Origin of the sequence: Pseudomonas sp. 02C 26 (assembly GCF_002843585.1) — a bacterium.
In the GTDB taxonomy this organism is placed as follows: Bacteria; Pseudomonadota; Gammaproteobacteria; order Pseudomonadales; family Pseudomonadaceae; genus Aquipseudomonas; species Aquipseudomonas shirazensis.
In genome coordinates, this window is record NZ_CP025262.1 from 1,817,699 (window position 1) to 1,874,107 (window position 56,409).

Here is a 56,409-nt window from a genome sequence, read left to right on the forward strand (position 1 = left end):
TCAAGCAGTTCTCTCAGGCCGGTCTCCTGGAAGGCATTGACCTGTTGTTTGAGCAGCAACGGCTCATCACCGAGGGGAGCAGCCTTGGGGTGAATTTCGGCTCCGGCTGAGCCCGGCGCAAAGAATGGCGCGTCGGCGCTGGCAAATTCATGGCGAACATGCACGATCAGGTCGCCGCGCTTGCGCGCTGCATTGAGCAGCAACGCTGCGTTGTCGGCGGCCGCATCAGCGCCGTCGAGGGACCACTTGCCTCCTGGAAAGTAGTCTTTCTGGATATCGATAACGATCAGTGCCAGTTTGCTCATGCTGCCTCCTGCGGCGGGTGTCAGGTTGAACACTAGTTATAGATGCGAATTGCCTGGCAGGTGCGATACGGAAACTTACAGCAATGTTGTTAGCGGCTCTGACGGATGCGGCCCAGGGCCGCCAAGCGCCAGATGATCGTGATTGTTACGCAGCGGGCACTCCTTCAGCGACATGCAGCCGCAACCTATGCAGCCGTCCAGTTGGTCGCGCAGCAGAGTCAACTCTGCGATGCGCTGGCTGAGATCGTCTCGCCACCCGGCCGACAGGCGCTGCCAGTCAGCTGCATTCGGGGTATGGTCCAGCGGCAGGCTGGATAGCGCTTTGGCGATGGTGGCTAGCGGGATGCCCAGACGCTGGGCCATCTTGATCACCGCCACCCGGCGCAGCATCGCACGCGGGTAGCGGCGTTGATTGCCGGCGTTGCGGCTGCTTTGGATCAACCCCTTGGTTTCGTAGAAGTGCAGGGCGGTAACCGCGACACCGCTGCGGCTGGCCAATTGGCCAACGCTGAGCTGGCGCTCGGCTTCCGTAGTAGAGGGGGCAGGCATGCTAATTAATCCTTGACCTTGACTTAACTCGAGGTTTTACCCTGCCGGCCATGATGACTGCAAGTACTGCATAAAGGAGATAGCCTGTGGCCGCTGCGATGCATTCCCTATGGTTTACCCAAATGATCGAATATGAAGTGCCGGCTAGCCGTCAGGCTGCTCTGGCCAACGCGCTGGTGTTGCGCAGCGAGCAACTGGCCACGCGCTGGCCGGCGTTGCTGAGGGTAAGCGTTCAAGCCAGCGATGACGGCAGTCGGGTCCTGCAACATTTGCAGTGGCAGACCCGTGAACAGTGGCAAGCGGCCTGCGGCTATTTCACTGATGAGCCATTCCTCGAGCTGCTTCAGCAGCATCAGGCCAGAAGTGTCAACTTCGCCGCGTACCAAGCTGTGCGAAGTCTGGTACGCGGTAATGATGGCGGCCTGCATTGTGAGGTTGGCGCGGTCGCTGATAGCCAATGCTAATCATCTGTTACCGATGCCGATTGCGAGTGACGGGAGGCTGCTCCATTATCAACGGCTTGATTGCCGATGAAGTCGCTATCGCAGGAGTGTGCATGACATGAATAGCCAGTCCCAGTTGCAGCAGAACGTGCCGACGCGTCTCGCCTGTGTGCGCGAGGTCATGGCCAGCGAAGGCGTGGACGCGCTGTTGGTGCCATCGGCAGACCCGCACCTGTCCGAGTACCTGCCGGGCCACTGGCAGGGTCGTAAGTGGCTGTCTGGTTTTCATGGTTCGGTGGGTACATTGGTGGTTCTGGCGGACTTCGCTGGGTTGTGGGTAGACAGCCGTTACTGGGAGCAGGCTGCAAACGAACTTGCCGGCAGCGGCATAGAATTGATGAAGCTGATGCCGGGTAGTGCGGGCCCGTTCGATTGGCTCGGCAGCAATCTTCAGCCGCAGGCGACGGTTGCCGTTGACGGCGCTGTGCTGTCCTTGACCGCGTCTCGGCAACTTCAGCAGAGTTTGCAGGCCAACGGAATACGGTTGGTGACTGACAAGGATTTGCTTGATCAGGTCTGGGGGACACGCCCGGCGCTGCCGGCTGCTCCAATCTACGAGCACTTGCCGCCCCAGGCCACAGCCACCCGAGCGGAAAAACTGGCCGCGCTGCGCAGCACCTTGAGCAGCAAAGGTGCCGATTGGCATTTCATTGCCACTCTGGATGATATCGCCTGGTTGTTCAATCTGCGTGGCAGTGATGTTTCCTATAACCCGGTGTTCGTCGCATTTGCATGGATTGGTCAGCAGCAGGCGGTGCTGTTCGTCGACCTGAACAAAGTCGATGCCCAACTGCGTCAGGCGCTGACGGCCGACGGTGTCGAGCTGCAGGACTACCACCAGGCAGGGCGCTTGCTCGCCTCGATTACGGATGGCAGCACTGTGTTGATCGATCCGGCTCGGGTCACCTGTGGCCTGGTTGGTCGGCTCGGGGCTCAGGTGAAGCTGCTCGAGCAGACCAACCCGACGTCGTTGAGCAAGTCGCGCAAGAGCGATGCTGAACTGGCGCATGTTCGTCAGGTCATGGAGCAGGACGGGGCGGCGCTCTGCGAATTTTTTGCCTGGTTCGAGGCCAACCTTGGCAAGCAACAGATCACCGAGTTGACCATCGACGAGCGCCTGACTGCAGCGCGAACGCAGCGACCTGGCTATGTTTCACTGAGCTTCTCGACCATTGCCGCTTTCAATGCCAATGGCGCCATGCCGCACTACCGTGCTACCGAGCAGTCCCATGCGGTAATCAAGGGCGACGGGCTGCTGTTGATCGACTCGGGCGGCCAGTACCTGGGCGGCACTACCGACATTACCCGGATGGTCCCGGTAGGTCAGCCGACACTGGCACAGCGTGAGGATTGCACTCGCGTGCTCAAAGGCATGATTGCGTTGTCGCGAGCGAGTTTCCCGCGCGGCATCTTGTCTCCGTTGCTGGATGCAATTGCGCGGGCGCCGCTCTGGGCTGATCAGGTCGATTACGGCCATGGTACTGGCCACGGCGTCGGCTACTTCATGAATGTGCATGAAGGGCCGCAGGTCATTGCCTATCAGGCCCAAGCGTTGCCGCAAACGGCGATGCAGGAGGGCATGATCAGTTCGATCGAGCCTGGCACCTATCGCCCAGGCAAGTGGGGCGTACGGATCGAAAACCTGGTGGTCAATCGCGCTGCGGGCAAGAGCGAGTTCGGCGACTTCCTTGCGTTCGAGACTTTGACCCTATGTCCGATCGATATACGTTGCCTGCTGGTCGAACGGCTCAATGATGAGGAAAGGCGCTGGCTCAACCAGTATCACGCCCATGTCTGCGAGCGGCTGGCACCTCTGCTGGCGGGTTCTGCACTGCAGTGGTTGCGAGATCGTACGGTGGCTGTCTGAGTCTGCGCTCCAACGTAAAAAGGGCAGCCATTTGGCTACCCTTCAGCGTTATTACTTGCAGATGACGATCATGCTGCGGCTGGTATAGCCAGCCGGGTTGATTCCGAACAGGTAGTCACCCGGTTCTTCATCAGTATCGCCCGAGCGGGCCACTACTCTATAGCCGCGAGTGCTGCACGCACTGGCCGCCTTCGCATTGCACTTTTCCCACGAAGAGGAAAGGCCGGAGCAATTGATGTGTAAACCCTTTTTCCCGCGCTTGACTTCGGTCTGTGCGGTGGCGGCACACCCTGCGATGGCCATTACAGCCAGGATGAGCAAAATACGTTTCATGCCTGTCCTTAAATGTGGGGGCGACTGCATGCCTGCTCCCATCGTCCTCGCCTGATTCTTCCTGAATTTACCTCAGCGTCCGTGTTCGGCACAGTAGATAGCGTAGAGATTATGATTTTGTGACAGCTTAATCAGGCCTGCGGGTCGGTACAACCGCTAAACACGGCAAATGAAAATATTTCTCAATTCAGTCAGCGACGACCGCCGGTGTACGTTCCTTGCGCATTGTCAGCGTGGCTCCAGCAGAAGCGGTGATGATCGCAGCGATAGCCAGCCACTGCCCAGAGCTGAGCTTCTCGCCGAGGAATAGTAAGCCCGACAGCGCACCAAAGGCTGGCTCGATACTCATCAAAGTCCCGAACGTGCGCGCTGGCATTCGGGTCAATGCAACCATCTCCAGGCTGTAGGGGAGGGCCGTTGATAACACTGCCACGCCCAGGGCGATAGGCAGCAGTGCCGGGTTGAGGAGTGCGGTGCCTGCATGAATGACACCGATCGGCGCAACGAACAAGGCGGCGATCACGACACCGAGTGCGGCTGTCTGCACGCCGTGCTCGGCGCCGGCCTTTTGCCCATAAAGGATGTACAGCGCCCAGCACACGCCGGCACCAAGTGCGTAGCTGGCGCCAACCAGGTCAACAGCGCTTGTGCTTTGTCCAACTGGTATCAGCAAGAGCAAGCCTGCAATTGCCAGCGCAATCCAGAGAAAGTCGATGGCGCGGCGCGAGGCAAAAATGGCCACCGCTAGTGGACCTGTGAATTCCAGTGCCACGGCGATGCCCAGTGGCACTGTGCGCAGCGACATATAGAAGAGCAGGTTCATCCCGCCCAATGCCATCCCGTAGATCAGCACATTGCGCCAGGTGCTGCTGTCCATGCGTGCCCGCCATGGGCGCAGGATGAGCAGCATGATCACGCTGGCAAAAACCAGGCGCAGGGTGGTGGTGCCCTGGGCGCCGATCAAGGGGAACATTCCCTTGGCCAGGGATGCGCCTGACTGGATGGATGCCATGGCTATTAATAGCAGGCCAATCGGGAACAACGTGGTGGCCATGCTGCGGGGCGTGGTGCTCATGATTCGGCAGGGATCCTGTGGTGGGCGCGATGCGCACTATAGTGCGCAGGTTGCTCGATTTGTCGCAAGCACGCTGTGCAGAGTGATCTTTGATGTCAGGCGATGAATTAACGCTTGACGCATTCCTGTGAGCCCTTATAATGCGCCCCACTTCCAACGTAGTTGGAACGGAAAACTCCTTGAGATTCAATGAGTTAGAAGTTTCAGAGGTGCTGTAAGGGCTTCGATCGAAAGATCGTCAGCGGTGAAAAAAGGCAGTTGACAGCAGGTTGTAACGCTGTAGAATTCGCCTCCCGCTACGAGAGATCGCAAGCGAGTCAAGTGTTTGAAGTTGAACGAGTTTCTCGCAAAATACTTCGAAATAAACGCTTGACAGACACAGAGGAAAGCGTAGAATGCGCGCCTCGGTTGAGACGAAACGCTCAACCAACCGCTCTTTAACAAATTGAATCAAGCAATTCGTGTGGGTGCTTGTGAGTACGGTTTGATAGTCGCCAAGATTATCAGCATCACAAGTGGCCGCATGAGAAATCATAGTAGTCATTTGAGATTGCTGAGCCAAGTTTAGGGTTTCTTAAAAACCCAAGCAGTATTGAACTGAAGAGTTTGATCATGGCTCAGATTGAACGCTGGCGGCAGGCCTAACACATGCAAGTCGAGCGGATGAGAAGAGCTTGCTCTTCGATTCAGCGGCGGACGGGTGAGTAATGCCTAGGAATCTGCCTGGTAGTGGGGGACAACGTTTCGAAAGGAACGCTAATACCGCATACGTCCTACGGGAGAAAGCAGGGGACCTTCGGGCCTTGCGCTATCAGATGAGCCTAGGTCGGATTAGCTAGTTGGTGAGGTAATGGCTCACCAAGGCGACGATCCGTAACTGGTCTGAGAGGATGATCAGTCACACTGGAACTGAGACACGGTCCAGACTCCTACGGGAGGCAGCAGTGGGGAATATTGGACAATGGGCGAAAGCCTGATCCAGCCATGCCGCGTGTGTGAAGAAGGTCTTCGGATTGTAAAGCACTTTAAGTTGGGAGGAAGGGCAGTAAGCGAATACCTTGCTGTTTTGACGTTACCGACAGAATAAGCACCGGCTAACTCTGTGCCAGCAGCCGCGGTAATACAGAGGGTGCAAGCGTTAATCGGAATTACTGGGCGTAAAGCGCGCGTAGGTGGTTTGTTAAGTTGGATGTGAAAGCCCCGGGCTCAACCTGGGAACTGCATCCAAAACTGGCAAGCTAGAGTACAGTAGAGGGTGGTGGAATTTCCTGTGTAGCGGTGAAATGCGTAGATATAGGAAGGAACACCAGTGGCGAAGGCGACCACCTGGACTGATACTGACACTGAGGTGCGAAAGCGTGGGGAGCAAACAGGATTAGATACCCTGGTAGTCCACGCCGTAAACGATGTCAACTAGCCGTTGGAATCCTTGAGATTTTAGTGGCGCAGCTAACGCATTAAGTTGACCGCCTGGGGAGTACGGCCGCAAGGTTAAAACTCAAATGAATTGACGGGGGCCCGCACAAGCGGTGGAGCATGTGGTTTAATTCGAAGCAACGCGAAGAACCTTACCAGGCCTTGACATGCAGAGAACTTTCCAGAGATGGATTGGTGCCTTCGGGAACTCTGACACAGGTGCTGCATGGCTGTCGTCAGCTCGTGTCGTGAGATGTTGGGTTAAGTCCCGTAACGAGCGCAACCCTTGTCCTTAGTTACCAGCACGTTATGGTGGGCACTCTAAGGAGACTGCCGGTGACAAACCGGAGGAAGGTGGGGATGACGTCAAGTCATCATGGCCCTTACGGCCTGGGCTACACACGTGCTACAATGGTCGGTACAGAGGGTCGCCAAGCCGCGAGGTGGAGCTAATCTCACAAAACCGATCGTAGTCCGGATCGCAGTCTGCAACTCGACTGCGTGAAGTCGGAATCGCTAGTAATCGCGAATCAGAATGTCGCGGTGAATACGTTCCCGGGCCTTGTACACACCGCCCGTCACACCATGGGAGTGGGTTGCACCAGAAGTAGCTAGTCTAACCTTCGGGAGGACGGTTACCACGGTGTGATTCATGACTGGGGTGAAGTCGTAACAAGGTAGCCGTAGGGGAACCTGCGGCTGGATCACCTCCTTAATCGAAGACATCAGCCTGCTGATGAGCTCCCACACGAATTGCTTGATTCACTTGTATAAAGACGATGCTGTAACGTGACCCTGTTATAGGTCTGTAGCTCAGTTGGTTAGAGCGCACCCCTGATAAGGGTGAGGTCGGCAGTTCAAATCTGCCCAGACCTACCATTGCAGATACACGGGGCCATAGCTCAGCTGGGAGAGCGCCTGCCTTGCACGCAGGAGGTCAGCGGTTCGATCCCGCTTGGCTCCACCATTTTGCTTCACGCTTCACAGCTTGTCAGAACTTAGAAATGAACATTCGTTGATGAATGTTGATTTCTGACTTTTGTCAGATCGTTCTTTAAAAATTCGGATATGTGATAGAAATAGACTGACATGCACTTTCACTGGTGTGTGATCAGGCTAAGGTAAAATTTGTGAATGCTCGAAAGGGCAGTACGAATTTTCGGCGAATGTCGTCTTCACAGTATAACCAGATTGCTTGGGGTTATATGGTCAAGTGAAGAAGCGCATACGGTGGATGCCTTGGCAGTCAGAGGCGATGAAAGACGTGGTAGCCTGCGATAAGCTTTGGGGAGTCGGCAAACAGACTGTGATCCAGAGATCTCTGAATGGGGGAACCCACTCAGCATAAGCTGAGTATCTTGTACTGAATACATAGGTGCAAGAGGCGAACCAGGGGAACTGAAACATCTAAGTACCCTGAGGAAAAGAAATCAACCGAGATTCCCTTAGTAGTGGCGAGCGAACGGGGACCAGCCCTTAAGTTGGTTTGAGATTAGTGGAACACTCTGGAAAGTGTGGCCGTAGTGGGTGATAGCCCCGTACACGAAAATCTCTTATCAATGAAATCGAGTAGGACGGAGCACGAGAAACTTTGTCTGAACATGGGGGGACCATCCTCCAAGGCTAAATACTACTGACTGACCGATAGTGAACCAGTACCGTGAGGGAAAGGCGAAAAGAACCCCGGAGAGGGGAGTGAAATAGATCCTGAAACCGTATGCGTACAAGCAGTGGGAGCCTACTTGTTAGGTGACTGCGTACCTTTTGTATAATGGGTCAGCGACTTATATTCAGTGGCGAGCTTAACCGAATAGGGGAGGCGTAGCGAAAGCGAGTCTTAATAGGGCGTTTAGTCGCTGGGTATAGACCCGAAACCGGGCGATCTATCCATGGGCAGGTTGAAGGTTGGGTAACACTAACTGGAGGACCGAACCGACTACCGTTGAAAAGTTAGCGGATGACCTGTGGATCGGAGTGAAAGGCTAATCAAGCTCGGAGATAGCTGGTTCTCCTCGAAAGCTATTTAGGTAGCGCCTCATGTATCACTGTAGGGGGTAGAGCACTGTTTCGGCTAGGGGGTCATCCCGACTTACCAAACCGATGCAAACTCCGAATACCTACAAGTGCCGAGCATGGGAGACACACGGCGGGTGCTAACGTCCGTCGTGAAAAGGGAAACAACCCAGACCGTCAGCTAAGGTCCCAAAGTCATGGTTAAGTGGGAAACGATGTGGGAAGGCTTAGACAGCTAGGAGGTTGGCTTAGAAGCAGCCACCCTTTAAAGAAAGCGTAATAGCTCACTAGTCGAGTCGGCCTGCGCGGAAGATGTAACGGGGCTCAAACCATGCACCGAAGCTACGGGTATCACCTTTTGGTGATGCGGTAGAGGAGCGTTCTGTAAGCCTGTGAAGGTGAGTTGAGAAGCTTGCTGGAGGTATCAGAAGTGCGAATGCTGACATGAGTAACGACAATGCGAGTGAAAAACTTGCACGCCGAAAGACCAAGGTTTCCTGCGCAACGTTAATCGACGCAGGGTTAGTCGGTCCCTAAGGCGAGGCTGAAAAGCGTAGTCGATGGAAAACAGGTTAATATTCCTGTACTTCCGATTGTTGCGATGGAGGGACGGAGAAGGCTAGGCCAGCTTGGCGTTGGTAGTCCAAGTTTAAGGTGGTAGGCTGGGATCTTAGGCAAATCCGGGATCCCAAGGCCGAGAGCTGATGACGAGTTGCCTTTAGGCGACGAAGTGGTTGATGCCATGCTTCCAAGAAAAGCTCCTAAGCTTCAGACAATCGGGAACCGTACCCCAAACCGACACAGGTGGTTAGGTAGAGAATACCAAGGCGCTTGAGAGAACTCGGGTGAAGGAACTAGGCAAAATGGCACCGTAACTTCGGGAGAAGGTGCGCCGGCGAAGGTGAAGGGTTTACCCCGTAAGCTTTTGCCGGTCGAAGATACCAGGCCGCTGCGACTGTTTATTAAAAACACAGCACTCTGCAAACACGAAAGTGGACGTATAGGGTGTGACGCCTGCCCGGTGCCGGAAGGTTAATTGATGGGGTTAGCGCAAGCGAAGCTCTTGATCGAAGCCCCGGTAAACGGCGGCCGTAACTATAACGGTCCTAAGGTAGCGAAATTCCTTGTCGGGTAAGTTCCGACCTGCACGAATGGCGTAACGATGGCGGCGCTGTCTCCACCCGAGACTCAGTGAAATTGAAATCGCTGTGAAGATGCAGTGTATCCGCGGCTAGACGGAAAGACCCCGTGAACCTTTACTATAGCTTTGCACTGGACTTTGAATTTGCTTGTGTAGGATAGGTGGGAGGCTTTGAAGTGGGGACGCCAGTTCTCATGGAGCCATCCTTGAAATACCACCCTGGCAACTTTGAGGTTCTAACTCAGGTCCGTTATCCGGATCGAGGACAGTGTATGGTGGGTAGTTTGACTGGGGCGGTCTCCTCCCAAAGAGTAACGGAGGAGTACGAAGGTGCGCTCAGACCGGTCGGAAATCGGTCGTAGAGTATAAAGGCAAAAGCGCGCTTGACTGCGAGACCCACACGTCGAGCAGGTACGAAAGTAGGTCTTAGTGATCCGGTGGTTCTGTATGGAAGGGCCATCGCTCAACGGATAAAAGGTACTCCGGGGATAACAGGCTGATACCGCCCAAGAGTTCATATCGACGGCGGTGTTTGGCACCTCGATGTCGGCTCATCACATCCTGGGGCTGAAGCCGGTCCCAAGGGTATGGCTGTTCGCCATTTAAAGTGGTACGCGAGCTGGGTTTAGAACGTCGTGAGACAGTTCGGTCCCTATCTGCCGTGGACGTTTGAGATTTGAGAGGGGCTGCTCCTAGTACGAGAGGACCGGAGTGGACGAACCTCTGGTGTTCCGGTTGTCACGCCAGTGGCATTGCCGGGTAGCTATGTTCGGAAGAGATAACCGCTGAAAGCATCTAAGCGGGAAACTTGCCTCAAGATGAGATCTCACTGGGATCTAGAATCCCCTGAAGGGCCGTCGAAGACTACGACGTTGATAGGTTGGGTGTGTAAGCGCTGTGAGGCGTTGAGCTAACCAATACTAATTGCCCGTGAGGCTTGACCATATAACACCCAAGCAATTTGCTCATGCAGGTTGCGGTGGTGAAGACGAAACGCTGAAGATTCGTACACAAACATCACATATCCGAATTTGCTGGGCCGTTCATCTGGACGTTCTGGCTACAGAATTTCTTGACGACAATAGAGCATTGGAACCACCTGATCCCATCCCGAACTCAGTAGTGAAACGATGCATCGCCGATGGTAGTGTGGGGTCTCCCCATGTGAGAGTAGGTCATCGTCAAGATTCATTTCGCAAAACCCCTATCTGCGCGAGCAGGTAGGGGTTTTGTCTTTTCCGGATCTGGGAATTTGGGGCTGCATAGCGGCCCCAATCAAGGCAGCTTCAGCCCCGAGCCAACTCAGCAAGATGCGCAATCACCTGCTCGGTCTTCAGTACCAATACATCACCTTCAAGCTTATCCAGCACCACTTCAGCAGTGTTGCCAATCAACGCGCCGGAGATACCCGTACGGGCAACGGTGCCGATCACCGTTACCACGGCTTTGTATTTATCCTCGGTGTAAGGAATCAGCACATCTGCCGGACCTTCAGCAATGTGTAGGCGATCATCAGTGATATCGAACTCAGCTTGAAACGCGCTGCACGCCTCGCGATAGCGTTGTTCGATACTGTCCCGGTTCTGGTACACCGGATCAGCTGCGGAGAGCATGGGAGAGGGGTGGGCACTGATCACGTGCAGCTCGCCCTTGGCCAGGCTGGCGATGCCAAAACCGTGATCGATAATGCTCGCATGCAATAGGCGGTGTTCCTCATCATGATTGCCCACGTCGACCGCTGCCAGAATCACCCCACCGGTCCAGGGTTGCTCGCTCTTGACCATCAGTACCGCGCAAGGGCACTGACGCAGTAGCTTCCAGTCGCTAGGGGTGAGTAATGCTTTCTTCAGGGGGTTATCCGGACGATGCTCCTTGATTACCAGGTCGCAACCCTCGGCTTGCTGGGCCTGGATGATGGCCTCATGTACAACATCGTGCCTGCTTTGCTCAAAGCTAATATTGTCGTAACCGTCTTCCTGCAGTTGGCCCGCCAATACGCTCAGCAGTGCCTGATGGTCGTGCTTTTTGTCGCACATCAGCAGATGCATACGGGCGCCCGTCACCCCGGCAATCAGCTTGGCCCGGGTCAGCGCCCGGCTGTGGGCGTGGTCTGGATCGAGTACAACCAGAATGCTTCTGACCTGTTGCATGAGCATGGACTCCTAGAATGGGTGGCCGATGCCTGACTATAGACGGCGCGCTCACGGTTGCCGTTTGACGTATATCAAGCATAGTCGCTGGCGATCGCCGCTGCCCTCGGTATAATCGCCGACCCTGCCGCTGTTCAGTTGCCGTGAAATTATGTCCCTGATTCCCGAAGTCGAAGCCTTTCTCGGTTGTCGCACCCCTGATGCCTGGATCGAAGCAGCACTGGCCGATCAGGAGACGCTGCTGATCGATCACAAAAACTGTGAATTCAAGGCTGCCAGCACAGCTTTGAGCTTGATTGCCAAGTACAACGCGCACCTCGACCTGATCAACATGATGTCGCGCCTTGCACGTGAGGAGCTGGTTCACCACGAGCAGGTACTGCGCCTGATGAAACGTCGGGGCGTACCGCTGCGGCCGGTCCCGGCAGGGCGCTATGCGTCCAGCTTGCGAAAGCTGGTTCGCTCCCACGAGCCGGTCAAGTTGGTCGATACCCTGGTGGTGGGTGCTTTTATCGAAGCGCGCAGCTGCGAGCGCTTTGCCGCACTTGTACCGCACCTGGATGAAGAGTTGGGGACGTTCTACCACGGCTTGCTGAACAGCGAAGCGCGGCATTTTCTCGGCTATCTGAAGCTTGCCAATCAGTATGGCGATCAGGCCGACATCGCGCGCGTAGTGGAGAAGGTGCGCGAGGCTGAAGCAGAGTTGATCTGTTCAACAGATCAGGAATTGCGCTTTCACAGTGGTATACCGCTGGCTCTGGCCGCTTGATCAGCGGCTGAGCCAGCGATCTCGCCCGTATTACGAACGACGGCCCAGCAGCAAGCCGACTACCAGACCGAAGCCTGCAGACACCGCAACGGTCTGCCACGGGTGGCCACCGATATAATCTTGAGTGGCTTCGACCACCGGCTGCGCACGGTCGCGTACCGAGGTGGCAGCCTGACGAGCCTGGCTCAGCTTCTGGCTAATCTGTGCGCGCAGGGTATCGGCCTCTTCGCCAATCAGCGATGCACTTTGCTCGAGCAGACGCTCGGACTCTTCAATTAACGACTGCAGCTCGCTGAAGACCTGGTCCTTGATCTGATCGGTATCGATTTGGGTGGTTTTCCGGGCCATGAACAGCTCCTCGTTTGGTGATGGTTAGAACAATGGATACCTGCGCGGCGGGAAAGTTGCGCAGACGTTCCGGCCGATTGCCGCATCAGTGTAAGATAGCCGGCAAATTTCATGCAGCAGGGTAGATTTTCATGAGTTTCAATCTGGCCAACAGAAGCTTTGAAGAACGGGCGCAGATCGAAGCGGAGAAAGCGCGACTGTTCGAGTATTGGCAGAGCAACCTTGGCAAGGTCAAGGCTGAAGCCGGTCGCTTGATTTCCGAGAAGTCTCGTCGCAAGGGCAAATGGGCCGAGTGGGTCCGCGCCGAGCTAGATGCGATGACGCCTCAGGATTTTGCGATCATGGTCCGTAGCGAGGTCAATAAAATGATGGCCGCCGCCAACGCCAATCGCTGAGCAGGTGCTGCTGTCGTTGGCGGCCCTCAGCCGCTAGGCACGTCAGGAAGCATCTGCACACGAATTTGCACTTTTAATACGAACCTGCCACGCCCTAGGCTATCCAACGCCTGAGCGTGGCTTTTTCGTTTTTGGAGGTGGCACATGAAATCTGTCTGGCCAGCCCTTGGTTTGTTGCTGGCGTTACCTGGCAGCGGCGCATTCGCTGATACCAGTGCGCTGGCGGCCAACAACAACCCCTACAACAGCCCGATTCAGCGCGCCAACCCCAATAGTCGGCAGGGCAGTGCGCCTGATACCCCACCCGTGCGCGGGCCCTCTACCCAGCCCATGCCACGTCCACCGACGCTGGACAATCGCGGTATCGGCAACGGTGACAACTTGCGCCGCCAGCAACAGACCCCACGCCTCGAACCCAGTCGCCCGCCGCGTGACAGCCAACGCGCGCCGTGAGCTTTTCTGCAAGGAACCCCGCATGACTCCACGATCCTGGTTGACCAGCTTGACCGTTGCAGCGTTGCTGCCCGTATTTGCCCACGCCGCCTCCGAGCAGCAATTTCCCAGTGAAGAGGGTGAGATCACCGTCAGCACAGTAGCCAATGGCCTGCGTAATCCTTGGGGCCTGGCGTTTCTTCCAGGCGGTAAGGACATGCTGGTCACCGAACGCCCTGGCAACCTGCGTCTGGTGACCGCTGAAGGCAAGGTCGGGCCACCCCTGAGCGGCGTCCCCAAGGTCTGGGCTCAAGGGCAGGGCGGCCTGCTCGATGTAGTGCTGTCGCCAGACTTCGACAAGGACCGCACGGTCTACCTGTCGTTCGCCGAAGAAGGCGACGATGACAAGGCCGGTACTGCGGTTGGCCGCGGCCAGCTTTCGGCCGACCGCGCGCGTCTCGACAATTTCACCGTGATATTCCGGCAGATGCCGAAACTGTCTGAAGGCAACCATTTCGGCTCGCGGCTGGTGTTCGACCGTGACGGCTATTTGTTCATCGCACTGGGCGAGAACAACCAACGCGCCACCGCGCAGGACCTGGACAAGCTCCAAGGCAAGGTCGTGCGCATCCTCCCCGATGGTGAAGTACCCAAAGACAATCCCTTTGTTGGCAAATCAGACGTTCGCCCAGAGATCTGGTCGTTTGGCCATCGCAATCAGCAGGGCGCAGCGCTCAATCCGTGGAGCGGCGAGCTCTGGACTAATGAGCACGGGCCACGCGGTGGTGACGAGATCAACATTCCCCAGGCTGGCAAGAACTACGGTTGGCCGATTGCTACCCATGGCATCAACTACTCGTTGTTGCCGATTCCAGAGGCCAAGGGCAAGCACGTTGACGGTATGATCGATCCCCATCATGTGTGGGAGAAGTCACCAGGCATCAGCGGCATGGCGTTCTACGACCGTCCTACGTTCAAGGCCTGGGACCACAACCTGTTCATCGGTGCACTGGCCACTCAAGAGCTGATCCGCCTGCAGCTCAAGGGCGATAAGGTGGTGCACGAAGAGCGGCTGCTGGGCGAACTGAAGGCGCGAATTCGTGATGTGCGCGTAGGGCCTGACGGCTACCTGTATGTATTGACCGACGCCAAAGACGGCGCGCTGCTGAAAGTTGGCTTGAGCAACGACCAGTAATCGCGATAACAGGTACCATGGCGTTTTCCCAAACGCTCACTGGCACATGGCTATCGATCCGCAAACGCTCTATCAGCAGGCTTTGCAGCAGGACGGCTTCGTTGCCGATCCTGCGCAGGCCAATGCCGTAGCCGCCCTTCAGCGGTGTTTCGAATCCTTGCAGACTGACCAGGCCGGCCCGGGCGTCTATCTATGGGGGCCGGTCGGTCGCGGCAAGACCTGGCTGATGGACCAGTTCCATCGCTGCCTGCAAGTACCTGCAAGGCGCCAGCACTTTCATCACTTCATGGCCTGGGTGCATCAACGGCTGTTCCAGCTCAACGGCACCGCTGATCCGCTGCGAGCATTGGCCAGTGAGCTGGCCGGGCAAATTCGCGTGCTGTGCTTCGATGAGCTGTTCGTCAACGACATCGGCGACGCGATCATTCTTGGCCGGTTGTTCAGCGAGCTGTTTGAGCACGGTGTGGTGATCGTCGCCACCTCCAATCAACCGCCGACTGAGCTGTACCTGGACGGCTTCAATCGTGACCGCTTCCTGCCCGCCATTGAGGCGATGCAGCGGCATATGCAGATTCTGCCGGTCGTCGGCGAACAGGATCACCGGCTGCACCCAGGCCTCTCGCGTCAGCGTTACTGGTGTGTAGCAGACAATGCGACCAGTACCTTCGGCACGCTGTTCGAGCAATTGAGTGCCGGCGACGCTGGTTGTGCCGAGCCGCTGCAATTAGGTTCGCGACAAATCCGCGTGGTGCGCCGCAGTGACCAGGCCATCTGGTGTCACTTCAGCGATCTGTGCGAGCAACCGTTGTCGGTCATCGAGTTCATGGCCTTGTGTGACCGGTTTCCGGCGATCCTCATCGATGCTATCCCTGCGCTAGGCGGCGAACAGCGCGCCGGGCGCATTGCACGGGGCACCGAAGATGCTGCCGAGCGAGTAGCAGCCGGCGATCGCCAGCTGCCGACGTTGTCAGCCAAAGACGATAGCGTGCGCCGCTTCATCGCTTTGGTCGACGAGTGCTATGACCGCCGCGTTGCCCTCTACCTTGAGGCCCAAGTGCCGTTGGATGCGCTCTACACAAAGGGCTACCTGGCATTCCCGTATCAGCGCACCTTGAGCCGGTTACGGGAAATGCAGTTGCAACGCTTCGGCTAACGGTCCGCTCAGAGCTGGTTCATTTCTGCAGCCAGTCGATCAAGGTCTTGTGGAAGCGCCGCGGTTCTTCGATTTGCGGCGCGTGGCCCATCCCCTCAAAGACGATCAACTCGCCCTGGGGGATCAGCTTGGCCGCCTGCGGTCCCAGCGCCTTGTAGTTGCCCAGCTTCGCCTTGACCTCAGCCGGGGCAATGTCGCTGCCAATCGCGGTAGTGTCCTGATCGCCAATCAGCAGCAAGGTCGGCATCTTCAGGTTCTGGAACTCGTGATAAACCGGCTGGGTAAAGATCATGTCGTAGATCAACGCCGAGTTCCATGCCACGCGCTCATGCCCAGGACCCTGATTCAAGCCAACCAGCATCTGCACCCAGCGCTCGTACTCGGGCTTCCAGCGGCCGGCGTAGTAGGTCTTGCGCTCGTAGTTGCGCACGCCCTCGGCGTCTAGCTTGAGCTCACGTTGATACCACTGATCGACCGTTCGGTAAGGCACGCCTAGGGCTTTCCAGTCTTCCAGGCCGATTGGATTGACCATCGCCAGGCGCTCGACCTGCTTCGGGTACATCAGCGCATAGCGGGTGGCAAGCATGCCGCCAGTGGAGTGGCCGAGAATGATCGCCTGCTCGACCCCCAACTGCTCGAGCAGGGCGTGAGTGTTGCTCGCTAGCTGCTGGAAGCTGTATTGGTAATAGGCAGGCTTGCTCGACGTGCAGAAGCCGATTTGGTCCGGCACGATAACCCGGTAGCCGGCTTTGCTAAGGGCGTCGATGCTGCTTTCCCAGGTTGCGCCACAGAAGTTCTTGCCGTGCATCAGCACTACGCTGTGACCGTTGGCCTTGCCTTGGGCAGGGACATCCATATAGCCCATTTGCAAGGCCTGGTCTTGCGAGGTGAAGTCGTAATGCTGGAGCGGGTAGGGGTAGTCGAAGCCTTCGAGTTGCTGCCCATAGGTGGGCGACTCGGCAGCGAACGCCGGGCTGCCGATTAGGCAGGCGAGGGCCAGGGCGGTTGCGCGCAGCATGGGGGCACTCCGTGTAGGACCATGTTAGAAAAAAGCGACTGTAGCAGCCCGACACGCGCAACAAGCGGCAAAGGTGTTACTGGCCGTTAACCCAGCCCAGGGTAATCAGCACTACCACCAGGTAACGCCCACACTTGGCGACTGTCACCAGCAGCAGAAAACGCCAGAATGGCTCGCGCATGATGCCGGCAATCAGCGTCAGAGGATCGCCGATCACCGGCATCCAGCTAAGCAACAGCGACCACTGGCCCCAGCGTTGGTAGCGTTGCTGGGCACGCTCCAGTTGGGCGCCACTGAACGGGAACCAGCGGTGCTCACGGAGCCGTTCCACCGCCCGGCCTAGCAGCCAGTTGACCACCGAGCCCAGCACATTGCCCAGGGTCGCGACCAGCAGCAGGGTCAACCAGGCATGCTGCTCGCGCAGCAGCAACCCGACCAGCACCGCTTCGGACTGCAACGGCAGCAGAGTGGCGGCGCCGAAGGCGCTGAGGAACAACGCCACAAAGCTCATCATCGGCCGCGGCTCAGTAGCTGGCCACGACCTCGTCGTTACCCTCATGGGTCACGCCGATCACCTGGTATGAATCTTTGTGATCGCCCATCTCCATCCCCGGCGAACCCATCGGCATGCCGGGTACTGCCACGCCCTTGAGGTCGTTGCGTTTGACGAGCAGGCGCACCTGCTCGGCCGGCACATGGCCCTCGACGAACTTGCCATCGATAACGCCGGTATGACAGGCGGCCAGCCGCGGCGCTACGCCGAGGCGTTGTTTCACGGCGCTCATGTTCGGCTCGACGTGGTCATTGACGGTAAAACCGTTATCGCGCAGGTGGCTGATCCACTGCTTGCAGCAGCCACAGTTGGGGTCACGGTAAACGTCGATGGTCTCGGCAGCCTGAGCAAGGCCAGTGAAGGCCAGCAGGCCCAGAGCAATCAGGCGAGTACGCAGCATGGTCAAATTCCTCGGCAAGGGGCGGCCGCCTGCAGGCGGCAGGCTCGGCGGCAGCTTAACGCAACCGGCGTCAGCCTGCTGCAGGCAGGCCAAAAGCGGCCAGCATGGCGCAACTCACCTGACAGCAAGCTGACGCAGTCATTACAGCGCTGTCAGCCGGCAGGCGCAGCACCGTCCAGATCACGCATCAGCAACGCGTACTCAAGTGGTACCTGCTCAGGGATAGGCAGATACACCACATGGCCGTCGCCAGGCGCTACCTCGATCTCGCGCTGCTGCCGATCGTGCAGGCGGCTCAGTTCGAAATGGTAGTTGCCGCGGGGTGTCATCAGCTCCAGCTGATCGCCAAGGGCAAAACGGTTCTTAACCTTGACCTCGGCCAGGCCCTCGACCCGCACACCGGTCAGCTCACCGACGAACTGCTGTCGCTCGGACACCGAATTGCCGCGCTGGTAGTTCTGGTATTCATCGTGCACATGGCGGCGCAGGAAGCCTTCGGTGTAGCCACGCTGGGCCAGCGATTCAAGGTTGTCCATCAGGCTGCGATCAAACGGCCGCCCCTGCAGGGCATCGTCGATGGCCTGGCGGTAGGACTGCACCGCGCGAGCGCAGTAGAAATGCGATTTGGTCCGGCCTTCGATTTTCAGCGAATGCACACCCATGCGCGTCAGCCGCTCGACGTGTTGTACGGCGCGCAGGTCCTTGGCGTTCATGATGTAGGTGCCGTGTTCGTCCTCGAACGCCGGCAGCGCTTCACCGGGCCGATTGGCCTCTTCAAGCAGGAACACCTGCTCGGTCGGGGCGCCCAGGCCAAGAGTCGGTTGCACTTCATGGACGATGTCGCCGCTGACGTTCTCCACCGCTGCAGTGGCCTGATACTTCCAGCGGCAGGCATTGGTGCAGCTGCTCTGATTGGCGTCGCGCTTGTTCAGGTAGCCCGACAGCAGGCAGCGCCCTGAGTAGGCCATGCACAGGGCGCCGTGGACAAACACCTCCAGCTGCATAGCGGGTACCTGCTGGCGGATCTCCTCAATCTCTTCCAGCGACAACTCGCGCGAGAGGATGATTCGGCTCAGGCCAAGCTGCTGCCAGAAGCGCACGCTCGCCCAGTTGACCGTGTTGGCCTGCACCGACAGGTGCACCGGCATCTGTGGGAAGTTCTCGCGCACCAGCATGATCAGGCCCGGGTCAGACATGATCAGCGCATCGGGCGCCATCGCGATCACCGGAGCAAGGTCCTTGAGGAAGGTCTTCAGCTTGGCGTTGTGCGGGGCGATGTTGATCACCACGTAGAACTGCTTGCCCAAAGCGTGCGCTTCGTTGATGCCCAAGGCCAGGTTGGCATGGTCGAATTCGTTGTTGCGCACCCGCAGGCTGTAGCGCGGCTGGCCGGCATACACCGCGTCGGCGCCGTAGGCAAAGGCGTAGCGCATGCTTTTCAGCGTGCCGGCAGGGGCGAGCAATTCAGGCTTGGCGAGAGAGGTCATGGGCGCACCGGAGCAAAGGGCGCGGATGGTAGTGGCTGGCCAATTCAGGCGCATTGATCTGGATCAACCCTCGCAGGGCACTTTTTCCGATCTCTGCTGCACTAAAGGTCTGAATCCCCGAGGAATACTCATGAACCAAACCGCACTACAGAACAGGGCACTGGCCGTGCTGCTGGCCGCCGTCACCATTGCCTTCGTCTGGATCATGCTGCCGTATTACGGCGCGATATTCTGGGCGGTGATCCTGGGCATCCTGTTTGCCCCTTTGCAGCGCAATCTGTTGATCCGTTTCAACCGCCGGCGCAACCTCGCCGCCGGTGTCTCGTTGCTGATCTGTCTGCTGATCGCCATCTTGCCGGTGATCTTCACCAGTGCGCTGTTGGTACAGGAGGGCGCTTCGCTGTATCAACGCATCGAGAGCGGCCAATTGGACATCGCCGGTTACGTTGAGCAAGGCAAGAACATTCTGCCAGCGTTCGCGCAGCACGGCCTTGACCAGATGGGCATGGGTAACCTCGATGGCTTGCGCGACAAGATCAGCAAGTGGGCCGGGCAAGCCAGCCAGATCCTGGCCAGTCAGGCGTTCAGCTTTGGCCAAGGTACGTTCGATTTCCTCGTCAGCTTCGGCATCATGCTCTACATCCTGTTCTTCTTCTTGCGTGAAGGGCCGGAGTTGGCGCGCAAAGTGCGTCTGGCGGTACCGCTGCCCGAGGATCAAAAGCGCCGTTTGCAACTGAAGTTCAACCGCGTGGTGCGCGCCACGGTCAAGGGCAACCTGCTGGTGGCGATCACTCAGGGTGCGCTGGGCGGGGTGATCTTCTGGATTCTGGATATCCCCAGTGCGTTGATCTGGGCAGTGCTGATGGCGTTTCTGTCGTTGCTGCCAGCAGTTGGCGCGGGGATCGTCTGGGCACCGGTTGCGGCCTACTTCATTCTGACCGGGGCAACCTGGCAGGGTGTGGTGCTGACGGCCTTCGGTGTGTTGGTGATCGGTATGGTCGACAACGTGTTGCGGCCGATCCTGGTCGGGCGCGACACGCGCATGCCCGACTATCTGATCCTGGTATCGACCCTGGGCGGCCTGGCGGTATTCGGCCTCAACGGCTTCGTGATCGGGCCGTTGATCGCTGCGTTGTTCATTTCCAGCTGGACCATCTTTACCGAAACCAAGCCGCAAGTGCAGTTGCCCTGAATCTGCCTTATTTCAAGCTGTAGGACACACCTGCATACACGCCGAATCCTTCCCCGGGCGTCGCCCGGGGTTGGTCGCTGCCTTGATCGTCATAGCCCGGGGTGACGCTGGCGCTGTAACGCTTGTTGGTCAGGTTGCGCAGGTCGAGCCAGGTTTGCCAGTCTTGTTGCGGTGAGTCCCAACCCAGTCGCGCACCGAACTGGGCATAGGCATCGGCGTGGTTGCTGTTGGCATAGTCGACCTGCACCTTGGACGCCATCTGTGTATTGACGCCGACATGGAAGCCGCTCGGCCAGTCATAGCGCAGCTCGGCCTGGTAGTAGTGCACCGGTAGGCCAGGCAGGCGGTTGTCGCCAAAGCGCTGGTCATCGCGGTAGTGAAAATCGCTGAAGGTATAGGCTTGGCGCAGGCTCAGCTTGCCGCTGCCTGATTGTTCCCAGAGGGTGCTGTCCAGGCTGGCTTCGACCCCTTCATGCACCGTTGCGCTGGCATTGAACTCCTTGGCAGGCAAGCCTTGTACGAGTTCTACCGCCAGCAGCTCATGGCGAACCTGAGCGTAATACCAGGCCAGATCCCAGCGGCCGACGGCCGAGTCGCCTCGCGCGCCAAGCTCGAGCGTGGTCGCCGTCTGGTTTTGCATCTTGATTGGCTGGGTCGCAACCGTAGAACTCCAGATCAGCGACCACGGGTGCGGCGGTTCGACCGAACGGCTGAGGTTGCCGTACAGCTGCAAGTTCGGCTGCCAGTCGTAGCGCAGGCCGATCCGCGGGGCGTAGTCCCAATCGTGCTGGCTGACCTTGCCGCCACTGGCGGGATAGCTGACGTCGCTCTCACGGCGGGTGTAGATCATGGCCAGGCCGGTGGTCAGCCACAGGTCTGGGATCAGCTCCAGTTCATTACCGACGTGCAACACGGTATCCGAACCCTGATAACTGAAGTCGCGGCTGCGGGCGCCGAAATTATCGCCATTGGTGCGGGCAAACTGCGACGCACCGCTGTTAGGCAGATGCTTGGTGGTACGCCAACCCACGGTGGACTTGCTCTCGTGGCCCAGCAACGTGTCGCGGCGCAGGTAGTTCAGGGTGCCGCTGACATCGGTGTAGGCCACCTTCAGGCGCATTGGCCCTTCGCGCAGGTCCATCGGGAAATCGTGGTAGACCAACCCAGCTTCAACGCGGGCATCGTCCTCAAGGTAGAAGGTAGTCTTGTTGGCCACCCAGGTGCTGCCCGGCTGCGGGCGGCTGTCGTCACGGGCCAGGTAGGCGGCGTTGGCGGCCCGTGGGTCGTGCTTGATCTGCTCCTTGGTCAGGCGCCCGGCCAGTTCGTTCTCGGTTTCCCGGTAGCGCAGGTAGAAGCGCGTTTCCAGATTCGGGTTGAAGCGATAGCCAACGTTGGCAGCAAAGCCCTTGGCGCTGCCACTGCTGTGCTCCTGGTAACCGTCGTATTCCGAGTCGGTCAGGGCCACGTAGTAGTCGAGCTTGCCCAGTACCTGGCCGGAACTGATCTGGCGATGGGCGTAGCCGCGGCTGCCGGCCTCATAGCGCACCTGCAGGCGATCGGCATCGTAACCGGTGTGGGTCACGTAGTTGATCGCGCCACCGAGCGTGAGCGCGCCCTGATCAAAACCGTTAGCGCCCCGCAGCACCTCTGCGCGGCTCAGCCACAGCGGCTCGAGCAGCTCGTAAGGCGTGCCGCCGGGGCCAGTCAGCGGCAAACCGTCGAACATCGTGTAGACCCCTGAGCCGTGCGCACCCGGCGCACGGTTGATACCCGAGCCGCGGATCGACAGTTTGATGCCCTCATTACCCGCCGACTGGGCAAACACACCCGGTTGATAGGCAAGTACGTCCTGATTGCTAGCCAACCGCCCTTGTGCCACCTGCTGCATGTCTACCAGATTGGAAGCGCCAGGGACGTGTCGCAGGCGCTCGTCGGCCGCCTCCAACTGGCTTTGCGGCTGATCATTGATCAGCAGTTGATCCAGTTCTACGGGAGCGCTGGCCAGCACCGGGCAGCTGGCCGTACTGATCAGCAGGCCTAAGGCGCGAGAGGGTGGAACACAACGCATCGAACGACTCCAATGGCAGGGGCTTACAGGGCAAAGGAGGTCAGACGTACGAGATGTCGCTCGAAGCACGTCAGATTCTTAAGCGGGCAAGTGTATGAAGTTAGAACGTTGTTGTAGGCGATCGCTTTACAACTGCCGGTACTGGAGCGATCGATTCGCGAGTTCGTAAGGTGGTGTCTTACCCCTCTGCTCTGAGGGCCGTATTCGAATCTGCGGAGAACCAGCCATGAACGCCGTCACCCCACCGATTGATGCTCCGGGCAATAACCCGCCCATTTACCTGACGCCGCGCGAGCGGGAAGTACTGTTGTGGTGCGCCTATGGCAAGACCTCATGGGAAATCGGCCAGATCATTGGCTGCAAGGAGGTCACCGTAAATTTTCATGTCGGCAACATTCTCAGCAAGTTCGCCGTGACCACTCGGGTGATGGCGGTGATCAAGGCCATCCGCTACGGCATGCTGCAAGAATAATGAGGAGGCACGACCATGGACGCCGAGCTTCAATCGCCTGACCCAGCCCCGCCTTTGTACTATCTGGCGCGCCACGACCGGTTCTGGCCGCGCATCGAGCTGTCGAGTTTGCGCCAACGCTTGGCGATACCCGCGTACATCAGCGATACCCATCTGCAACTTGCCGGTCAACAGGCCTTGGCGATCGCCGCAGGGGAGTTCGCCAGCTGGCGCCGGCGTTTACGTGCACTGGGCTACACGCAACTCACCGACCTTTGCCGACATGTGCACGGTCGCCGCCTGTGCAGCTGCTATCAGCGTCTGGTCGAGCACTGTACGTTGCGCGCCTTGGGTGGCCGGTCAGCCTTGCAGGGAGCTGCCCATGAATGAGCTTGCCCAGGAAATGCTGCGTAATTGGGCGCAGATTGAGGGTGACCTGGCCAATTTCGACGGCCAGGCCCTGGCTGGCGCGATACTCGGCGCCTGGCTAGTTAGTTCGTCGAAGGGCAAGGCCTGGGTGACGATAAGGACGAGGCGCAAGTTGAGCCTGCAACAACGCCTGCTTACCCTGTTGCTGTCAGCGGGCGTGGGCTACCTATTCATGCCCCTGCTGTTGTCACTGGTGCCTTTCGTCTCCACAGGCGTTGCGGCTTTTGTCGCTGCGGTGGTCGTGATTCCGATCAGTGTCAAGGTGATGCTCTGGCTGGAGAACGCTGATCTCAAGGAAATCGTCCAGCGCTGGCGCCGTGGATCATGATTGTCAGGCCGAATGCACGGCGGCGCTCAGTTGCTCGAGGCGCCGCTCCAGTTCCTGCAGGCGCAGTCGGTCCACGATTTGAACACGCAAGGCTTGCTGGTCGGCAGGCGCCAGCCCCTGCACCAGATCAAGCAGCTCTTGCGCCGCGTTTGTTGGCCCTGCCTGGGCTGTCCGTGCCGGGCTGCCAATGCCAAGCAGCAACCAGTCCAGTGACACGCTGTGGCGGTTGGCAGCTTCTATGCAAAACGCGTAGGGAATGCTCTCGCGCACCTTCCAGCTGCTCAGGGTCTGCGGACTGACGCCCAGCACTTTTGCAAGTGCGGAATCACTGCTGGTGCCGGTTAACTCCTTTAACCGGTGCAACACCGAAACTAGAGAGGTATTACTCATTATGAATATTCCTGATGAGTTCTGATAAGATCGATGGCTCGGATGTACTCAATATGAATAATCTGGATGGATCCTTACCCGCACCGCATGGTACGTAATTATGATAGTGATGAATATTCTGATAGCGCGCGGGAACAACTTGCCCAGCTGTTGTCGGAGCGACACACAGACTGCCGGTTTTCAGGTGTTCTTGCTGCCGACACGTTGTTCCCTACGACAGACCCACCTGATTGCAGGAGGGCGCTGTGAGTAATTACAAACTGGTGTGCCCGCATTGCAGCAGCCGGATGCGCATCCGCACCAGCGAAGGGCGGCATGTGTTTCTCAGGGTCGCTTACCTGCAGTGCATCAATGAAGCCTGTGGCTGGTCTGTGCGTGCCGAGTTCGAAATGACCCACGAACTGTCGCCCAGTGGCATGCCCAATCCGGATGTCCAGTTGCCCAGCGCCAACCGCGAGCTGCGCCACGCTGCTCGTAACCCTGACCCGCCAAGGAAACCCGAGCCTGAACCCAGGCAGGGCGCGCGTACGTCGATCTGATCGGAGTGAGCCTGTTGCCCATAAAAAAACACCCCGCAGATGCGGGGTGTTTTATCTTGCCGGATGATCAGCCGATCAGTTGCAGGCCGGCCTGCTGGACCATCTCCAGCAGCGGCTGCGGGTATACACCGAGGACAAAGGCGAGCAGGGCAATTGCCAGCAGCATCACGCCACCTGTCTGCTGCTCCCACTTCAGCGGCGCGTCGTGGCGACGCAGGTTCGGCTCGACCAGGTACAGGGTGACCATGACGCGCAGGTAGTAGTAAACGCCGATGGCGCTACCAATCACCAGTGCACCGACCAACCACCACAGTTGCGACTCGACGCCAGTGGCGATGATGTAGAACTTGCCGATGAAGCCTGCGGTCAGCGGTATACCCGCCAGCGACAGCATCATCACGGTCATCACCGCAGTCAGGTACGGACGACGCCAGAACAGGCCGCGGTACTCGTACAGGGCGTCGGCGTCACGGCCGGCGTATGGCGACGACATCAGCGTGATCACGCCAAACGCGCCAAGGCTGGTGATCACATAGGTGACCAGGTAAACACCCATGGCTTCCATGGCCAGGCCTTTGCTGGCGATCAAGGCGATCAACAGGTAGCCGAAGTGGGCGATCGACGAGTAACCGAGCAGACGCTTGAGGTTACTCTGGGTCAGCGCCAACAGGTTACCGATCAGGATCGAAGCTACGGCGATTACCGCCAGTACTGTGCTCAGTACACCGCTGCTGGCAGCAGGCGAGATCATGTACAGACGCATCAGCACCGCGAACACGGCAACCTTGCTGGCGGTGGCCAGGAACGCTGCGACCGGCGCCGGGGCGCCTTCGTAGACGTCCGGGGTCCACAGGTGAAACGGTACCAGCGACAGCTTGAAGGCCAGACCGACCAGCATCATGCCCAGACCCATCTGGGCCAGCAGGCTTGGCATGTTGGTGCTGGCCAGCGCCTTGGCGATGCCGTCGAAGCTTAGGGTGCCTGCATCGGCATACAGCAGCGCCATACCGAACAGCAGGAACGCCGAACCTGCAGCCGACAGCACCATGTACTTGATACCGGCTTCCAGCGATCGCTTGTTGAAGAACGCGTACGCCACCAGCCCGTAGACCGGCACCGAGAGCAGCTCCAGACCGATGAACAGCCCCGCCAGGTGGTTGGCGCTGACCAGTACCAGGCCGCCCAGTGCCGACATGAGCAGCAGCAGGTAGAGCTCTTCGCGGTTACCTGGGTAGCCTTTGGAACCTTCGCCCAGATAAGCATGGGCCAGGGTTACGCAGGCCAGGGTAGCGACCAGCATGATCGCCATGTACAGGCAGGCGAACTTGTCGATGGTGATCAACGGGGTGATCGCCAGCGGCGCGACTTTCAGTGCTGGCAGGATCGACAGCAGTGCAGCGTTGAGACCGATGGTCGACAGCAGGAAGGTCTGCGAGTGGTTGCGCTTCCAGGCGATCGCCAGCATCACCACAACCGTGGTGAGGGTGGTGATCAGCATCGGCGCCAATGCAATGAAGTGTTGAGTGGTGAATTCCATAGCGCTCTTACCGTGCCGAAGCGAGTTGAGTGAATGCGGAACCGAGCCACTGCTGCACGCCACTCATGGTGGCGGCAGAGGTGTCGAGGAACGGCTGCGGGTAGACGCCGAGCACGATCAGCAACACGGCCAGGCCCAGCACCATGATCAGCTCGCGGCCGTCCATGCCAGCAAGCACAGTCTCGGACTTGCTTGGGCCGAAGTAGGCGCGGTGGATCATGATTAGCGAGTAGACCGAACCGAACACCAGGCCAGTGGTGGCAATCACGGTGAACCACGGCACGTGGGCGAAGCTGCCGATCAGGATCAGGAACTCGCCGACGAAGTTGCCGGTGCCCGGCAAGCCCAGCGAAGCAGCTGCAAAGAACAGGCTGATGGCCGGCAAATAGGCGATACGGTGCCACAGACCGCCCATTTCACGCATGTCACGGGTATGCAGGCGCTCGTACAACTGGCCGCTGAGGATGAACAGCGCGGCAGCCGAAACACCGTGTGCCAGCATCTGGATCACCGCGCCTTGCAGGGCTTGCTGGCTGCCGGAGTAGATACCGATCAGCACGAAGCCCATGTGCGAGACGCTGGAGAAGGCGATCAAGCGCTTGATGTCGGTCTGCGCGAAGGCCAGGAAGGCCCCGTAGAAGATACCGATCAAGCCCAGGGTCATGGCGATCGGGGCAAACTCGGCCGACGCGTTCGGGAACAGCGGCAGAGCAAAGCGCAGCAGGCCATAGGCAGCGGTTTTCAGCAGGATACCGGCGAGGTCGACGGAACCGGCAGTCGGCGCCTGGGCGTGAGCATCAGGCAACCACGAGTGGAACGGCACTACCGGCAGCTTCACCGCGAAGGCAATGAAGAAGCCCAGCATCAGCAGGTACTCGGTACCGGCCGGCAGGTCGGCCTTGAGCAGGTCGCTGTAGTTGAAGGTGATGACGCCAGTGTTGCCGTAGTTGACCAGTACCAGGGCGAGAATCGCCACCAGCATGATCAGACCACTGGCCTGGGTGAAGATGAAGAACTTGGTCGCCGCGTAGATCCGGGTCTTCTTGCCATCCGCCGAGCTGTGACCCCAGAGCGCGATGAGGAAGTACATCGGCACCAGCATCATTTCCCAGAAGAAGAAGAACAGGAACAGGTCCAGTGCCAGGAACACACCGACCACGCCGCCCAGAATCCACATCAGGTTGAGGTGGAAGAAGCCGACGTGGCGCTGGATCTCTTTCCACGAGCACAGCACCGAAAGCACACCGAGCAGGCCGGTGAGCAGGATCATCAGCAGCGACAGGCCATCCAGCGCCAGGTGGATGCTGATGCCGAAGCGCTTGATCCATTCGACTTTGTATTCGAAGGCCCAGGCAGGTTCGGCGCCCGGAGCAGGGGCCAGGGTGTAGTCACCGTTGGCCCACAGCCAGAGGCCGATACCGAGCAACAGGGACATGGTCAGCAGTGCAATCCAGCGCGGCAGGGTAGAGCCGAAGCGCTCACCCAGCCAGCACAGGAAGCCGCCGATGAAGGGAATCAGGATCAGCCAAGGCAAAATCATGACGGGTTCGTTTCCTTTGGCAAAGTCGCAAGGTTCGCAAGTGTGAAAGTCATACCGCAGCCACCAGCACGGCGCCGAGTACGAGTACTGCACCTACGGCGATCGAAGCGGTGTACCAGCGCAGCTGGCCGGTCTCGGTCTTGCTCATGGCGACATGACCGCCACGTGCCAGCCGAGGAATCAGGCCGATGCCGCGATCTACCGGGTCCTTGCGCAGCAAGTGGCAGATCAGCAGGTAAGGTTTGACGAACAGCTTGTCGTAGATCCAGTCAAAGCCCCAGGCGGCGAACCACCAGGCCGTGAGCAGGCGACCGATGCCGCTGTTGGCGATGGCCGTGACCAGGCGACGCTTGCCAAGGAACAGCATGGCCGCCAGCAGGATACCGGCGATGGCAATGGCGCCCGAGGCGATTTCCAGGCTGTGCTTGGCTTCGCCACCGGCATGGCCGACGCTCTGCGGCAGCACACCCGCCAGTGGTGGATGGATCCAGGCACCGACAAAGGTCGACAGCACGATCAGCGTGCCCAGTGGCAGCCAGTGGGAAATCCCATGGCCAGCATGAGCTTCGGTCTTGGCTTCGCCATGGAAGGCAATGAAGATCAGGCGGAAGGTGTACAGCGAGGTCATGAACGCGCCGAGCAGGCCAGCGTAGAGCAGGCCGCTGTTGCCGCTGGCGAACGCTTCCCAGAGGATCTCGTCCTTGGAGTAGAAGCCTGCGGTCAGGATCGGCAGGGCAGCCAGCGCCGCACCACCGACCACGAAGCTGGCGTAGGCCAGTGGCAGTTTCTTCCACAGACCGCCCATCTTGAAGATGTTCTGCTCGTGGTGGCAGGCAACGATCACCGCACCGGAGGCAAGGAACAGCAGCGCCTTGAAGAAGGCGTGGGTCATCAGGTGGAAGATCGCGCCTTCCCAGGCACCAACGCCCAGGGCCAGGAACATGTAGCCGATCTGGCTCATGGTCGAGTAGGCGAGGATGCGCTTGATGTCGGTCTGCACCAGCGCGGCAAAACCGGCCAGTACCAGGGTCACACCGCCAACGATACCGACCAGGTGGAGGATATCCGGCGCCAGGGCGAACAAACCGTGGGTACGCGCGATCAGGTAGACGCCAGCCGTGACCATGGTCGCGGCGTGGATCAGTGCCGAAACCGGCGTCGGGCCAGCCATGGCGTCAGCCAACCAGGTCTGCAACGGCAGCTGCGCCGATTTACCAACCGCACCGCCGAGCAACATCAGCGTTGCCAGTACCATCCAGGTATCACCAGCCTGGAACTTCTGCGGTGCCAGCACCAGCAGTTCCTGCACATTCAAGGTACCCAGCTGGGCGAACAGAATGAACATGCCGATGGCCATGAACACGTCGCCGATACGGGTCACGACAAAGGCCTTGAGGGCGGCGTTACCGTTGTTGCGGTTGCTGTAGTAGAAACCGATCAACAGGTACGAGCACAGGCCCACGCCTTCCCAGCCGAAGTAGATGAACAGCAGGTTATCGCCCAGGATCAGGAACAGCATGCTGGCGATGAACAGGTTGGTGTACGAGAAGAAGCGCGAGTAGCCGGCTTCGCCACGCATGTACCATGAGGCGAACAGGTGGATCAGGAAGCCGACACCGGTGACCACGCCAAGCATGGTCACCGACAGGCCGTCCAGATAGAGGGTGAAGCTCGGCGCAAAGCCATCCACCGACATCCACTGCCAGAGCAGTTGGCTGTAGGCGCCGCCCTCAGGCGGGGCAACGTTGAATTGCCAGATGACATAGGCCGAGACAGCAGCCGAAAGGCCGATCGAGCCAACGCCAATCAGCGCCGAGAGGTTCTCCGAGAACCGCCCGCGCGAGAACGACAGCAGCAGGAAGCCCAACAACGGGAAGACGAAAGTCAGGAAGAGAAGGTTCATCCGCGCATCTCACTGGCAGCATCGATGTCGAGAGTGTGGAAGCGGCGATACAGCTGCAGCAGGATCGCCAGGCCAATGCTGGCCTCGGCGGCTGCCAGGCTGATCACCAGAATGAACATGACCTGGCCGTCGGGTTGTACCCAACGCGCGCCGGCGACGATAAACGCCAGCGCACAAGCGTTCATCATGACTTCCAGGCTCATGAGCACGAAGAGAATGTTGCGGCGGACCATCAGGCCAACCAGACCAAGGCAGAACAGAATGCCGGCGACTGCCAGGCCGTGTTCCATCGGGATAGTACCCATGATTTACTCCTTCGCCTCGTTGCGGCCCAAATGGAAGGCGGTGACGGCCGCAGCAAGCAGCAGCATCGAAGCCAGTTCGACCACCAGCAGATACGGACCGAACAGGCTGATGCCGACGGTCTTGGCGTCCACGGTGGTGCCGCTGATGCCCGCGCCGCTTGGCGCAACGAACAGCACATAGAGCAATTCAGCCAGCAGCAAGGCGCCCAGCAGCACCGGCCCGGCCCAGATCCCTGGGGTTAGCCAGCCGCGCTCCTGGGCGACCGAAGCCGGCCCCAGGTTGAGCATCATCACCACGAACACGAACAGCACCATGATGGCGCCGGCGTAGGCGATCACTTCCAGGGCACCGGCAAACGGTGCACCCAGCGAGAAGAAGATCATCGCCACGGAAATCAGCGAAATGATCAGGTAGAGCAGGGCGTGTACGGGGTTGGTGCCGGTAACCACCCGCAGGGTGGAAACCACGGCAATCCCGGATGCAAAGTAGAAAGCGAATTCCATCTTTCTGTCCTTATGGGAGCAAGCTCTTCACGTTGATCGGCTCGGCTTCGTTCTGTGCAGCGCCTTTCGGCTTGCCAGCGATTGCCATGCCCGCAACACGGTAGAAGTTGTAGTCAGGGTATTTGCCGGGGCCGGAGATCAGCAGATCTTCTTTCTCGTACACCAGGTCCTGACGCTTGAACTCGGCCATTTCGAAATCCGGAGTCAGCTGGATTGCGGTGGTCGGGCAGGCTTCTTCGCACAGGCCGCAGAAGATGCAGCGCGAGAAGTTGATGCGGAAGAACTCCGGGTACCAGCGACCGTCCTCGGTCTCGGCCTTCTGCAACGAAATGCAGCCGACCGGGCAGGCCACCGCGCAGAGGTTGCAGGCTACGCAACGCTCCTCACCATCGGGGTCGCGGGTGAGGACGATGCGGCCGCGATAGCGCGGCGGCAGGTACACAGCTTCTTCTGGGTATTGCAGGGTGTCGCGCTTGCGGAACCCGTGGGAGAACACCATGGCCAGGCTGCGCAGCTGCGTGCCGGTGCCCTTAACGATGTCGCCGATATACTTGAACATGGGTCAAATCCTCACTGGGCCGCGACGGCTGGCGTGTTGTAAAGCACGATCGCAGCGGTCACCAGCAAATTGATCAGGGTCAGCGGCAGGCAGAACTTCCAGCTGAAATCCATCACCTGGTCGTAGCGCGGACGCGGGATCGACGCACGGAGCAGGATGAACAGCATGATGAAGAACGCGGTCTTCAGGGCGAACCAGAGGAACGGCACCTGCGGCAGGATGCCGAACGGGCCATGCCAGCCACCGAAGAACAGCGTTACCAGCAGCGCCGAGATGAGGATGATGCCGATGTACTCACCGACGAAGAACATGCCCCACTTCATGCCGGCATATTCAATGTGGTAACCGTCGGCCAGTTCCTGCTCGGCTTCTGGCTGGTCGAAGGGGTGACGGTGAGTCACGGCCACGCCAGCGATGAAGAAGGTGCAGAAGCCAAAGAACTGCGGAATGATGAACCACAGGTTCTGCGCTTGATATTCGACGATGTCGCGCATGTTGAACGAGCCAACCTGCACGACCACGCCCATCAGCGCCAGGCCCAGGAACACTTCGTACGACACGGTCTGCGCCGAGGCCCGCAGGGCACCGAGCAGGGCGTACTTGTTGTTCGACGACCAGCCTGCGAACAACACCGCATAGACCGACAAACCGGCCATGGCGAAGAAGAACAGCAGGCCGATGTTCAGGTCGGCAACACCCCAGCTTGGGGTGATCGGGATGATCGAGAAGGCAATCAGCAGTGCGCTCATGGCCACTACGGGTGCCAGGGTGAAGATCACCCGATCAACGAACGGCGGGTTCCAGTCTTCCTTGAAGAACATCTTCAGCATGTCGGCTGCGATCTGGAACATGCCGAACGGGCCAACCCGGTTCGGACCGTAACGGTCCTGCCACCAGCCCAGCAGGCGCCGCTCGACAAAGCTGAGCAGCGCGCCGCAGACCACTACCGCGAGCAAGACCACAACGGCCTTGACCACGGCGATGATCGCGTCGATCACTTCGGGGGTGAACCAGGTCATTGTGCTGCCTCCTGCAGGCCTTCGACGGATGCACCGAAGATGGCCGGTGGTATCCCGGCCAGGCCTTTCGGCAACGCGACCAGGCCTGCGCCCAGCTGTTCATTGATACGCAGCGGCAGGCGCAGCGAGACGCCAGCGACGGTCAGGCTGAGCAGCGTGCCTTCATTGACGCCGAGGCGGTCTGCTTCGGACTTGGCCAAGGCCACATAGGCCGGCTGGATGCGCTCTTGCACCGGTGCAGCGCGCGAGGAGGTTTCTTCGCTGCCGAACAGGTGGAACAACGGCACCGCTGTCCAGGTACCACGGGCCGGGCTGAAGGCTGCCGGGATCGCGCTGAACCAGTTCAGACGGTCACCCTGCGACTCGATCAGGCGCACGCCTGGGTCACCTGCACGCAGATGGCCACCGACCTCATCCTGAAACTTGTTCCAGGCTTGCGGCGAGTTCCAGCCCGGCGACCAGGCGAACGGCACTTGTTGGCGCGGTTCGACCGAACCCGAGTAGCCTTCCATGGAGAAGGCGAACGCGGTGTCCTTGTCTTGCGGAGTACGCGGCTCGTGCACGCTGATGTTGGCGCGCATAGCCGTACGGCCGGAGTAGCGCAGCGGCTCACGGGCAAGCTTCAGGCCCTTGATGCGGAACGCAGCACTAGGCGCGGCGTTGACGATCGCGGCCAGTTGCGGCGTGGCGGCAGCGCAGGCGCTGGTGACGTGGTCCAACTGAGTCCAGTCGACCGGCTTGTTGAGCAGGGTCGCGCGCAGGGCGTGCATCCAGCGCCAGCCTTCGTGGATCTGGATGCTGCTGTCCATGTAGGTCGGATCGAACACCTGGAAGAAGCGCTGGGCGCGGCCTTCCTGGCTGACCAGGGTACCGTCGCCTTCGGCAAACGATGCCGCCGGCAGGACCAGGTGAGCGCGCTCGCTGGTGGCAGTCTTGGAGTGGTCGGCAACGATGACCACTTTGGCCGCAGCCAGAGCAGCGTCGACTTTGGCCGCCGGAACACGGGCGTACAGATCGTTTTCGACCACGACAATAGCGTCAGCCTTGCCGCTGATGACCGCATCCAGCGCAGCGTCCACCGAATCACCACCGAGCATGGCCAGGCCGAGGCTGTTGGCCTCAGGCACCACCAGGCTCAGCGAACCATTCTTCTCGCGCAGCTTGAGCGCTTTGGCGATGTTGGCGGCGGCTTCGATCAATGCAGGTTCGGCCAGGGAAACACCCGACACCACCAGCGGACGCTGGGCAGCGACCAATGCATCGGCGATACGCTGGGCCAGGGCCTTGGCCTCGTCGTCCAGACCGATTACCGCTGGAGCACTTGGATCGATTGCATGGGCAACGGCGAAGCCCAGGCGCGCCAGGTCGGCGGGGGCGGCGTGCACGCACTCTTCAGCGACGTCATCGAGCTTGGTTTCAGTCAGGCTGGCGATAAACAGCGGGTACAGCGCGTGCTGACCGATGTTTTTCACTGCGGCGTCGAGCCACGGCTGTACGCGCATCGCGTCGGCCATGGCCTCGGCCTTGCCTTTGGTGGCCTGGCGAACCGACAGGGCGACGCGCGCTGCGGTTTGGGTCAGGTCTTCACCGAGTACGAACACCGCATCGTGGTCTTCGATGTCGCGCAGGGTCGGCACCGGCAGCGGGCTGTTGTTGAGCACGTCCAGCACCAGGCGCACGCGCTTGAGCTCGGCAGCTTCCATGCCGGAGTAGAAGTACTCGGCACCGACCAGCTCGCGCAGGCCGTAGTTGCTTTCAAGGCTGGCCCGTGGCGAACCGATACCAACGATGGTGCGGCCGCGCAGCAGGTCGGCAGCCTTGTCCAGCGCAGCATCGACGCTCAGCTTGTTGCCATCGGCCAGCAGCGGCTGGCGCGGACGGTCCTTGCGGTTGACGTAGCCGTAACCGAAGCGGCCACGGTCGCACAGGAAGTACTGGTTGACCGAACCGTTGAAGCGGTTTTCGATACGACGCAGTTCGCCGTAGCGCTCACCCGGGCTGATGTTGCAACCGCTTGAGCAGCCATGGCAGATGCTTGGGGCAAACTGCATGTCCCACTTACGGTTGTAACGCTCGGAGTGGGTCTTGTCGGTGAACACACCGGTCGGGCAGACCTCGGTGAGGTTGCCGGAGAACTCGCTCTCGAGCACGCCATCTTCAACGCGACCGAAGTAGACGTTGTCATGGGCGCCGTAAACACCCAGGTCGGTGCCGCCGGCGTAGTCCTTGTAGAAGCGCACGCAGCGGTAGCAGGCGATGCAGCGGTTCATCTCGTGTGCGACGAACGGGCCGAGGTCCTGGTTCTGGTGGGTACGCTTGGTGAAGCGGTAACGGCGCTCGTTGTGGCCGGTCATTACCGTCATGTCTTGCAGGTGGCAGTGACCGCCTTCTTCGCAGACCGGGCAGTCGTGCGGGTGGTTGGTCATCAGCCATTCGACGACGCTGGCGCGAAACGCCTTCGACTCGTCGTCTTCGATGGAAATCCAGGTGCCATCGCTGGCAGGAGTCATGCAGGACATGACGATACGACCGCGGGTGTCGTTTTCGTCGGTGTACTGCTTGACCGCACACTGGCGGCAGGCACCGACGCTACCAAGCGCCGGGTGCCAGCAGAAATAAGGGATGTCGAGGCCGAGCGACAGACAGGCCTGTAAGAGGTTGTCTGCACCGTTGACTTCGAGCGCTTTGCCGTCTACGTGGATAGTGGCCATGGTTCAAAGTTCTTCGTTGGCCCGCGTGAGCGGGCGTGGCTAATGGAAATCTGTGTGCCTGCGGCTCGCATCGGTCAATACCGTGCGCGCCTGCGAGGCTGGCGGGTGGCACGGACCACCCGCATGCAAATGTGTTACGCGCCGGCCACAGTCGGTTCGACCTGGATCGGCTTGGCCAAATCCGGGCGCAGGGTGTGCTCGCTGGTAGCAGCGACACCGGCCTCGAACTCGGAGCGGAAGTATTTGATGGCGCTGCCCAGCGGCTCGACGGCACCCGGTGCGTGGGCACAGAAGGTACGACCAGGGCCGAGGAAGTTGACCAGGCCCAGCAGCGTCTCGATGTCTTCTGCCTTGCCCTGGCCGTTCTCCAGCGCACGCAGCATCTTCACGCTCCACGGCAAGCCGTCACGGCACGGTGTGCACCAGCCACACGACTCACGGGCAAAGAACTCTTCCATGTTGCGCAGCAGCGACACCATGCTGACGCTGTCGTCGACTGCCATGGCCAGGCCGGTACCCATCCGGGTGCCAACCTTGGCGATGCCGCCGGCGTACATCTGCGCGTCGAGGTGCTCAGGCAACAGGAAGCCGGTACCGGCGCCGCCTGGTTGCCAGCACTTGAGCTTGAAGCCATCGCGCATGCCGCCGGCGTAGTCTTCGAACAGCTCACGGGCGGTCACGCCGAAGGGCAGTTCCCACAGGCCTGGGTTTTTCACCTTGCCGGAGAAGCCCATCAGCTTGGTGCCGTGGTCTTCGCTGCCTTCGCGGGCCAGCGACTTGTACCAGTCAACGCCATTGCCAACGATGGCCGGCACGTTGCACAGGGTCTCGACGTTGTTCACGCAGGTCGGCTTGCCCCATACGCCAACGGCGGCAGGGAAGGGCGGCTTGGAGCGCGGGTTGGCGCGGCGGCCTTCGAGCGAGTTGATCAGCGCGGTTTCTTCACCGCAGATGTAACGCCCGGCACCGGTGTGAACGAACAGCTCGAAGTCAAAACCGCTGCCGAGAATGTTCTTGCCCAGCAGGCCAGCGGCCTTGGCTTCGTCGATCGCACGGTTGAGGTTTTTCGCGGCGGTGGTGTATTCGCCACGCAGGAAGATGTAACCGCGGTAGGCCTTGAGGGCGCGGGCGCTGATCAGCATGCCCTCCACCAGCAGATGGGGCTGTTGCTCCATCAGCATGCGGTCTTTCCAGGTGTTGGGCTCCATTTCATCCGCATTGCACAGCAGGTAGCGGATGTTCATGGATTCGTCTTTGGGCATCAGGCCCCACTTCACCCCAGTGGGGAAGCCGGCGCCACCACGACCCTTGAGGCCGGCGTCCTTGACGGTCTGAACGATGTCGTCCTGGGACATCTGCGCCAGTGCCTTGCGGGCAGCGGCGTAGCCGTCCTTGGCCTGGTACTCGTCGAGCCAGATCGGCTCGCCGTCGTCACGCAGGCGCCAGGTCAGCGGGTGAGTCTCGGCGGCGCGCGCAATGCGGTTGGCCGGGCCGAAGGAAGTGATGGTCATACGTAACCCTCCAGCAGTTTGGTCACGCCAGCAGGCTGCACGTCGCCAAAGGTGTCATCGTCGATCATCAGCGCCGGGGCCTTGTCGCAGTTGCCCAGGCAGCACACCGGCAGCAGGGTGAAACGCCCGTCTGCAGTGGTCTGGCCGAGGCCGATGCCCAGCTCGCTCTGGATCTGGCTGACCACCGACTCGTGGCCGCCGATGTAGCAGACCATGCTGTCGCAGACACGGATGATGTGCCGGCCGACCGGCTGACGGAAGATCTGGCTGTAGAAGGTGGCCACACCCTCGACGTCGCTGGCAGGGATGCCAAGCAGCTCGCCAATCGCATAGATGGCGCCGTCCGGGACCCAGCCGCGTTGCTTCTGGACAATCTTCAGGGCTTCGATGGACGCCGCACGCGGGTCCTCGTAGTGGTGCTTTTCGTGCTCGATGGCCGAGCGCTCGGTTTCGCTCAGGGCGAAACGGTCGGTTTGGATAAGCGTGTTATTCATGCTTAGCGGTCCACGTCAGCCATAACGAAGTCGATACTGCCCAGGTACGCGATCATGTCCGCGACCATGCTGCCTTTGATCACCGAAGGGATCTGCTGCAGGTGCGGGTAGCTCGGCGTACGAATCCGGGTGCGATAGCTCATGGTGCCGCCGTCGCTCGTCAGGTAGTAACTGTTGATGCCCTTGGTCGCTTCGATCATCTGGAACGACTCGTTGGCCGGCATGACCGGGCCCCACGAGACTTGCAGGAAGTGCGTGATCAAGGTCTCGATGTGCTGCAGGGTGCGCTCTTTCGGCGGCGGCGTGGTCAGCGGGTGATCCGCCTTGTACGGGCCTTCCGGCATGTTGCGCATGCACTGGTCGATGATGCGGATACTCTGGCGCATCTCCTCGACGCGGACCATGCAGCGGTCGTAGGCATCGCCGTTGTTGGCCAGCGGCACTTCGAACTCAAAGTTCTCGTAGCCGGAGTATGGCCGCGCTTTACGCAGGTCGAAGTCCAGGCCAGTGGAACGCAGGCCGGCACCGGTGACGCCCCATTCCAGGGCTTCTTTGGTGTTGTAGGCGGCAACACCGATGGTCCGGCCCTTGAGGATGCTGTTCTGCAAGGCGGCCTTGTTGTACTCGTCGAGGCGCTTGGGCAGCCAGTCGACGAAGTCCTTGACCAGTTTCTCCCAGCCGCGTGGCAGGTCGTGGGCGACGCCACCGATGCGGTACCAGGCCGGGTGCAGGCGGAAACCGGTAATCGCTTCGATCACGGTGTAGGCGCGCTGGCGGTCGGTAAAGGTGAAGAACACCGGGGTCATGGCGCCGACGTCCTGGATGTAGGTTCCCAGGAACAGCAGGTGGCTGGTGATGCGGAAGAACTCGGCGAGCATGATGCGGATCACGTCGACCTTCTGCGGCACCTGGATCCCCGCCAGCTTCTCGACCGCGAGCACGTACGGCAGGTTGTTCATCACCCCACCGAGGTAGTCGATACGGTCGGTGTAGGGGATGAAGCTGTGCCAGGACTGACGCTCGGCCATCTTCTCGGCGCCACGGTGGTGGTAACCGATGTCCGGCACGCAGTCGACGATCTCTTCACCATCCAGCTGCATGACGATACGGAAGGCACCGTGCGCAGACGGGTGGTTCGGGCCCAGGTTGAGGAACATGTAGTCCTCGTTGGCGCCCTGACGCTTCATGCCCCAGGCTTCCGGGTTGAAACGCGCCGACTCTTCTTCAAGCTGCTGCTTGGCCAGGGTCAGGCTGAACGGATCGAATTCGGTGGCGCGCGCGGGGAAGTCCTTGCGCAGCGGGTGACCTTCCCAGGTCGGCGGCATCAGGATACGGGTCAGGTGCGGGTGGCCGGCAAAGTCGATGCCGAACATGTCCCAGACTTCACGCTCGTACCAGTTGGCATTTGGCCAGATACCGGTCACCGAAGGCAGGTTGAGGTCGCCTTCACTGAGCGAGACCTTGATCATCACGTCGCTGTTACGTTCTACCGAAAGCAGGTGGTAGAACACGCTGAAGTCAGCTGCCGGCAGGCCGCGGCGATGAGTGCGCAGGCGCTCGTCGACACCGTGCAGGTCGAACAGCATGCTGTACGGCTTGGCCACGTTGCGCAGAAACGCCAGCACTTCCTTGAGTTGGGCGCGCTTGACCCACAGCACCGGCATGCCGGTACGGGTCTCCTGGGCGACGAAGGCGTCGGCGCCAAAGCGGTTGTTCAGTTCGACGACCACATCTTGGTCGTCAGCCTTGTAAGGCGGAATATAAATAGCGGTGTCCGCTGTCATGGTCTCGGTCGCTTTCGGTCAACGTAGAGAATGAAGCCAGACCGCCGGCTCCAGGGGGAGCGGGCGGCAGGTCGCTGGATCAGACTTCGTCGGGGCTGCGCAGGTTGGTGACCTGAATACGCTGTTCACGACGCAGGTCTTTCTGGGCAGGCATCTCGGCACGGTAAATGCCTTGATCGCCTACTACCCAGGAGAGCGGACGTCGTTCTTGCCCGATCGATTCCTGCAGCAGCATCAAGCCTTGCAGGAACGCCTCGGGGCGTGGCGGGCAGCCGGGTACGTAGACATCCACGGGGAGGAACTTGTCGACCCCCTGAACGACCGAGTAGATGTCGTACATGCCACCGGAGTTGGCGCACGAACCCATGGAAATGACCCATTTTGGTTCGAGCATCTGCTCGTACAGGCGCTGAATGATCGGCGCCATCTTGATGAAGCAGGTACCGGCGATGACCATGAAGTCGGCCTGACGCGGCGAGGCCCGGATGACTTCGGCGCCGAAGCGGGCGATGTCGTGGGGTGCCGTGAACGCCGTGGTCATTTCCACGTAGCAGCAGGACAGGCCGAAGTTATACGGCCACAGGGAGTTCTTGCGACCCCAGTTGACCGCACCACGAAGCACATCTTCGAGTTTCCCCATGTAGATGTTCTTGTGGACCTGGTCTTCGAGCAATTGATCGGTAACGGTTTCCCGCTCACCGACCGGATATTGCTCGTTGGGTGCATCCGGATCGATTCTGGTGAGATTGTATTGCATGCCAAAGCCTCATTGTTTCAGCTTCGCTTGCCGCTTGCGACGACCTTCGGGAGCCCAATCGAGGGCCCCGACGCGCCATAGGTAGACAAGACCTGCCAACAGAATTGCTATGAAAACGAGTGCTTCGACGAATCCGGTCCAGCCGCTTTCGCGGACGGACACAGACCATGCAAAGAGAAAGAGGGCTTCGATATCGAAGATCACGAAGAGCATCGCGACCAGATAGAATTTTGCCGACAGGCGCATGCGCGCCCCGCCGGTAGGCAGCATGCCGGATTCAAAGGGTTCGTTCTTGGCGCGGCCCCAGGCTTTGCTGCCGAGCAGGGCGGACAGGCCGAGCATGAAGGCGCACAGGCCGACGACACCCAGAAGGAAGATGGCAAAGCCCCAGTTGTGGGCGATGAGTCCTGCTGAATCCGACATGCTAGAAATCCTTATACAGAGACCCAGCTCTGCAGTCTGAAATAAGTAACGCGGCGACGCGGTGTCGCGGGTGCAGTGACCAAATGTCGCAGCTGAATCAATCGCGCTGATTTTATGGGTAAACCAAGAGCAAGTAAAATTTCTATGGCAAATTAATTCTTCGGTTTAACTACAAAAACCGATTGTAACTGGCTGAAAGCCTTGATTTTCGGGCATTGCGGCTGGTTTTGTTAATTATGTTTCCTGCATCATGTAACGGAATGCAAGTTGCGTAATGATAATTAATATCGTTTGGGGTGGTGCGGTTCATTTTACTTGGTCTGATGCTTGCAAAGTTGCTGGCGGTGCTTTTTGGTTGCAAATGCGAAGGGCTCTCGTTCTAGCAGCTTTTTAAACGGTTTGCCCCGCTCTGGATCAATGGTCTGGTGAGTACTGGGGCGGGTTGTTCGCTTCTGGGAGCATAGACCTGATCCGGCTTTTTGCTCATACGCTGCCTGGGAGCTGGTCGGCCCTTTCTCGCTAACCATAAAAAAACCCAGGCTCCCTCACCGGGAGCCTGGGCCTGCTCATTCCATCAACCAACCGCTACCTCAATGGAACTGCTCTTCCTCGGTCGAGCCGGTCAGCGCTGTCACCGACGAAGCGCCACCCTGGATTACGGTGGTCATGTCGTCAAAGTAGCCAGTGCCGACTTCCTGCTGGTGCGCAACAAAGGTATAGCCCTTGCTGGCATCAGCGAATTCCTGCTCTTGCAGCTTCACGTAGGCGGTCATGTCATTGCGCGCATAGTCATGCGCCAGGTTGAACATGCCGTGCCACATGTTGTGGATGCCGGCCAGGGTGATGAACTGGTGCTTGTAACCCATGGCCGACAGCTCGCGCTGGAATTTGGCGATGGTTGCGTCGTCGAGGTTCTTCTTCCAGTTGAACGACGGCGAGCAGTTGTACGACAGCAGCTGGTCCGGGTATTCCTTCTTGATCGCCTCGGCAAATCGGCGGGCTTCATCCAGGTCTGGCTTGGCGGTTTCGCACCAGATCAGGTCGGCATACGGCGCGTAGGCCAGGCCACGCGAAATTGCCTGATCGAGGCCAGCGCGTACTTTATAGAAACCTTCACGGGTGCGCTCGCCGAGCACGAACGGCTGGTCGTACGGGTCGCAATCGCTGGTCAGCAGGTCGGCGGCGTTGGCGTCGGTACGAGCCAGGATAATGGTCGGTACGCCCGCAACGTCAGCAGCCAGGCGCGCAGCCACCAGCTTCTGTACAGCTTCCTGGGTCGGTACCAGGACCTTGCCGCCCATGTGGCCGCATTTTTTCACCGAGGCCAGCTGGTCTTCGAAGTGCACGCCTGCGGCGCCCGCTTCGATCATGTTCTTCATCAGCTCGTAGGCGTTGAGCACGCCGCCAAAACCGGCTTCGGCGTCGGCCACGATCGGCGCAAAGTAGTCGACGTAGCCTTCGTCGCCCGGGTTCTTGCCCGCTTTCCACTGGATCTGGTCGGCACGGCGGAACGAGTTGTTGATGCGCTTGACCACGGTCGGCACCGAGTCAACCGGGTACAGCGACTGATCGGGGTACATCGACTCTGCCGAGTTGTTGTCGGCGGCGACCTGCCAGCCGGACAGGTAAATAGCCTGGATGCCGGCTTTGACCTGTTGCACTGCCTGGCCGCCGGTGAGCGCTCCCATGCAGTTGACGAAGTCCTTGTCCGGACGGAAGGACGGGTGGGCACCTTGGGTGACCAGCTTCCAGAGTTTCTCTGCGCCAACCTGGGCCAGGGTGTGCTCCGGTTGCAGCGAGCCACGCAGACGAACGACATCGGCGGCGGAGTAGGTACGGGTCACGCCTTTCCAGCGCGGGTTCTCGGCCCAGTCTTTCTCGAGGGCTGCAATTTGCTGTTCGCGTGTCAGTGCCATGTGATTAAAACCTCGTCGCATCATTCTTGGGGTAGTTGTGGTGCTGATGCTCAAAAGTCGCGGATCAGAGCGCCTGACGGCTGTCCTGTTCGAAGGAGGTACGACGGCGAACGCCAAGGCTCGAAGGGGAAGGAGGGCGCAGCTCGGGCAAGGTGCGGCGACAGGTCGGCTCGTGGATGCCTTGCTGTGGCGCGACAGGATTTGCCTGGTGACTGCGGTGATGCGCTTCCGTCCCTCGGGACAACTTCTCGTTGCAGTCGCAATCCGGTCGAACCGCCTTGTGGGCCGTATAGACACGAGACGCCTCCAGGGGTAGCCGGAGCGCGCCTCGAAGACCCTTGCCAGGGCCTCTGATTAGCGGGAGCGAGGCCATCATGCCCTTGTCAAAAAGTGCCTGTCAAATGGTTTGTAGTGCTTTTTTTGGTCTACTACATCTTTGGTCTAATGCGACTCCACAGTCAGTTTCAAGGCCTTTGGTCGAAGCCTCGAATTGCCTGGGTTCAGTCGAGAAGGTCGACTCTGACACGCAAAGTCATGTTTTCTCCGCGTTGCGTGCTGTAACTGTGGCTTGACGCACTCCGTTCAGCCTGGCTCTGCTGGTTGTACCCGGCCAAAGTAATCCACTCGCCAAGCCTGCCGGTTACGGTTGTGTCGGTGCTCTGCACTTTCACTACATCGGGACGTTCGCTGCTCATTCGATCATTATTGCTGCTGATTGCCAGCCGCACCGTGTCGCCGCTGACGCTGGGTGTGACATAAAAACCCTGGGTCACATTGCGATATTCAGTGTTGCTCTGCACGCGGCCGTAGCCGTCGGTGCTGCTGCTGGTGATCGGCACGCTCTGGCCAACCTGGATCAGCGCCGGCTGGCCGTCACTGGCCTGGATCTGCTGCAGGCCGCCCTCCCGGTTGCTGGTGCCGTAACGAATCACCCGAGCATTGCCACGGTTGTCCTGAAAGTTGCTGTCATTGTTGTCGACGCTGATCAGCAAGCGCTTGGCTTTGCTGTCGAGTTGCTGCAGCAGCGCGCGCAAGTCGCCAATGCGTTCGGGGCTGGCGTTGACGATGAGCTTGTTCTCGAAGGCGCTGACGCTGCCTTCCTTGCCAATAAAGGCCTGCGCGGTGGGCAGCAGCTCGGCACTGCTGCGGTGCTGCAAGGGCAGCACTTCGGTGGCGGCCTGGGCGCCAAGGCTGGTAGCCAGCAGCAGTGAAGCGAGCAGGGGGCGTAGCAGCATGTTGGAGTTCTCCGCAGGTAGTACAGACATGATGGCAAATTTGTCACGGTTGTGCCGGATGAGGATCACAACCTGAGTCAAATGCGCTCAGTCGCCACGCACAGGTGGTTGCCCCCGGACAAATTACGTAACATCGCGCCCCCGCTCGCTGCACGCCCAGATGCCAGCGCTTGCACAGATTGACTGATCTCAGGAAGCCCATGAAACCCGCCCGACTACGCGCCGATCTTCTCGCCGGCCTGACTACTTCCTTCGCCCTGGTACCCGAGTGCATCGCCTTTGCCTTGGTCGCCCATCTCAACCCGCTGATGGGTTTGTACGGCGCCTTCATCATCTGCACCCTGACAGCGCTGTTCGGCGGCCGGCCGGGGATGATCTCCGGCGCGGCCGGCTCGATGGCGGTGGTGATCGTCGCGCTGGTGGTACAGCACGGCGCGCAATACCTGCTGGCAACGGTGCTGCTGGGCGGGTTGCTGATGATCCTGTTTGGCGTGCTGCGCTTGGGCAAGCTCGTAAGGCTGGTGCCGTACCCGGTGATGCTTGGCTTCGTCAATGGCCTGGCCATCGTCATCGCCATGGCCCAGCTCGAGCATTTCAAAAGTGGCGAGCAGTGGCTCAGTGGCACCCCGCTGTACCTGATGATTGGCCTGGTAGCGTTGACCATGCTGGTGGTCTATGTGTTGCCGCGCCTGACCCGCAGCGTGCCGCCGGCGCTGGTGGCCATCCTCGGCGTCGGCCTGCTGGTGTATCTGCTTGATCTGCCGACAAGGACCCTGGGTGAGATGGCACATATCGCCGGCGGCCTGCCGCAGTTGGCTTGGCCGCAGGTGCCATGGACGCTTGAAACGCTGAAAATCATTGCCCCCTATGCGCTGCTGATGGCCATGGTCGGCCTGCTGGAAACCCTGCTGACCCTTAACCTCACCGACGAAATCACCGAGAGCCGTGGCTTTCCAGACCGTGAATGTGTGGCCCTGGGCGCGGCCAACGTGGTCTCGGGCATGTGCGGTGGCATGGGTGGCTGCGCGATGATCGGGCAGACCATGATCAACCTCAGCTCCAATGGCCGTGGGCGGCTGTCGGGGGTAGTGGCTGGCGGCATGATCCTGCTGTTCGTGTTGTTCCTGTCACCATTGATCGAGCGGATACCGCTGGCGGCACTGGTCGGGGTGATGTTCGTGGTGGCCCAGCAGACCTTCGCCTGGGCCTCACTGCGGGTGTTGCACAAGGTACCCGTCAGTGATGTGCTGGCGATCATTGCCGTGACCGTGGTCACGGTATTCACCGACCTGGCCATGGCGGTGCTGTTCGGGATCATCCTTGCGGCGATCAACTTCGCCTGGCAGCATGCCCGCGAGCTGTACGCCGACAGCCATGTCGATAGTGATGGCAACAAGCACTATCAGGTACACGGCACGCTGTTTTTTGCTTCCACGGCGGCGTTCCTCAACCAGTTCGAGCCCACGCAGGACCCTGATGGGGTGACGCTGGATTGCAAGCACCTGAGCTTTGTCGACTACTCGGCGGTGGCGGCGTTGCAAACCTTGCGCGAGCGTTACAGCAAGGCCGGCAAGCATCTGCGTGTTGTGCACCTGTCCGAGCGCTGCAAGAAGCTGCTCAAGCGGGCAGGGGCCCAGCACTGATTGACCATGCCTGGGCCGGCGTGGATGCGCGGCTCAGGCATAACAACCCGCTGGCCTAGTTGCCGGTGTTCTTCTTGATGATCGCCTCGGCGATAGTGGCCGGCGCCTCACCGTACTTGGTGAACTCCATGGTGTAGCTGGCCCGGCCCTGAGTCATCGAGCGCATCTGCGTCGAGTAGCCAAACATCTCACCCAACGGCACCTCGGCGCGGATCACCTTGCCGGCCGGCGTCTCTTCCCCTTCCTGGATCATGCCGCGGCGCCTGCTCAGGTCGCCGATGATGTCGCCCTGATATTCATCGGGGGTGACCACTTCAACCTTCATCACCGGCTCCAGCAATACCGCGCCGCCTTTCTGCGATAGTTGCTTGGTGGCCATCGACGCCGCGATCTTGAAGGCCATCTCGTTGGAGTCGACATCATGGTAGGAACCGTCGAATACTGCCGCCTTGAGGCCGATCAGCGGATAGCCGGCCAACACACCATTGTGCATCTGCTCTTCGATGCCCTTCTGGATGGCCGGGATGTACTCGCGCGGTATGACCCCGCCGACCACCTCGTTGATGAACTCCAGGCCCTCTTTACCTTCCTCGCCTGGCGCAAAGCGGATCCAGCAGTGGCCGTATTGGCCGCGGCCACCGGATTGACGGACGAACTTGCCTTCGATTTCGCAGGTGTTGCGGATCTTCTCGCGGTAGGCGACCTGCGGTTTGCCGATGTTAGCCTCGACGCCGAACTCGCGACGCATGCGGTCGACAATGATGTCCAGGTGCAGCTCGCCCATGCCGGAAATGATCGTCTGTGCGGTTTCTTCGTCGGTCTTGACCCGAAACGACGGGTCTTCCTGGGCCAGCTTGCTCAAGGCAATGCCCATTTTCTCTTGATCGGCCTTGGTTTTCGGCTCGACCGCCACCGAAATCACTGGGTCGGGGAAGTCCATGCGCTCAAGGATGATCGGCTTGTTCAGGTCGCACAAGGTATCGCCGGTGGTGACGTCCTTCATGCCGATCAGCGCGGCGATGTCGCCGGCGCAGACGTTCTTGATCTCGGCCCGCTGGTTGGCGTGCATCTGCACCATACGGCCAACCCGTTCCTTTTTGCCTTTGACCGAGTTGAGCACGGCATCGCCCGAACTGAGGATGCCGGAGTAGACCCGCGCGAAGGTCAGCGTGCCTACGAACGGATCTGTGGCGATCTTGAACGCCAGCGCCGAAAACGGCTCATTATCGTCGGCGTGGCGCTCCAGCGGCCGGTCGTCGTGGTCCGGGTCGGTGCCTTTGATGGCCGGTATTTCGCTGGGGGCGGGCAGGTAGTCGATAACCGCATCGAGCATCAACGGCACGCCCTTGTTCTTGAATGACGAGCCGAGTACGGTCGGCACGATTTCATTGGCGATGGTGCGCTGACGCAGGCCGGCCTTGATCTGCTCGTTGCTCAGCTCCTGGCCGTCCAGATACAGCTCCATGAACTGGTCGTTGGCCTCGGCGGCCGCCTCGACCAAGTGCGCACGCCACTCGTCGGCCAGTGCCTGCAACTCGGCGGGGATGTCCTCTTCGCGGTAGCTGGCCCCATTATCGGCGTCATTCCAGTAGATGGCTTTCATCTTCAGCAGATCGATCTGACCGATGAAGTTTTCTTCGCTGCCGATCGCCAGCTGAATCGGCACGGGGTGGTGGCCCAGGCGTTTGTCGATCTGCTTGACCACGCGCAAGAAGTCCGCACCCTGGCGGTCCATCTTGTTGATGTAGGCCAGGCGCGGCACATGGTACTTGTTGGCCTGGCGCCAGACCGTCTCGGACTGTGGCTCGACCCCGTCGGCCGCACTGAACACCACGACCGCACCGTCGAGCACACGCAACGAGCGCTCAACTTCGATGGTGAAGTCAACGTGGCCGGGGGTGTCGATGATATTGAAGCGAAACTTGTCGGCGAACTGCTTGGTCGAGCCCTGCCAGAAGGCGGTAGTGGCGGCTGAGGTGATGGTGATGCCGCGCTCTTGTTCCTGTGCCATCCAGTCCATGGTCGCCGCGCCGTCATGCACCTCGCCCATCTTGTGGTTGACGCCGGTGTAGAACAGGATGCGTTCGGTAGTGGTGGTCTTGCCGGCGTCGACATGGGCGACAATGCCGATATTGCGGTACAGCTCGATGGGGGTCGTGCGGGCCATGGTCAGTCACCTGAGGTGAATGCGCGGGAGGGGTATTCCCACGGTAGCAGACGGCACGCCGCCTGCTAGCCCAATGGCCGGCTATGCGAGGAACGGTGTCAGTCGGCCTGAGCCTGCAACTGCCACTTGCCGTCGACTTCACGCGCCAGGCCGCTGGCCGGTAGTAGTGCCAGCAGGCGTTGATGCAAGGCCGGGTCGGTGAAGCCTTTGACGGTATCCAGGTCGAGCTCGCCGAGCAATTGCATGTCGGTCTTGGTGTACGACAGCCAGGCCTTCTTCAGGTACTGCAGCACATCACTGCCCGCCGTGTTGGCGAAGCGCCGGTTGAGCGTGCGGCCTTCCAGCTCGAAGGTGTGGCGGTGGCTGTAGTTGCTCTCGTCGCCTGCGCCTTCGACGCAGCGGTAGCAGCTGCAGGCGCCATCGCCGAAGGCGTTGCGCAGGTAGCTGTTGAAGTCCACGACGGGCTTGAGGGAAAGGCGTTTGTCGACCTCGAACAGGTCGGCGGTCATCGGTTGTTCAGCGCTCACGCGGTGTCCTCGTGTGGTGTGGCGTGCATCGGCGGGCACCCTAACAGATCGGCGCTTTTTCGGCCATGCGCGCTGGCGCCCGCGCACATCCGGTCGTCTGCCACTCGCGCGGCGCCGCGTGCTGCCGTAACCTATCGCCCCCGGTGCCCGCGCGCCGATCCCAACCCATGAGGCAAGTCGCTTGAACAAGTTTCCGTACATCGCCACCATCACCGTCAGCAGCGAAGACCGCGGGGGCGACACTGAAGCATCGGAGAACGTCAACATGCGGGTTGGCATCGAGGCTGTGACCGAGACCTTGAAGAAGGTGCATTTCGTCGCTGCACTGGCGGCCCCGGAAAAACCTGCCACGCACATCTGTGTGACGCTGGAGAACGGCCTGGTTTATTACGGCCCGATCGTCAATGGTCACGCCGAACTCGAAGGCGGCTGGATCGCCTTCGAGTCCGACATGCTTACCCCGCAAGAGCTCGGCCTGTAAGCCTCAGCCCAGCTCAGCTCAGCCCAGCTCGGCCAGGCACTGCTCGAAGATATCCAGGCCTGCTTCGAGCACCTCTGCCTCGATGGTCAGTGGTGCCAGCAGGCGAATGATATGGCGCGCCTTGCCGCTGGGCATCAGCAGCAACCCCTTGCTGCGCGCCGCTTGCAGCAGTTTGGCCAGCTGCGCCGGGGCTGGCGTGCCGTCGGCATTGACCAGTTCGATGCCACGCATGGCGCCGACCCCGGTCAAACGACCCAGTGACGGGTACAGCCCTGATGCCTTCCAGCGTTGATAGCGGCCGACGATAGCTTGCTCATGGCGTTCGCCCCAGGTCGCCAGATTGGCGTCGGTCATCTGTGCCAGACTGGCCAGCGCCGCTGCGCAGGCAATCGGGTTGCCTGAATAGGTGCCACCCAGGCCACCCTTGGGCAACGCTGCGAGCAACTCCCGGCGGCCCACTACTGCGCCCAGCGGCATACCGCCGGCCATACTTTTTGCCAGCAGCAGCAGGTCGGGTTCGATCCCCAGTCGCGGGAAGGCAAAACGCTGCCCGGTACGGCCGAAGCCGGATTGAATCTCGTCGATGATCAACAGAATCCCGTGCTCATCGCAGAAGCGCCGCAGGGCTTGGGCGAACGTCGGATCAAGCGCGAGGAAGCCACCTTCGCCCTGCACCGGTTCAAGAATGAAAGCAGCCACATCCTCCACTGCCAGTTCGACGCTGAACAGCCGGTCCAGGGCCTTGAGCGCCTGTTCACAGCTGACATCGGTGTCATTGCTGGGGTAGGGCAGGTGATAGACCGGGCCCGGCAAATCGCCGACCCGCTGCTTGTACGGTGCGACCTTGCCATTGAGGTTGAGCGTGGCCAGCGTGCGGCCGTGGAAGGCGCCGTCGAAGGCAATGATCGCGCGCTTGCCGGTGGCGCCGCGGGCGACTTTCAGGGCGTTCTCGGCAGCTTCCGCGCCGCTGTTGGTAAGCATTCCGGCCATGGGGTAGCTGAGCGGCACAAAGCTGCTCAGTTGCTCCATCAGTTGCAGGTACGGGCCGTGGGCGGCAGCGTTGAACGCATAGTGGGTCAAGCGACCGGCCTGCTGTTGAATCGCTGCAACTACTGCCGGGTTGCAGTGGCCCAGGTTGAGCACGCCGATGCCGCCGACGAAGTCGATATAGCCGTTACCGTCGGTATCCCAGACATGCGCATTGAGGCCATGGGAAAGTGTGATGGGGTGAACGATGGAAATGGACTGGCTGATACTTTCCTGATTCATGGGGGCACGCGTACCTTGTTCGATTTTGCTGACTATCCAAGCGCTTTGATCGCCCACGCACAAACGAATAATTCGATTGCGGTCATTCCCCTGATTCCTGAATTTTCAGCCGTGACTTGCACCGTGGCGTAAACCGCTGGCTCAAGGTGGTTGATGGTTTTTATTTTTTGGCCGATCGGTCAGGTCATCTCGGCATGAGTTCATTCCCTTGCGGAATCATGTGCTGCAAAAAGGTCGTTTGTTGGGGCTCCACCAAAGATCAATACTGACGTGGATCAATGATCGCGGCCGGGTAGGTCTGGATAACCAAAAGGCCTGCCTCGGTACGTACAGAACAACAACTAGATGCACGTTTGCATTGTACGAATTCTGCTCCAAGTTCAGCCGCCCGAGCGGCGGCCGACCCACTCGAGGGTTTTCCATGGCTTCGCTAAAAAACAAGAAACAGCGGTCCTTGCAACATGGTCTGAGCTCGCGTCAGGTGTCGATGATTTCGATCGCCGGGATCATCGGCGCGGGGTTGTTCATCGGCTCATCCAACGCAATCGCCACGGCAGGGCCGGCGATTCTGATCTCCTACGCCATGACCGGCTTGCTGGTGCTGCTGGTGATGCGCATGCTCGGTGAGATGGCCATCGCCAACCCCAACAGCGGCTCATTCTCGACCTATGCCAGTGAGGCGATCGGGCCTTGGGCTGGCTTTACCATCGGCTGGCTGTACTGGTGGTTCTGGGTGCTGATCATTCCGGTCGAGGCGATTGCCGGGGCAGACATCCTGCATGCGTATTTCCCTGACGTGCCGTCATGGTTGTTTGCATTTCTGATCATGTTGGTGTTGTCGTGCACCAACCTGATCAGCGTGAAGAACTTTGGTGAGTTCGAGTATTGGTTCGCCTTGATCAAGGTGATCGCCATTGTGGCATTCATCGTTGTTTGCACGATGGCGGTGCTGGGTTTCTGGCCATTGGCCGAGACACGCGGTGTGAGCCAGCTGTGGGCGAACGGCGGGTTTATGCCGAACGGCTTCGGCACGGTGCTGGGTGGGGTGCTGATCACCATCTTCTCGTTCTTTGGCGCCGAGATCGTGACCATTGCAGCGGATGAGACGGCCAATCCGAAAGACAAGATTCGCCGGGCCACCAACCTAGTGGTGTACCGCATCGGCATCTTCTATCTCGCGTCGATCTTCCTGGTGGTGTCGCTGGTAGCGTGGAACGATCCTGCGTTGAAGGCGGTGGGGTCGTTCCAGCGGGCGCTCGAGGTGCTGAATGTGCCGGGGGCGAAACTGGTGGTCGACCTGGTGGTGCTGGTGGCGGTTACCAGTTGCATGAACTCCGGGTTGTATACGGCTTCACGGATGCTCTACTCGCTGGCTTCGCGGGGGGAGGCGCCTGCTATGGTGCGGCGTGTGTCGGGTAATGGCGTGCCGACGGTAGCGGTGCTGTTGTCAACCTTGGCGGGCTTTGTCGGGTGTCTGGTCAACTACGTGTTCCCGGGAAAGGTGTTTGGCTTCCTGCTGTCCACTACCGGGGCGATTGCTTTGCTCGTGTATCTGGTGATTGCGATTTCACAATTGCGCATGCGTGGGCGGGCGGATCGGCTAGGGACTGTGCTGGAACTGAAAATGTGGCTGTTCCCGTGGCTGACCTGGTTGGTGATCGGGACGATTGTGATGGTGCTGGGGTATATGCTGCTCAGTGATGCTTATCGGTATGAGACGTTGATGACTGCTGGGGTTACGGCGTTGATCTTGCTGGTTGCGGTTACGCGGCGTCGAGGTGGGCCGGGGCGTTCCTCGATTCTGGTTTCGGGTGATTGAGCGTTTTGGATTAGCCCCTTGATCGCCGACACAACGCGGCCCCTGTAGGAGCGGCCTTGTGTCGCGATAGGGCCGCGCAGCGGCCCCTCGATTCATACAGCGCTGCAAGACTGCCAGCCAGTGGCATACGCCGCCGGCCTGGCTGTTCGCGACCGCGTTAACAGGCGCGGTCGCCGGCCGCGTCCTGATGCAGCCGATCTCCTGCAACGGGAGATAGTCAGTGCTGGCCTTTGTGCCCTACAGTGTCATTCCTACGCACAAAGGCTAGCGACCATGACCGATCTGAGCGCATTCCCTATCACCCACAAATGGCCAGCCGCGCATCCCGAGCGCCTGCAGCTGTATTCGCTGCCAACGCCAAATGGGGTCAAGGTGTCGATAATGCTCGAAGAGATTGGCCTGGCCTATGAAGCGCACAAGGTCAGCTTCGAACATGAAGAGCAACTGAGCCCCGAATTCATCTCGCTCAGTGCCAACAACAAGATCCCGGCCATCCTCGACCCCAACGGGCCGGACGGCCAGCCGCTGGCGCTGTTCGAGTCAGGCGCGATTCTGCAGTACCTGGCCGAGAAGAGCGGGCAATTGCTCAGCGTCAGCCCGGCCCAGCGCTACCAGACCCTGCAGTGGCTGATGTTCCAGATGGGCGGCATCGGGCCGATGTTCGGCCAGGTAGGCTTTTTCCATTTCTTCGCCGGCAAGGACTTCGAAGACAAGCGCCCACGTGATCGCTACGTCAATGAATCGCGGCGGCTGCTCGGGGTGCTTGATCGGCATCTGCACGGCCGGGACTGGATGGTCGACGACTACAGTATCGCCGACATTGCCATCTTTCCCTGGGTGCGCAACCTGGTCGACCGCTACAACGCACGCGAACTGGTGCAGTTCGAGCAGTTCAAGGACGTGCAGCGGGTGCTGGACAACTTCCTCGCTCGGCCAGCGGTACAGCGCGGTTTGACGATTCCGAGCTGAGCGCACTGAGTGCTACAGGAGCGAGCGATGATGGCCGGCAAATGGATCCTTGAACAGCTTGCAGGCGATGGACAGGCCCGTGCCGCGGCGGTGTTCGATGGCCTTTGAATTGATCCGCGCCAGCGACAGCTACCGCAGCTTTGCGCGGGATCTCACCCGCCAGGCCATGCTGCCGTACTATCAGGCATTCGGCCTGCGCTGGATCGAAGAAGCCTTCGACCAGGCCTGGGGCTGGCGCGAACAGTGGCTTGTCATGGAAGGCGAGACTGTGCTGGGCTTTTGCAGCTTGAGTCAGGATCGCCAGGCGCTGTTCATTCGCGAACTGCACCTGGTGCCCGAGCAGCGCAACCGCGGCGTTGGCACCTGGGCCCTGCAAACGCTGGCTGCGATGGCCGCGCAGCGCAAGCTGGGCTTGCTGCGGCTGATGGTGTTCAAGATCAACCCGGCGCGGCAGTTGTACCTGCGCCAGGGTTTCCTCGAGATGGGCGAAGACGACTGCTTCGTGCGCATGCAGCGCGCAGTCGCCTGATCCTCAACGCTGGCTGACGCGCACGGTATTGCCCTGGCGCACGGTCGACTCGAGCAGGGTGCCCTGCAGCGGCAACAGGTCGCCGATCAACAGGTTCTGCAGCAGTGGCTTACCGTCGAAGCTGTTACCACCCAACTCGACCTGGCGCATGCCTTCTACCCGCAGGATGGCCTTGCCGACCTGGCCCAGACGGTTGCCGCTGAGCAGCAGCGGGCCGGCCATGGGCGTGGCGTTGCGCAGGCTCACCGCGTACTCGGGGGTATTGGTGATGTGGTTGCCAAGCAGCGCCAGTGCGCCGACTTCGCTGGCGTCGATGGCGCTGCCGACACTGCTGCCGAGCAAGTTGTTGTCGACCACCAGTGGCGCTGCCGGGGTTGGCGCCAGGCTGCGCAGCTGGATGCCATTGCCACGGCTGTCGCCGATGCGGTTGCCGGCCAGCAACACCGCGCCTTGTTGCTCGCTGACTTCGATGGCAGCCTTGCCCGCGCCGAGGATCAGGTTGTTTTGCACCAGCGCGCGGGTTTGTCCACGCAGACGTACGCCGCTGTTGTTGTCGATGCCGCGCAGCTGGTTGTCACGCACGCTGACCTGGCTGTCACGGACATCGATTGCATATTGCTGGGACTGCTCGAAGCGGCTGCCCTCGATGGTTGCCTGGCTGCGCTGCAGCTCGACCGCACTGGACATCTCACTGAACTGGCTGTCGCGGATCACCACCGTCGCCGGGCGGCTGCTGGCCGGCTGCTGGGTGCTGATCGCCGTGGTCAGGCCACGCGACAGGTTGGCGTTATAGCCCAGACGCTTCAAGGTCGAGCCAACCACCTGGGTGTGGCTGCCGGCCCAGGCGATCACGAACGGACGCCAGGCGCGGTCGGTATTGCCCGCCTTGTCACCGGCCATGCTCTCCAGGTTGGACTTGTTCAGCCCCAGCCAGCCCTGGTTGATCAGCGCGGTACCGGAGTAGCTCGACAGATACAGGCTGGTGCCTTCGAGGACCAGACCGGCATCGGCGCCGATCATCAGCGGATAGCTGAGCAGGTAACCGTCCTTGTAGCGCTTGAGAATGCGTGAGTCGTTCAAGGCATCGTGCAACTGAGCAAGGGTGATGCTGCCGCCGCGCAGGGTCACCACTTGCGGGTGATGCGCCTGATAGCCAGCAATGGCACGGAACAGCCCATTATTGACGAACGGCTCGAACGGCCAGCTGCCGGCCTGGGCCGAGAACATCGGTTGCAGGCTGACACTGGCGCGGCCCGCCGGGCGTGCGCGTTCGGCCTGGGCAAAGGTTACCGCCAGGCGGACCTGCTGGCGCAGCTGCTGCAAATGTTGCTGATATTGCTCGGCAGGCAGCACGTCGACCGTCTGCTTGACGGGCAAGGTCTGCGTGCCAGCCTGGGCAGTACCGGCCAGCAGCAGGGCGGCGAGGCAGGTCAGGGAAAAACGGGCGAAGGGGGCCATGGGCACGTCCTTGTTCAACGCAAATGGGAATAGGCAGGCTGGATCGGGCCGCCGAGCTGACTGTAGTTGTCGACCTCGCCGTCTTCGCTGTCGTACAGCTTGCGCGCCAGGCTATTGCCCGGGTTGCGTTGCAGGTACGGGATCAGCCAGGCCAGCTTGTACGGCGCTACGTCCGCCTGCGACTTGCCCTTGAGTTCTGGCAGGTCGTCCGGATCGAGCACGCTGCGAGCGGCGAAGTTGGCCAGCAGATCAAGCGTATGCTGGTCTTCGGCCGTCCACGGCAGGCCGTTGACGCGGGCCGATTCGGCCAGCAGCACCAGTGGCACCAGCGCGTACTGGCTGTAGCTGGCCGCCAATTTGGCCCGTGCGACTTCCAGCGGCAGATAGGCGTAGCTACCGTCGCTGTTGCGTACCGCCTGGGCCAGTCCGCGGCGCAGGTTGCCGTCGGCCCACTGGATGAAATCGTCACGACCGATCAGCATGCCGGTGGCCGCGACTGCCCAGGCTGCCCAGTAGTCGTGGTTGTTGAAGTACACCCCGCGGGCGCTGCGTCGTGGGTCGTACTCAGCGATGACGCGCTCGCCCAGGCGAGTGAACCAGTCTTTCTGCACCGGCGTCAGCTGCAACTTGCCATCGCTGGCCGACTGGGTCAGCAATACCGCGCCGGCCATCGATGCCAGCGCCCATTTGCGTGCCGCCATGCCGGTGCTGCTGGCGTCCTCGGTGAGCAGCGCGCCGGCGCTGGCCCACTGTTCCAGCCACTGGTCCTGGCAGGCCAGGGCCATGTTGGCCTCCTGCGGTTTTTTCGCCCGCTGAAAGCGCTTGCTGGCATAGATCAGGCCGCCGATGAACTCCTTGACCTGCTTGCCGATCCGTTCGCTGTCGGCATCCGGGCTGCTGCGCAAGGTCGACTTGCTCGCGTCGCTCTGGTCGTATTTGCTTTGCAGGCGCAGGCTGCCGGTGTAGGGCGGCGGCGGCGCCTTGCTGCACTCAAGGGTACGGTAGTCGGCGATCATCGCTGCCTGCGGAGTATTGCGCGCAGGCCAGATCGACTGAGCCGCCTGCACCTGAGGCGCGAGCAGGGCCAGAGCCAGAGCCAGCAGGCTCAGTTGACGCGCGTGCGCGCGGCCAGTGCTGGCCGTCGCGCGTTGCGGGTTTACAGGCATAGACGGGTTTCCACATCGGTAGGCGCAGCGCTGGCCTTGGTCGGCTCAAGGAACACCGACAGCAGGTTGGCGCCGGCGTAGGCCGGATCTTTGCTCAGCTCAAGGTAGTACTGGCCACCGGTGACTGCAGCTTCACGGCGGAACCAGACCTTGTCGCGAGCACCGTTGTCGTAATAGACGATGACGTAGAAGTCCTTGACGTTCTTGTCGCTCAGGCGGATATCCAGAAAGCCGTTCGACCCGCTCAGCGCCTGGCGGTCACTGCCGGCGTTGGACAACAGCTCGATTCGTTCGCCGACCTTCAGCGGCGAGCGCTGCAGCTTGTTGCCAAGCACTTCGCGGGACGCTTCGCAGCCGCCTTTGACCGCCGGGATCAGCTGGCGATACATCAACGGCGAGTCAAGCCGGTAGTTGGCCGGCAGTTCCCAGACGATCAGCTTCGGCGGCGCGTCGGCCTTGTAGTCATCGGAGAGCAGGTACTCCAGCAGCGAGCCGTCCTCGCCAACGCCGGGCAGGGCGTAGTTGAGCACGTCGACGCTGAGGTACTGCTTGAGGTAGCCGTCGAAGTTGAACTGCTTGCTCTCGTCTTCCCGCGCTGCCGCGTTACTGTCACCGACCAGAATCACTTCCGGGTCCGGCGCCTCGTCGAACAGCGCTTCGGCGCTGGCCTCGACCGGGATGGTCTGGTAGCCGCGTACATACTGGAAACCGTAGTTGTTGCCACAGATCGCACTCATGGCCAGGTTGAGGGTGCCGTCTTTGGGCACCATCACGCCAGGCTCGGTGCGGTACTGCTTCTTGGTCAGGCCGGCGTAGAACGGCTGACGGCGGATCTCGTCTGCCATCAAGCGCGCGGTCGCCTCGGCGCCGACCGGTGTCCAGTGGTGGTCGCGGCGGAAGAAGTACTCGCCCTTGGGCGGCTGCTGGACCAGCTGCATCATCGGCGCGACCACCGCGCCACCTTGCTTGAGCTGGCCAAGGTAAGCCGCCAGGTTGGCGCTGGCGCGGGCGTAGTCAAAGCCGTAAGGATGCTCGCCAATCAACCGGTCGCGGTGCATCAGGCCACGGGTCGGCTGGATCGCCATGGCGACCTGAATGCCTTGCTGATTGAAGGTTTTCATCAGGCGGGCAAATTCAGGGCGCATCGGCGCCGGAATGCCGAACTCGTTGGTCAGATCGACCGCCGAGCGGAACAGCCAGCGCTCCTGACCAGGGACGATCTCGCGCATCAGCTTCATGCGCCCCTCGGCATACTGCTGAGGATCGCTCAAGGCCGGGCAGACCATGCACTGCAGGTTTTCGCAGCCGGGCTTGGCGCCTTGCGCAGGCGTGGCGGCGTGGCCGGTCTGGCTGAGCAGGGCGAGGGCGGCGCCGAGGCCCAGGGGTTTGAGGATCTTCATTGCCATTTCATCCTTGCAGCGAAATTACTCGGTCGGGTCGATGCTGTTGGCCATGCTCATGCTGCGATTGTCGGGCAGCAGCACGTAGCTGTACGAGCGGCCCTTCTTCAGGAACAGCTCATCGAAGCTGGCGACCTTCTGCTCGGCCTCGTAGGCGGCGAAACCAATCTTGATTTCGTTGACCATGCGGCTGCCGGTCTGGCCGTTGCTCAGCGGGTCGACGATCACGTGCTTGCCGTCGACGGTCTTCAGCGCAGCTTGCTTGTCGCTGAGGTTGTAGAAGG

The 56,409-nt window shown here is 60.2% G+C and carries 51 protein-coding genes, 2 tRNA genes and 3 rRNA genes (2 of these 56 only partly in view); 22 read left to right on the forward strand and 34 right to left on the reverse strand.

Annotation, left to right across the window (positions count from 1 at the left end; genetic code table 11):
• Positions 1-305 carry the 5' portion of a cysteine hydrolase family protein gene (locus CXQ80_RS08285; RefSeq protein WP_101318324.1) on the reverse strand. Its footprint begins 253 nt before the window's first position, so only the first 305 of its 558 coding nucleotides appear in the window; it begins with the start codon at positions 303-305; its stop codon lies off the left edge, out of view.
• Positions 306-380: 75 nt separating this feature from the next.
• Complete coding sequence (gene soxR, locus CXQ80_RS08290; protein WP_101318326.1) at positions 381-854, reverse strand: redox-sensitive transcriptional activator SoxR; 474 nt, start codon at positions 852-854, stop codon at positions 381-383.
• 122 nt (positions 855-976) lie between these two features.
• Between soxR and CXQ80_RS08295 the strand changes: the two genes are divergently transcribed.
• Positions 977-1,318: an antibiotic biosynthesis monooxygenase gene (locus tag CXQ80_RS08295; protein WP_371918898.1), complete on the forward strand. Its 342-nt coding sequence runs from the start codon at positions 977-979 to the stop codon at positions 1,316-1,318.
• Positions 1,319-1,415: 97 nt separating this feature from the next.
• Entirely contained in the window at positions 1,416-3,224 is a 1,809-nt protein-coding gene (locus CXQ80_RS08300; RefSeq protein ID WP_101318330.1) for an aminopeptidase P family protein, read from the forward strand.
• A 51-nt stretch (positions 3,225-3,275) separates the two neighbouring features.
• On the opposite strand, the gene CXQ80_RS08305 is transcribed toward CXQ80_RS08300, so the two are convergent.
• The gene (locus CXQ80_RS08305) at positions 3,276-3,557 is read right to left on the reverse strand and encodes a hypothetical protein (RefSeq protein WP_101318332.1); all 282 of its coding nucleotides are present in this window, start codon (positions 3,555-3,557) and stop codon (positions 3,276-3,278) included.
• 187 nt (positions 3,558-3,744) lie between these two features.
• Positions 3,745-4,632 (reverse strand): threonine/homoserine exporter RhtA, encoded by an 888-nt coding sequence (rhtA, locus tag CXQ80_RS08310; protein WP_101318334.1) that lies wholly within the window; start codon positions 4,630-4,632, stop codon positions 3,745-3,747.
• A gap of 594 nt (positions 4,633-5,226) precedes the next feature.
• Between rhtA and CXQ80_RS08315 the strand changes: the two genes are divergently transcribed.
• From CXQ80_RS08315 to rrf, 5 genes are all read left to right on the forward strand, one after another.
• Positions 5,227-6,763 (forward strand): 16S ribosomal RNA (locus CXQ80_RS08315).
• Positions 6,764-6,850: 87 nt separating this feature from the next.
• Positions 6,851-6,927, forward strand: a tRNA-Ile gene (locus CXQ80_RS08320).
• 12 nt (positions 6,928-6,939) lie between these two features.
• Positions 6,940-7,015, forward strand: a tRNA-Ala gene (locus CXQ80_RS08325).
• Between the two features lie 240 nt (positions 7,016-7,255).
• Positions 7,256-10,147, forward strand: a 23S ribosomal RNA gene (locus CXQ80_RS08330).
• A 126-nt stretch (positions 10,148-10,273) separates the two neighbouring features.
• Positions 10,274-10,389, forward strand: a 5S ribosomal RNA gene (gene rrf / locus CXQ80_RS08335).
• Together the 16S, 23S and 5S rRNA genes with 2 tRNA genes alongside form the textbook arrangement of a ribosomal RNA operon.
• Before the next feature lie 99 nt (positions 10,390-10,488).
• On the opposite strand, the gene CXQ80_RS08340 is transcribed toward rrf, so the two are convergent.
• On the reverse strand, positions 10,489-11,352 hold the full coding sequence (locus CXQ80_RS08340; RefSeq protein ID WP_101318336.1) for a universal stress protein: 864 nt from the start codon (positions 11,350-11,352) through the stop codon (positions 10,489-10,491).
• A 151-nt stretch (positions 11,353-11,503) separates the two neighbouring features.
• Between CXQ80_RS08340 and CXQ80_RS08345 the strand changes: the two genes are divergently transcribed.
• Entirely contained in the window at positions 11,504-12,121 is a 618-nt protein-coding gene (locus CXQ80_RS08345; protein WP_101318338.1) for a tRNA-(ms[2]io[6]A)-hydroxylase, read from the forward strand.
• A gap of 30 nt (positions 12,122-12,151) precedes the next feature.
• On the opposite strand, the gene CXQ80_RS08350 is transcribed toward CXQ80_RS08345, so the two are convergent.
• Positions 12,152-12,469, reverse strand: coding sequence for a YqjD family protein (locus CXQ80_RS08350; protein ID WP_101318340.1), 318 nt, complete (start codon positions 12,467-12,469; stop codon positions 12,152-12,154).
• 131 nt (positions 12,470-12,600) lie between these two features.
• Here CXQ80_RS08350 and CXQ80_RS08355 point away from each other — a divergent pair, with 131 nt between their 5' ends.
• The 4 genes from CXQ80_RS08355 to zapE all read left to right on the forward strand — a co-directional run bounded on the left by CXQ80_RS08355 (position 12,601) and on the right by zapE (position 15,644).
• Positions 12,601-12,864 (forward strand): hypothetical protein, encoded by a 264-nt coding sequence (locus CXQ80_RS08355; RefSeq protein WP_101318342.1) that lies wholly within the window; start codon positions 12,601-12,603, stop codon positions 12,862-12,864.
• A gap of 144 nt (positions 12,865-13,008) precedes the next feature.
• Complete coding sequence (locus CXQ80_RS08360) at positions 13,009-13,317, forward strand: hypothetical protein (protein WP_101318344.1); 309 nt, start codon at positions 13,009-13,011, stop codon at positions 13,315-13,317.
• 22 nt (positions 13,318-13,339) lie between these two features.
• Complete coding sequence (locus CXQ80_RS08365) at positions 13,340-14,491, forward strand: PQQ-dependent sugar dehydrogenase (protein ID WP_101318346.1); 1,152 nt, start codon at positions 13,340-13,342, stop codon at positions 14,489-14,491.
• A 46-nt stretch (positions 14,492-14,537) separates the two neighbouring features.
• Positions 14,538-15,644, forward strand: a complete 1,107-nt coding sequence (zapE, locus tag CXQ80_RS08370; RefSeq protein WP_101318349.1) for a cell division protein ZapE — start codon at positions 14,538-14,540, stop codon at positions 15,642-15,644.
• A 19-nt stretch (positions 15,645-15,663) separates the two neighbouring features.
• Here the strand turns inward: zapE and CXQ80_RS08375 are convergent, their stop codons facing one another.
• The 4 genes from CXQ80_RS08375 to yegQ all read right to left on the reverse strand — a co-directional run bounded on the left by CXQ80_RS08375 (position 15,664) and on the right by yegQ (position 19,102).
• On the reverse strand, positions 15,664-16,662 hold the full coding sequence (locus CXQ80_RS08375; protein ID WP_101318351.1) for an alpha/beta fold hydrolase: 999 nt from the start codon (positions 16,660-16,662) through the stop codon (positions 15,664-15,666).
• A 76-nt stretch (positions 16,663-16,738) separates the two neighbouring features.
• Complete coding sequence (locus CXQ80_RS08380) at positions 16,739-17,176, reverse strand: YqaA family protein (protein ID WP_101318353.1); 438 nt, start codon at positions 17,174-17,176, stop codon at positions 16,739-16,741.
• Positions 17,177-17,186: 10 nt separating this feature from the next.
• Entirely contained in the window at positions 17,187-17,615 is a 429-nt protein-coding gene (locus tag CXQ80_RS08385; protein ID WP_101318355.1) for a DUF411 domain-containing protein, read from the reverse strand.
• A gap of 152 nt (positions 17,616-17,767) precedes the next feature.
• Positions 17,768-19,102, reverse strand: a complete 1,335-nt coding sequence (gene yegQ, locus CXQ80_RS08390; RefSeq protein WP_101318357.1) for a tRNA 5-hydroxyuridine modification protein YegQ — start codon at positions 19,100-19,102, stop codon at positions 17,768-17,770.
• Positions 19,103-19,232: 130 nt separating this feature from the next.
• On the opposite strand from yegQ, the gene CXQ80_RS08395 reads away from it, so the two are divergent.
• Positions 19,233-20,294: an AI-2E family transporter gene (locus CXQ80_RS08395; protein WP_101318359.1), complete on the forward strand. Its 1,062-nt coding sequence runs from the start codon at positions 19,233-19,235 to the stop codon at positions 20,292-20,294.
• A 7-nt stretch (positions 20,295-20,301) separates the two neighbouring features.
• Here CXQ80_RS08395 and CXQ80_RS08400 read toward each other — a convergent pair whose 3' ends face one another.
• Positions 20,302-22,362 (reverse strand): TonB-dependent receptor domain-containing protein, encoded by a 2,061-nt coding sequence (locus CXQ80_RS08400; protein WP_101318361.1) that lies wholly within the window; start codon positions 22,360-22,362, stop codon positions 20,302-20,304.
• 226 nt (positions 22,363-22,588) lie between these two features.
• On the opposite strand from CXQ80_RS08400, the gene CXQ80_RS08405 reads away from it, so the two are divergent.
• Genes CXQ80_RS08405 through CXQ80_RS08415 form a run of 3 tightly spaced genes read left to right on the forward strand, consistent with a single transcriptional unit; the run spans position 22,589 to position 23,570 of the window.
• The gene (locus CXQ80_RS08405; RefSeq protein WP_101318363.1) at positions 22,589-22,834 is read left to right on the forward strand and encodes a helix-turn-helix domain-containing protein; all 246 of its coding nucleotides are present in this window, start codon (positions 22,589-22,591) and stop codon (positions 22,832-22,834) included.
• A 15-nt stretch (positions 22,835-22,849) separates the two neighbouring features.
• A complete protein-coding gene (locus tag CXQ80_RS08410) occupies positions 22,850-23,203 on the forward strand; it encodes a head completion/stabilization protein (protein ID WP_101318365.1) in 354 nt (117 codons plus the stop codon).
• The gene (locus tag CXQ80_RS08415) at positions 23,196-23,570 is read left to right on the forward strand and encodes a hypothetical protein (protein WP_224785543.1); all 375 of its coding nucleotides are present in this window, start codon (positions 23,196-23,198) and stop codon (positions 23,568-23,570) included. Before CXQ80_RS08410 ends, CXQ80_RS08415 begins: the two co-directional genes overlap by 8 nt.
• 3 nt (positions 23,571-23,573) lie before the next feature.
• On the opposite strand, the gene CXQ80_RS08420 is transcribed toward CXQ80_RS08415, so the two are convergent.
• Entirely contained in the window at positions 23,574-23,960 is a 387-nt protein-coding gene (locus tag CXQ80_RS08420; protein ID WP_101318367.1) for a helix-turn-helix domain-containing protein, read from the reverse strand.
• A gap of 245 nt (positions 23,961-24,205) precedes the next feature.
• On the opposite strand from CXQ80_RS08420, the gene CXQ80_RS08425 reads away from it, so the two are divergent.
• Positions 24,206-24,499, forward strand: coding sequence for an ogr/Delta-like zinc finger family protein (locus tag CXQ80_RS08425; protein WP_256585715.1), 294 nt, complete (start codon positions 24,206-24,208; stop codon positions 24,497-24,499).
• A gap of 67 nt (positions 24,500-24,566) precedes the next feature.
• Here the strand turns inward: CXQ80_RS08425 and nuoN are convergent, their stop codons facing one another.
• The 15 genes from nuoN to CXQ80_RS08500 all read right to left on the reverse strand — a co-directional run bounded on the left by nuoN (position 24,567) and on the right by CXQ80_RS08500 (position 42,697).
• Complete coding sequence (gene nuoN / locus CXQ80_RS08430) at positions 24,567-26,036, reverse strand: NADH-quinone oxidoreductase subunit NuoN (protein WP_101318369.1); 1,470 nt, start codon at positions 26,034-26,036, stop codon at positions 24,567-24,569.
• Between the two features lie 7 nt (positions 26,037-26,043).
• Entirely contained in the window at positions 26,044-27,576 is a 1,533-nt protein-coding gene (gene nuoM / locus CXQ80_RS08435; RefSeq protein WP_101318371.1) for an NADH-quinone oxidoreductase subunit M, read from the reverse strand.
• Between the two features lie 49 nt (positions 27,577-27,625).
• A complete protein-coding gene (gene nuoL / locus CXQ80_RS08440; protein WP_101318373.1) occupies positions 27,626-29,479 on the reverse strand; it encodes an NADH-quinone oxidoreductase subunit L in 1,854 nt (617 codons plus the stop codon).
• A complete protein-coding gene (nuoK, locus tag CXQ80_RS08445) occupies positions 29,476-29,784 on the reverse strand; it encodes an NADH-quinone oxidoreductase subunit NuoK (protein WP_101318375.1) in 309 nt (102 codons plus the stop codon). Before nuoK ends, nuoL begins: the two co-directional genes overlap by 4 nt.
• Before the next feature lie 3 nt (positions 29,785-29,787).
• A complete protein-coding gene (gene nuoJ / locus CXQ80_RS08450; RefSeq protein WP_101318377.1) occupies positions 29,788-30,288 on the reverse strand; it encodes an NADH-quinone oxidoreductase subunit J in 501 nt (166 codons plus the stop codon).
• A 10-nt stretch (positions 30,289-30,298) separates the two neighbouring features.
• On the reverse strand, positions 30,299-30,847 hold the full coding sequence (gene nuoI, locus CXQ80_RS08455; protein WP_101318379.1) for an NADH-quinone oxidoreductase subunit NuoI: 549 nt from the start codon (positions 30,845-30,847) through the stop codon (positions 30,299-30,301).
• 11 nt (positions 30,848-30,858) lie between these two features.
• Positions 30,859-31,866, reverse strand: a complete 1,008-nt coding sequence (gene nuoH, locus CXQ80_RS08460) for an NADH-quinone oxidoreductase subunit NuoH (RefSeq protein WP_101318381.1) — start codon at positions 31,864-31,866, stop codon at positions 30,859-30,861.
• A complete protein-coding gene (nuoG, locus tag CXQ80_RS08465; RefSeq protein ID WP_101318382.1) occupies positions 31,863-34,577 on the reverse strand; it encodes an NADH-quinone oxidoreductase subunit NuoG in 2,715 nt (904 codons plus the stop codon). The genes nuoH and nuoG overlap by 4 nt, the downstream gene beginning before the upstream one ends.
• Before the next feature lie 134 nt (positions 34,578-34,711).
• Positions 34,712-36,088 carry an NADH-quinone oxidoreductase subunit NuoF gene (gene nuoF / locus CXQ80_RS08470; protein WP_101318384.1) on the reverse strand — a complete coding sequence of 459 codons (1,377 nt, stop codon included), beginning with the start codon at positions 36,086-36,088 and terminating at the stop codon, positions 34,712-34,714.
• On the reverse strand, positions 36,085-36,582 hold the full coding sequence (gene nuoE, locus CXQ80_RS08475; protein WP_101318386.1) for an NADH-quinone oxidoreductase subunit NuoE: 498 nt from the start codon (positions 36,580-36,582) through the stop codon (positions 36,085-36,087). Before nuoE ends, nuoF begins: the two co-directional genes overlap by 4 nt.
• 2 nt (positions 36,583-36,584) lie before the next feature.
• Positions 36,585-38,366 carry an NADH-quinone oxidoreductase subunit C/D gene (nuoC, locus tag CXQ80_RS08480; protein ID WP_101318388.1) on the reverse strand — a complete coding sequence of 594 codons (1,782 nt, stop codon included), beginning with the start codon at positions 38,364-38,366 and terminating at the stop codon, positions 36,585-36,587.
• 79 nt (positions 38,367-38,445) lie between these two features.
• A complete protein-coding gene (locus tag CXQ80_RS08485; protein ID WP_101318390.1) occupies positions 38,446-39,123 on the reverse strand; it encodes an NADH-quinone oxidoreductase subunit B in 678 nt (225 codons plus the stop codon).
• 9 nt (positions 39,124-39,132) lie between these two features.
• Positions 39,133-39,546 (reverse strand): NADH-quinone oxidoreductase subunit A, encoded by a 414-nt coding sequence (locus CXQ80_RS08490; protein ID WP_101318392.1) that lies wholly within the window; start codon positions 39,544-39,546, stop codon positions 39,133-39,135.
• 590 nt (positions 39,547-40,136) lie between these two features.
• Positions 40,137-41,462 carry an isocitrate lyase gene (gene aceA / locus CXQ80_RS08495; protein WP_101318394.1) on the reverse strand — a complete coding sequence of 442 codons (1,326 nt, stop codon included), beginning with the start codon at positions 41,460-41,462 and terminating at the stop codon, positions 40,137-40,139.
• 500 nt (positions 41,463-41,962) lie between these two features.
• Positions 41,963-42,697: a secretin N-terminal domain-containing protein gene (locus CXQ80_RS08500; protein WP_101322980.1), complete on the reverse strand. Its 735-nt coding sequence runs from the start codon at positions 42,695-42,697 to the stop codon at positions 41,963-41,965.
• A gap of 200 nt (positions 42,698-42,897) precedes the next feature.
• On the opposite strand from CXQ80_RS08500, the gene CXQ80_RS08505 reads away from it, so the two are divergent.
• Positions 42,898-44,340, forward strand: a complete 1,443-nt coding sequence (locus tag CXQ80_RS08505; RefSeq protein WP_101318396.1) for a SulP family inorganic anion transporter — start codon at positions 42,898-42,900, stop codon at positions 44,338-44,340.
• Positions 44,341-44,395: 55 nt separating this feature from the next.
• Here the strand turns inward: CXQ80_RS08505 and fusA are convergent, their stop codons facing one another.
• Together fusA and CXQ80_RS08515 are read right to left on the reverse strand one after the other, a co-directional pair.
• Positions 44,396-46,507: an elongation factor G gene (fusA, locus tag CXQ80_RS08510; RefSeq protein ID WP_101318398.1), complete on the reverse strand. Its 2,112-nt coding sequence runs from the start codon at positions 46,505-46,507 to the stop codon at positions 44,396-44,398.
• 98 nt (positions 46,508-46,605) lie between these two features.
• Entirely contained in the window at positions 46,606-47,034 is a 429-nt protein-coding gene (locus tag CXQ80_RS08515) for a hypothetical protein (protein ID WP_101318400.1), read from the reverse strand.
• 181 nt (positions 47,035-47,215) lie between these two features.
• Between CXQ80_RS08515 and CXQ80_RS08520 the strand changes: the two genes are divergently transcribed.
• Entirely contained in the window at positions 47,216-47,515 is a 300-nt protein-coding gene (locus tag CXQ80_RS08520) for a hypothetical protein (protein WP_101318402.1), read from the forward strand.
• Between the two features lie 18 nt (positions 47,516-47,533).
• Here the strand turns inward: CXQ80_RS08520 and CXQ80_RS08525 are convergent, their stop codons facing one another.
• Complete coding sequence (locus CXQ80_RS08525) at positions 47,534-48,784, reverse strand: aspartate aminotransferase family protein (RefSeq protein WP_101318404.1); 1,251 nt, start codon at positions 48,782-48,784, stop codon at positions 47,534-47,536.
• 421 nt (positions 48,785-49,205) lie between these two features.
• Between CXQ80_RS08525 and CXQ80_RS08530 the strand changes: the two genes are divergently transcribed.
• The 3 genes from CXQ80_RS08530 to CXQ80_RS08540 all read left to right on the forward strand — a co-directional run bounded on the left by CXQ80_RS08530 (position 49,206) and on the right by CXQ80_RS08540 (position 52,101).
• The gene (locus CXQ80_RS08530) at positions 49,206-50,603 is read left to right on the forward strand and encodes an amino acid permease (RefSeq protein ID WP_101318406.1); all 1,398 of its coding nucleotides are present in this window, start codon (positions 49,206-49,208) and stop codon (positions 50,601-50,603) included.
• A 273-nt stretch (positions 50,604-50,876) separates the two neighbouring features.
• Positions 50,877-51,572: a glutathione S-transferase N-terminal domain-containing protein gene (locus CXQ80_RS08535; RefSeq protein ID WP_101318408.1), complete on the forward strand. Its 696-nt coding sequence runs from the start codon at positions 50,877-50,879 to the stop codon at positions 51,570-51,572.
• 97 nt (positions 51,573-51,669) lie between these two features.
• Positions 51,670-52,101 carry a GNAT family N-acetyltransferase gene (locus CXQ80_RS08540; RefSeq protein WP_101318410.1) on the forward strand — a complete coding sequence of 144 codons (432 nt, stop codon included), beginning with the start codon at positions 51,670-51,672 and terminating at the stop codon, positions 52,099-52,101.
• A gap of 3 nt (positions 52,102-52,104) precedes the next feature.
• On the opposite strand, the gene CXQ80_RS08545 is transcribed toward CXQ80_RS08540, so the two are convergent.
• The 4 genes in view from CXQ80_RS08545 to CXQ80_RS08560 are tightly spaced (at most 24 nt apart) and all read right to left on the reverse strand, a layout consistent with a single transcriptional unit that may run on beyond the window.
• Positions 52,105-53,559: a right-handed parallel beta-helix repeat-containing protein gene (locus CXQ80_RS08545; RefSeq protein WP_101318412.1), complete on the reverse strand. Its 1,455-nt coding sequence runs from the start codon at positions 53,557-53,559 to the stop codon at positions 52,105-52,107.
• A gap of 14 nt (positions 53,560-53,573) precedes the next feature.
• Positions 53,574-54,725, reverse strand: coding sequence for a polysaccharide lyase (locus CXQ80_RS08550; RefSeq protein ID WP_101318414.1), 1,152 nt, complete (start codon positions 54,723-54,725; stop codon positions 53,574-53,576).
• Entirely contained in the window at positions 54,716-56,125 is a 1,410-nt protein-coding gene (locus CXQ80_RS08555) for an alginate biosynthesis protein AlgX (RefSeq protein ID WP_101318416.1), read from the reverse strand. The genes CXQ80_RS08550 and CXQ80_RS08555 overlap by 10 nt, the downstream gene beginning before the upstream one ends.
• A gap of 24 nt (positions 56,126-56,149) precedes the next feature.
• On the reverse strand, positions 56,150-56,409 hold the final stretch of the coding sequence (locus tag CXQ80_RS08560) for an alginate O-acetyltransferase AlgF (protein WP_101318418.1). It continues 370 nt past the right edge of the window; the window shows 260 of its 630 coding nt (coding positions 371-630); its start codon lies off the right edge, out of view; it ends in the stop codon at positions 56,150-56,152.

Coding starts and splice junctions, on each gene's coding strand:
- CXQ80_RS08490 (WP_101318392.1), bottom strand. CDS start 39,546: ATGTCGGATTCAGCAGGACTCATCGCCCACAACTGGGGCTTTGCCATC.
- CXQ80_RS08295 (WP_371918898.1), top strand. CDS start 977: ATGATCGAATATGAAGTGCCGGCTAGCCGTCAGGCTGCTCTGGCCAAC.
- nuoH (WP_101318381.1), bottom strand. CDS start 31,866: ATGACCTGGTTCACCCCCGAAGTGATCGACGCGATCATCGCCGTGGTC.
- CXQ80_RS08550 (WP_101318414.1), bottom strand. CDS start 54,725: ATGCCTGTAAACCCGCAACGCGCGACGGCCAGCACTGGCCGCGCGCAC.
- CXQ80_RS08405 (WP_101318363.1), top strand. CDS start 22,589: ATGAACGCCGTCACCCCACCGATTGATGCTCCGGGCAATAACCCGCCC.
- CXQ80_RS08300 (WP_101318330.1), top strand. CDS start 1,416: ATGAATAGCCAGTCCCAGTTGCAGCAGAACGTGCCGACGCGTCTCGCC.
- CXQ80_RS08540 (WP_101318410.1), top strand. CDS start 51,670: ATGGCCTTTGAATTGATCCGCGCCAGCGACAGCTACCGCAGCTTTGCG.
- CXQ80_RS08395 (WP_101318359.1), top strand. CDS start 19,233: ATGAACCAAACCGCACTACAGAACAGGGCACTGGCCGTGCTGCTGGCC.
- CXQ80_RS08485 (WP_101318390.1), bottom strand. CDS start 39,123: ATGCAATACAATCTCACCAGAATCGATCCGGATGCACCCAACGAGCAA.
- CXQ80_RS08410 (WP_101318365.1), top strand. CDS start 22,850: ATGGACGCCGAGCTTCAATCGCCTGACCCAGCCCCGCCTTTGTACTAT.
- rhtA (WP_101318334.1), bottom strand. CDS start 4,632: ATGAGCACCACGCCCCGCAGCATGGCCACCACGTTGTTCCCGATTGGC.
- nuoK (WP_101318375.1), bottom strand. CDS start 29,784: ATGGGTACTATCCCGATGGAACACGGCCTGGCAGTCGCCGGCATTCTG.
- CXQ80_RS08400 (WP_101318361.1), bottom strand. CDS start 22,362: ATGCGTTGTGTTCCACCCTCTCGCGCCTTAGGCCTGCTGATCAGTACG.
- soxR (WP_101318326.1), bottom strand. CDS start 854: ATGCCTGCCCCCTCTACTACGGAAGCCGAGCGCCAGCTCAGCGTTGGC.
- CXQ80_RS08420 (WP_101318367.1), bottom strand. CDS start 23,960: ATGAGTAATACCTCTCTAGTTTCGGTGTTGCACCGGTTAAAGGAGTTA.
- zapE (WP_101318349.1), top strand. CDS start 14,538: ATGGCTATCGATCCGCAAACGCTCTATCAGCAGGCTTTGCAGCAGGAC.
- CXQ80_RS08555 (WP_101318416.1), bottom strand. CDS start 56,125: ATGAAGATCCTCAAACCCCTGGGCCTCGGCGCCGCCCTCGCCCTGCTC.
- nuoJ (WP_101318377.1), bottom strand. CDS start 30,288: ATGGAATTCGCTTTCTACTTTGCATCCGGGATTGCCGTGGTTTCCACC.
- nuoC (WP_101318388.1), bottom strand. CDS start 38,366: ATGACAGCGGACACCGCTATTTATATTCCGCCTTACAAGGCTGACGAC.
- yegQ (WP_101318357.1), bottom strand. CDS start 19,102: ATGACCTCTCTCGCCAAGCCTGAATTGCTCGCCCCTGCCGGCACGCTG.
- nuoM (WP_101318371.1), bottom strand. CDS start 27,576: ATGATTTTGCCTTGGCTGATCCTGATTCCCTTCATCGGCGGCTTCCTG.
- CXQ80_RS08385 (WP_101318355.1), bottom strand. CDS start 17,615: ATGCTGCGTACTCGCCTGATTGCTCTGGGCCTGCTGGCCTTCACTGGC.
- nuoN (WP_101318369.1), bottom strand. CDS start 26,036: ATGGAATTCACCACTCAACACTTCATTGCATTGGCGCCGATGCTGATC.
- CXQ80_RS08375 (WP_101318351.1), bottom strand. CDS start 16,662: ATGCTGCGCGCAACCGCCCTGGCCCTCGCCTGCCTAATCGGCAGCCCG.
- aceA (WP_101318394.1), bottom strand. CDS start 41,462: ATGGCACTGACACGCGAACAGCAAATTGCAGCCCTCGAGAAAGACTGG.
- fusA (WP_101318398.1), bottom strand. CDS start 46,507: ATGGCCCGCACGACCCCCATCGAGCTGTACCGCAATATCGGCATTGTC.
- CXQ80_RS08350 (WP_101318340.1), bottom strand. CDS start 12,469: ATGGCCCGGAAAACCACCCAAATCGATACCGATCAGATCAAGGACCAG.
- CXQ80_RS08365 (WP_101318346.1), top strand. CDS start 13,340: ATGACTCCACGATCCTGGTTGACCAGCTTGACCGTTGCAGCGTTGCTG.
- CXQ80_RS08305 (WP_101318332.1), bottom strand. CDS start 3,557: ATGAAACGTATTTTGCTCATCCTGGCTGTAATGGCCATCGCAGGGTGT.
- CXQ80_RS08415 (WP_224785543.1), top strand. CDS start 23,196: ATGAATGAGCTTGCCCAGGAAATGCTGCGTAATTGGGCGCAGATTGAG.
- CXQ80_RS08535 (WP_101318408.1), top strand. CDS start 50,877: ATGACCGATCTGAGCGCATTCCCTATCACCCACAAATGGCCAGCCGCG.
- CXQ80_RS08345 (WP_101318338.1), top strand. CDS start 11,504: ATGTCCCTGATTCCCGAAGTCGAAGCCTTTCTCGGTTGTCGCACCCCT.
- CXQ80_RS08545 (WP_101318412.1), bottom strand. CDS start 53,559: ATGGCCCCCTTCGCCCGTTTTTCCCTGACCTGCCTCGCCGCCCTGCTG.
- CXQ80_RS08355 (WP_101318342.1), top strand. CDS start 12,601: ATGAGTTTCAATCTGGCCAACAGAAGCTTTGAAGAACGGGCGCAGATC.
- nuoG (WP_101318382.1), bottom strand. CDS start 34,577: ATGGCCACTATCCACGTAGACGGCAAAGCGCTCGAAGTCAACGGTGCA.
- CXQ80_RS08340 (WP_101318336.1), bottom strand. CDS start 11,352: ATGCAACAGGTCAGAAGCATTCTGGTTGTACTCGATCCAGACCACGCC.
- CXQ80_RS08380 (WP_101318353.1), bottom strand. CDS start 17,176: ATGATGAGCTTTGTGGCGTTGTTCCTCAGCGCCTTCGGCGCCGCCACT.
- CXQ80_RS08505 (WP_101318396.1), top strand. CDS start 42,898: ATGAAACCCGCCCGACTACGCGCCGATCTTCTCGCCGGCCTGACTACT.
- nuoE (WP_101318386.1), bottom strand. CDS start 36,582: ATGAATAACACGCTTATCCAAACCGACCGTTTCGCCCTGAGCGAAACC.
- CXQ80_RS08525 (WP_101318404.1), bottom strand. CDS start 48,784: ATGAATCAGGAAAGTATCAGCCAGTCCATTTCCATCGTTCACCCCATC.
- CXQ80_RS08360 (WP_101318344.1), top strand. CDS start 13,009: ATGAAATCTGTCTGGCCAGCCCTTGGTTTGTTGCTGGCGTTACCTGGC.
- nuoF (WP_101318384.1), bottom strand. CDS start 36,088: ATGACCATCACTTCCTTCGGCCCGGCCAACCGCATTGCGCGCGCCGCC.
- nuoI (WP_101318379.1), bottom strand. CDS start 30,847: ATGTTCAAGTATATCGGCGACATCGTTAAGGGCACCGGCACGCAGCTG.
- CXQ80_RS08500 (WP_101322980.1), bottom strand. CDS start 42,697: ATGCTGCTACGCCCCCTGCTCGCTTCACTGCTGCTGGCTACCAGCCTT.
- CXQ80_RS08530 (WP_101318406.1), top strand. CDS start 49,206: ATGGCTTCGCTAAAAAACAAGAAACAGCGGTCCTTGCAACATGGTCTG.
- nuoL (WP_101318373.1), bottom strand. CDS start 29,479: ATGAACCTTCTCTTCCTGACTTTCGTCTTCCCGTTGTTGGGCTTCCTG.